The organism is Streptomyces coerulescens, from assembly GCF_042657965.1.
Classification (GTDB): Bacteria; Actinomycetota; Actinomycetes; order Streptomycetales; family Streptomycetaceae; genus Streptomyces; species Streptomyces coerulescens.
Map to the genome: position 1 here is coordinate 55420 of NZ_JBHSKM010000024.1, position 55614 is coordinate 111033.

Below are 55614 nucleotides of genomic sequence, written 5' to 3' on the forward strand. Positions count from 1 at the left end.
GCGCGCCACGTTCGACGTCGAGCCCTGCGGCAGTCCGGCCGTCTCGTCGACCGCCCGGTGCGTGAGTCCGCGCATCCCACGCTCGGCGAGCAGCGCGAGGGCGGTGTCGGCGACGAGATCGGCGCGCGAGGCGGCAGTGGTGCGCTCGGAGATTGAGGTTGTTCGTGCGGACATGGAGATCAACCTACTCCTCTCACTACACCTGTAGTACAGTCGGTGCGTGAAGGCACTACACCTGTAGTCTGCTCAGGAGGAGTCATGGCACAGTCGAGGCGGGCCGTCGTCATCGGCGGCGGCATCGGAGGCCTGACCGCCGCGGTCGCACTGCGCGACAGCGGCTGGGACGTCACCGTGCTGGAGCGGGCGCAGTCCCTGGAGCCGGTCGGCGCGGCCATCTCCCTCGCGCCGAACTCCCTGCGCGCGCTGGACGTCATCGGCGTCGGCGACGAGATCCGCGACCTCGCGGCCTGGCAGGGCGACGGAGGACTGCGCACCCCGTCCGGCCGCTGGCTCTCCCACACGGACGCCGACGCCGTCGCCGCCCGCTTCGGCGGCCCCCTCGTCCTGCTGCACCGGGCCACCCTCGTCAACAGCCTCGCCGCACGCCTCCCGTCCGAGGCCGTCCGCACCGGGGTCGCCGCGAGCCTCGCCGACCCGGGCGACACCGGCCGGCGGGCGCGCGTGAGCACACCGGACGGCGACCTGGAGGCCGACCTGGTGGTCGCAGCCGACGGCATCCGGTCCGACGTACGGCGTGCGCTCTTCCCGCACCACCCCGGGACCGTCTACTCCGGGTTCACCACCTGGCGGGTCGTCATCCCCGTACCCGGCGCGCGGTTCGCCTCGCACGAGACCTGGGGCCGGGGCCGCATCTGGGGCTCGCACCCGCTCAAGGACGGCCGCGTCTACGCCTACGCCGCGGCCGTCACACCCGCCGGAGAGCATGCCCCCGACGACGAGAAGGCCGAACTGCTGCGCCGGTACGGCGACTGGCACGACCCGATCCCCGCGATCCTCGCCGCCGCAGGCCCCGAGGACGTCCTGCGCCACGACGTCCACCACATCGCCGACCCGCTGCCCGCGTACCACCGAGGCCGGGTCGCCCTGATCGGGGACGCCGCGCACGCGATGCCGCCGACGCTCGGGCAGGGCGGCAACCAGGCCATCGAGGACGCCGTCGTCCTGGCACACCACGGCACCGACCTCTCCGGCTACACCGCGGCCCGCCTTCCGCGGACGGCCGCCGTCGCACGCCAGGCCGTTCGCATCGGCCGGCTGAACATGATGACCGGCCGCGCCGGGATCGCCGTACGGAACACGGCGCTGGCCACGGTGTCCAAGGTCGCGCCGCTGCTGTTCCTGCGGGGCTTCGAGGGCATCGCCGACTGGCGGCCGCCGCAGGCGCCGTATGCTGCCGGGAAGACCCGGCAGGCAACCGCCGGCCCGGTCGGCGACAGCTAGAGGAGACACCCCTGTGAAGGTCGGCTGCATCGGACTCGGTGACATCGCGCAGAAGGCGTACCTGCCGGTGCTCGGTGTACAGCCCGGGGTCGAACTGCATCTCCAGACCCGTACGCCCGCGACGCTCGCCCGGGTAGCCGACGGCCTTCATCTGCCCGCCGGGCAGCGCCACGAGGACCTCGACTCACTGCTCGCCCAGGACCTCGACGCCGCCTTCGTGCACGCGCCCACCGGCGCCCACCCGGAGATCGTGACCCGGCTGCTGGAGGCGGGCGTGGCGACGTACGTCGACAAGCCGCTCGCCTACCGGCTCGCCGACTCCGAGCGGCTGGTCGCGCTCGCCGAGCAGCGGAACGTGAGCCTCGCCGTCGGCTTCAACCGGCGCCACGCCCCCGGCTACGTGCAGTGCGCCGACCATCCGCGCGAGTTGATCCTGATGCAGAAGAACCGGATCGGGCTGCCGGAAGAGCCGCGCACGATGATCCTGGACGACTTCATCCACGTCGTGGACACCCTGCGCTTCCTCGCGCCCGGCCCGGTCGACGACGTGACCGTGCGGGCCCGCCTGGTGGACGGGCTGCTGCATCACGTCGTGCTCCAGCTCGCCGGGGACGGCTTCACCGCGCTCGGCGTGATGAACCGGCTCAGCGGCTCGGCCGAGGAGATCCTGGAGGTGTCCGGGCAGGACACCAAGCGTCAGGTCCTCAACCTCGCCGAGGTCGTCGACCACAAGGGCCAGCCGACCGTGCGACGGCGCGGGGACTGGGTGCCGGTGGCCCGGCAGCGCGGCATCGAGCAGGCGGTGCTCACCTTCCTAGACGCCGTGCGCGCGGGCAAGGTACTCAGCGCCCGGGACGCGCTGGCGACCCATGAGCTGTGCGAGCGGGTCGTACGTGCGGTTCAGGAGCGGACCGCCTGAACCGCAGGCCGCAGCGTCCGGGCGCCCTCGCTCACCCACCAGGCGGCCATGATCAGCAGCGCCATCTGCACCGGCCAGTCGCCGAAGCGGACGTACGGCGTGACACCGCCGGACAGCGGCACCTCGTAGACCGCGCTCGTGCTCGCGCTCGTCCCCAGCCAGGGCCCTATGCGCTGCCCGCTCGGGCCGTACACGGCGGAGACGCCGGTCAGCGTCGCGTGCACCATCGGCCGGCCGGTCTCGGCGGCGCGCAGCGCGGCCAGCGAGGCATGCTGCTCCGGCGCCCAGCTCTGCTGGAACGTCGACGTCGCCGACTGCGCGACCAGCACCTCCGCGCCACGGTCGGCGAGGTTGCGGCTCATGTCGGAGAACGCGGACTCGAAGCAGACCATCGGGCCGATCCGCAGCCCGTGCCCGGCGTCCATCACGACCTGCCGCGTGCCGCGCCTGCGGTCCTCGTCGGCCGCCCTGCCCACGGACGTCGCCCAGCCCAGCATCGAACGCATCGGTATGTACTCCCCGAAGGGGACCAGCCGCATCTTGTCGTAGCGGGCGCCGGTCGGGCCGTCCGGGCCGATGAGGAGGGAGCTCTTGTAGATGCCCGGCTTGTCGGAGCGCCGCGCGTCCACGTTGACCAGGATGTTCACCCCGGTCTCCCGTGAGAGCGCCGCGAGCCGCCGGGCGAGTTCGGGCCGCTCGCCGAGGTCGAAGCCGACGCTGCTCTCGCCCCACACGATCAGGTCGACGTCCTGACCGGCCAGTTCACGGGTGAGCTGCTCCTCGCGGTCGAAGCGCCGGTCGGGGCCGTCCGGGCCGCCCTGGATCACCCCGGGCTGTACGACGGCTATCCGGACCCGGTCCTGGACGTCGGGGCGCGGGGACCACACCCAGGCCGCCGAGGTGGCCACGGCCGTCGCGGTGAGACCGGCGACCGCGGGCACCCGGGACGTGCGCACCGTCACCAGCACGGCGACCGCGACGTTCACGGTCACCACCAGGAAGCTGATCAGCCACACCCCGCCCACCGAGGCGAGCCGCAGCGCGGGCTCCACCTGCCACTGGCTGGAGCCGAGCACACCCCACGGGCCGCCGAGGCCCTGCCAGGAGCGGACCAGCTCGATCATCAGCCAGCCGGACGGCAGGACGGCGAGTGCCGCCGCCACCCGGCCGGGGGAGGGGCCGGCCGCGCCCAGGAAGCGGCGCACCAGCCAGGCCCAGGGGGCCCACAGGGCGCCGAGCAGGCCGGCGATGACGAACGTGAAGACGTGCAGGTTGGGAAGGAGCCAGTGATGCATCGCCAGCATGAAGCCGAAGCCGCCCCACCAGCCGTCGCGCAGTGCCCGCTTCCCGGTGGGCGCCGTGCGGATGAGGGCGATCCACGGGACCAGGGCGACGTAGGCGAACCACCACAGTGACGGTTGGGGGAAGGCGAGCACGGGCAGCGCACCGGCGAGGACGGCGGCGGTGGAGCGCCGCCACGGTGAGGCGAGCCAGTCGCTGATCGTCTTCATGCGGCCTCCCTACCCACCTCGTCGTGCTTCCAGTGTGCTCACAGGCACTGACAGTGGGACAGTGGGCGTCCGCTCAGTCGATCACCGCCGGGGCGGTCCGCTCGGGCAGCCGGCGCCATTTCTCCTGGACGACGACCTCGCGCAGCCGCCAGCCGTCGTCCGTGCGCAGCAGCCCGAAGGCGTAGCGGCCGCCGCACACGAAGTCGGGCGCGGCCGAGCCGTCGCCGTCCGCCGCGAACCGCATCGGATTGAGGTAGTCGGCCTGCACCCGGGCCGTGTCGCCGGTGTCCTGCTCCAGGAGCCCGAAGCGAACCCTGCGATTGACGATGAGGTGCTGGCGCATCGAGAACAACCGCAGACTCTCCGCCAGCCACGCGGCGATGCTGCCGGCGTCCCCCTCGATGCCGCCGGCCGAGCGGTAGTCCGCGCGCCCGTCCGGTGTGAACAGGCTCCGGTACAAGGACCAGTCGCCGTCGTCCACGGCCACCGCGTAGTCGGTGATCACTTCGTCGACCGCCAACCGATCCCTCAGGGTGGCGACTTCCACACGCTGCGTCATCGGCTCAGTGTTGGGCATGAGGTGGACGGTTCCAAGAGGGCGGACGGCGATATTCAGTGGATGTGGGCGGGTGGCGGGGCGAGGCTTGTGCCCTTGAACGATCAGAACGACAGGCCGCGGTCGATTACGGGGTCGTGATGAGGTGGACCAAGGAGGCTGCTCCGGTCGAGCAATCGGAGCGTGAGCCTGAGCCTGAGCTCTCTGCGTATCAGCAGGCGATGCGGAACCGGCTGCTCGCGGCTCCGGTGGTGCCGGCGCCCGAGCCCTGGCGGCGCGTTGCCTTCGAACCGGTCGGCGGACTCCTCGGGATCGGCTTCGCGTCGCATCCGGACAGTGGCCGTGACCTGGTGATGGTCGTCTCCCACGACGGTCACGGTCTCGTCGACGCCGTCACGGGGGAGAAGATCGCCAGGGATCGCGACCCTGATCCCCTGGACAGCACGCCCGACGCTGTTGCCGATCTGTCCTGCCCCGGGCTGGGGCCGGTCGCCGGAAGCCGCGTTCGCATCGCCGGGCTCTTCGGCGGAGGGCTGCACACCACCACCGAGGACGGCTGGACCCTTGAAGTCGTCGCCCCGGCCTGGCCGAACGAGCGAGTCCTGCTGTCGGGCGACGGCGGGTTGCCCCACCATGGCCCGCACGGAGAGCGGTGGTGGCACATCTTCCACTCGAACCACTCCGAACTTCGGGCAGCCGGCTTCTCGCCCTCCGGTCGGACCATCGCTGTGGCGACGAGCAGCGACCTTTCTCTTTGGACGACCGAGGTCCGCTCCCACTGAGTAGGAACGGCCCTGGACGAAGACGAGAGCCGGGCCGCTGATCAAGGCAGCGCGAAGGCCTCGGGCCGGCGGCCCGGAGTGGGTTCCAACGTTCGCGTCGGACGGTCGTCAGTTCCGGCTCCGGGCAGGGCGGCGGCGCACGACCACGAGCATGCCCGCGCCCGTGACCACCGCCGCGGCAGCCACGCCCGTGATCGGCAACGCCGAGGACCCGGTCTCTGCCAGGTGGCCGCCATTCGCCGCGGTGCCGTTGCCACCGGCCGATGACGCCCCACCGGCCGTCCCACCGGCCGTCCCACCGGCCGTCCCACCGGCCGCTCCGCCGGCCGCTCCGCCGGGCGATCCGCCCGAGTCACCGCTCGGGCCACCCGGCGAGCCGGTCGACCCCCCACCCATGACGTCCAGCGTGATGTCGGCCTTGTCGTTGGACTTGTCGGGGTCGACAGGCCGCGCATCGGTGCTCAGTGCCACCGAGCCCTTGGCGTGCGCCACCCTCTTGTCGATCTTCAGCTGGAAGGAGTAGCTCTCCCGGCCGCCCTCGTTGAGAGCCCGCTGACTCATGCCGCACTCGTACGCCTCACCCTTGGCCTTGCAGAACCCTGGGGTCTTGACGACCGACGTTCCGGCGGGCGGCGTGACCATGACCCTTGCGGTTCGCTCCCCCACCTTGGCCATGAACCAGGCGGGCCCGGCGTTGATGAACTCCACCTTCATCGGCACCGTTTCACCGACGCGCCCCTTCAACGCGGCACCCGTCACCCGGTAGTCGGCCGTGTTGACGGAGGTGACGGGCACGATGACAACTCGCGCGGACCCCTCGCCCCCGGCCTGCCCTTCGACCAGTTTCACCGCCGGTGCGGTCCCTGCCACCGGCGGATAGCCGTTCTCGTCCGCCCCTGGATCGTTTTCGTCGACGCGCAGAAGCAGCTCGTCGTTGAACGCGCGGTCCAGGGCCTCGACACGAAGTGGCCTCTCGGGCGTGTAGACGACGCCCGGCGCCACCGCCTGGTCGAACCCGCACGCCACGGTCCACCTCTCGGGCATCTCGTCGTAGGACCGGACCTGCTGTGCTCGGCAGTTGGAGGGAACCTCCGTGAAATCGAGTCCCCGGGTGACGGCGTAGGTGACCCACACCTTCTCGGCGGCTCCGGTGCCCTTGTTCGCCACGGTGACCGGCAGTTCGAAGGTGCTCCCCGGTTGCACTCCGTCGATCGGCGCGATGCCTCCGACGACCAGTTCGGGTGCGGTTTCATCGGCGAAGGCGGCGGGGGCCGCGGCCAGTGTGATCAGGCCGGCGGCGCCGAGGGCGGCGACGGCGGCACGGGAGGCGCGGCGGTTGTGCGGGGGCATCGGCATGGAGAGAGACCTCTGTCGGAAAGCGGGCGAACGGACGGTGTCTTCCGGGAGAACATCGCTTCGATCGCTAGACTCCCGCCGGTCCCGAACAGTTGCACGTCCGGTGCCCCACCCTCCCTGCTGTTCTGAACCTGGCACTGCTCGGCGCCGGCCGACCAGTGTCGGGAAAGCGCCGGGCCTGGCAGACTGTGCGCGACCTGGGGGAGATCGTCATGCCGGATGAGCTGACCGTTCGCCGGATACTCGGGGACCAGCCGTTCGCCGAGATCGGCCGGCCCGTGTGGGCGGTGACGGATGCGCGTCATGGCTGTGTCATCGCGGCCGGTGACCTCGGGCACGTCATGTGGCGCGGTACGGGGCAGTGGCTGGGCCATCGGATCGGCGTGTACGAGGCCGGCACCCTCCGTCCGCGCCACGTCGTCGCCTCCCGCTACTCCGTATGCGCAGTTGAGCCTCACCCCGAGCTACCGCTCGTCGCCGTCGGCACCGGCCGCTACGACGGCTCGTGGGACTTCGAGGGCCAACTGCTCCTGCTGCACCTGGAGACCGGGTGCGTGACGAACCTGCTGAGCAAGAGCCGCCAAGTGCGCCACCTGCGCTGGCTGGAGGACGGCAGGCTCGCGATGCTGCTCTCCCCCGAGGACAAGGACGGCGGCTTCCGCAAGGGTTTCGAGTTGGCCGTCGCGGTGGACGACTGGCTGTCCGCTCCGGCCGGTCTGGTCGACCCCGACGAGGCACGCCATCCGATGGTCGAGAGCGGGCTTCTGTACGACCCTCATGTGCAGGACACCCTCGCGCGGCTGACCGACGGCCGGTGGCGGCGACGGGCGGAGGTGCGGGACCTTGCGGTGCCGGCCGACGGCCGGGTGCTCGCCACCGGGCGGCACACGGACCTCGAATGCTGGGATCCGTCGGGCACGCTGAGGTGGACTCTTCCCGCCGACGGGGAGGGGAGTGTCCGGGTCGAGGCGGCGCCTGACGGCGAGTCGGCGTGGGTGACGTATCAAGGCTACCGGCGCGATGAGGTGACGGGACGACTGGTCGACCGCGCGGCCACAGTTCAGCGGATGTCGACGGCGGACGGCGGTGTGGTGGACAGCGTGGACGTGCCGCCGGCCCCCGCACTGTGCGCCGCGGACGAAGGCTGGCTCGCCCTGCGCCCGCGAGGGCGCGACGCCCATGCCACGCTGCTGTTCGCTCCGACGCACCAGGAGGCAGCACGCCTTCACCTTGCTCCCAGCCGCTCCAACTCCCCGGCGCTGCGCGTCAGACACAGCGCCCGTCTGCTGTACGTGGACGGACCCGGCCCGGACGACGACTCGCCGTGGATCCACACCATCGATCCTCCCGACGCCCACGGCCACGCCACCCCGCGCCCCCTCTTTCCCCTGCGCTGGGACCCGGCGTCCACACTCCAGCCCTGGTACGGTCCCGCCGTCGAGCTGACGGACACCCTCATCCACGCCGGCCGGTCCTACGAACCGGGCGCCACCTACGCGGAGGGCCGCGAGGGCACGTACGTCGTGAGCCGGCGACTGCCGGACGGAGAGGCACGCTGGGTGCACAGCACCGACAAGCCGCTCGCCGATCTCGACGGCGACGAGCGGAGGATGTACGTCGTGTATCTCACCGGTGAGGTGGAGATCCTGGACTCGGCGACGGGCGAGGTGCGAGCCCGGCACACCCTGGGCGCGCACGGCCACCCGGTCACGCCGTTGTCCGCCGTGTTCCGGGCTGGGCAACAGCGGCTGATCGTGGGGACGATGGACGGGCGGATCCTGGACTGCTCGGTCCCGGGTTGACCGGGTCGATGGAAACCGCCCGCCACGGAGATCGATGCGCGGGTGCGGGCGACGAACTGAAGCGTGCGGCCGAGCTGTTGCCGCTGGAGCGGCCGTATCCGGTGGAGGACGAGGTCCTCACACACCGGCGGGCCCAGAGGCAGCCTTGCGCCCTCAAACGGGGCTGCTGCAACCGCTGCCCGGCGTCAACTGGGGCTGTCCTTCTCAGGATCCGCTCTTCAAGCGGCTTCGATCACCGCGCCGCGAATGGCGGCGGCCCACTCGACCACCAACAACTCGTACTCCGCGCGTTCTTGAGCGGACAACGAGCCGCCCGCGCGCAGCCACAGGGCACGAATGGCCTCGTTCACCTCGGTGGCAGACCGCACGGAACCAGGGCCTAAGGAATCGGGGGACATGCCGACAAGCCTAGGGGCAAGAACTGACGGTGCGCTACCGAACGGCTACGCGCAACGTATGTGATTGGTCACGGATTTCGGTCGGACCTTCGCTACTGACCAGTGAGTCAGCAAATCGTGGATCGGAAAGCGGGCCGGAACGACGGCTCAAGTCGCGGACCGGGACTCAGTCCGTCCAGACGACCATGCAGCGTCCTTGCCGCGCCGCCCCGTCGTAGAACTCCCGCATCGCCGCGAAGTGGTGGGTGAGATAAGCCCGTACATCACCGTTGAATCCCGGCCCGAATCCACACGCGGCGGCCGCCTCCTCGGTGGTGGGCGGCAGATCCGAGAGGACACCGTCGAGGTCGACGGAGGCCAGGGCGTGGGCGACGGCCGCGACGGCGGTGGTGGTGAGGAGTTGCGGAGGGCCGTCGAAGCCGTCGTACACCTCGGCATGATCGAGGAAGCCGATGTCTGCGCCCGGGTCCCCGGAGACCGCCCGGTCGAGCAGTGCGATCAGGTCCCCGGCGGCGTGCGTCGCGCGGCAGTGGTGGATGAGGCCCCAGATCGCCCAGTCCGTGTCGAGGAGGTCCTCGGGGGGCGGGTCCCAATCGGGCGTCGCCCCCGGTGACTCGGCCGCCGCCGTACGGCACCGTTCCAGGTACTCCGCGGTCACACGCGCGAACCGCTGGGTCAGAGCCACGGTGGTGCGGGGCTGGGTCAGCCCGCCGACTCCGCCGCGTGCGGGCTCAGTACTCCCGCCGTCACCAGGACGATGATGACGATGCCGAGGGCGATGCGGTACCAGACGAACGGCATGAAGCTCTTGGTGGAGATGTACTTCATGAACCAGGCGATGACCGCGTAGCCGGTCGCGAAGGCGATGATCGTGGCGAAGATCGTCGGGCCCCAGGAGACATGGTCGCTCTCCATCGCGTCCTTGAGCTCGAACAGGCCGGAGGCGAGCACCGCCGGGATCGCGAGCAGGAAGGAGTAGCGGGCCGCGGCCTCGCGCTGGTAGCCCATGAAGAGGCCGCCGCTGATGGTCGCGCCGGAGCGGGAGACGCCGGGGATCAGGGCCGCGGACTGGCACAGGCCGAAGATCAGGCCGTCCTTCACGTTCAGGCTCTCCAGCGACTTGCGCTGCTTGGCCGCGCGGTGCCGCCCGCCCGTCTCGTCACGCGCCGCCAGCCGGTCGGCGACACCGATGATGATGCCGACGACGATCAGCATCGTCGCGGTGATCCGCAGGTCCCGGAAGGGCCCCTCGATCTGGTCCTTGAGCGTCAGGCCGAGCACGCCGATCGGGATCGAGCCGACGATCACCAGCCAGCCCATCTGGGCGTCGTGGTCCTGGCGCATCTCCTTGTTGGTCAGCGACCGCAGCCACGCCGAGATGATCCGCCCGATGTCCTTGCGGAAGTAGATCAGCACCGCGGCCTCGGTGCCGATCTGCGTGATCGCCGTGAAGGCCGCACCGGGGTCCTCCCAGCCCGAGAACGCCGCGGTCAGCCGCAGATGCGCGCTGGAGGACACGGGGAGGAACTCGGTCAGCCCCTGGACGAGTCCGAGGATGAGTGATTCGAACCAAGACATGAAGTTACGGAGTCCAAGTGCTGATCGTGGAAGGGGCGATGGGGGACACGCGTCGGCGGCGCAGTGATCGCGAGTGTCGAGGGGCAGCGTAGCGCCCCGTGATGACAGCTCCGGCACAGGGGCCCGGGCGGGCGCTCGGCACCTGTGCGTAAACCGGTGTTGACCTGCTGCGGGGCCGCGCCTTACTTTGCAGCGAGCGGAAAGCGCTTGCTGCACCATGTCGCATCCCTGCCGCATCCCTGTTGTCTTCCTGCAGCACGCGAAGCCGCCCCCCGCCCCCCGTCGTCTGCCGTCCGTCGTCCCGGAGGAGTCCGATCCCGCCATGGCCGCATCCGAGGTCCCCTCCGTCTCCGGCACGCACCGGCCCCGCCCCACGCCGCTCGGCGGTCGCCGCGTCAGGGTCGCCGTGATCGGCACCGGTGCCATCGCACGGGACTCGCACCTCCCGGCGCTCGTCAGGCTGGCCGAGGAGGGCGAGACGGAGCTCGTCGCCGCCGTCGACATCGACGCGGCCTCGGTCGAGTCGTTCCGTGCCGTCGCGGGCGGAGACCTCCACGGCTACACCGATCCGGACCGGATGCTCCAGGAGCAGCGGCCCGACCTGGTCGTCATCTGCACCCCGCCCACGCTCCACCGGGACCAGACCGTCGCCGCCCTGCGCGCCGGCGCCTGGGTGTGGTGCGAGAAACCTCCGGTGCCGAGCCTCGCCGACTTCGACGCCGTCGAGGCCGAGGAGGGCCGGGACGGCGGTCCCTACGCCTCGATCGTCTTCCAGCACCGCTTCGGATCCGGTACCCGGCACGTACGGCGCCTGCTGGCCGAGCGGGCCATGGGCCGTCCGCTGGTCGCGCACTGCCAGACCACCTGGTACCGCGACGCCGCGTACTACGCCGTGCCCTGGCGCGGCCGCTGGGGAACCGAGGGCGGAGGCCCCGCGATGGGCCACGGCATCCATCAGATGGATCTGCTGCTCGACCTGCTCGGACCGTGGAGCGAGGTACGCGCCATGGCCGGGCGTCTGGTGCACGACGTGGAGACGGAGGACGTCTCGACCGCCCTAGTGCGGTTCGCGAACGGCGCGATGGCGACCGTGGTGAACAGTGTCCTGAGTCCCGACGAGGTCAGCCGCATCCGCATCGACTGCGAACGCGCCACCGTGGAACTGACCCATCTTTACGGCCATCGCAACGACGACTGGCGCATCACGCCGGCCCGCGACGTACCGGACGCCGAGGCCGCCACCTGGCAGGACTTCGGCGCGGACGTGCCCAGTTCGCATCTGGAGCAGCTGCGGGAACTGGTAGCGAGCATGCGCGCCGGGCGGCGGCCGCGCAGCAGCGGCGCGGACGGGCGGACGAGCCTGGAGCTGATCGCCGCCCTGTACAAGTCGGCGTTCACGGACGCGACGGTGCGGGCGGGCGAGATCGGCCCCGGCGACCCCTTCCATACGGCGATGCACGGAGGTGCGGCGGGCTGGGCGCCCATGCCCGAGGAAGAGGCGGTCGCGTGACCGGGCCGCGCATCCTCCACTCCTACGGCGACCGCATCACCGTCACCGATCCGGTCACCGGCGTCGAGCTGCTCGCCTACGTCCACCGCGCGGAGGCCGCGTGGGAGGCGCCGAAGCCGTACCTCCACCCGCTGCGGACCCTGGCCGGCGACGTCGTCACCGACTACCGGCCCCATGACCACCGCTGGCACAAGGGCCTGTCGCTGACGGCGTCGCATCTGTCGGGGGCGAACCTGTGGGGCGGCAACAGCTACGTCCACGGGCAGGGGTATCTCGAACTCCCCGAGCGGGTCGGGTCGATGGCCCACGCCGGATTCGACGAGGTCTCCTCGGTGGACGGCCGGGTCGTCATCGCCGAGCGACTGACCTGGCATCCCCATGGCGGCGAGCTGTGGGCGGACGAACGGCGCCGGATCGAGGTGCACGACGTCGAACCGGAGTCCGGCTCATGGGCCCTGACCTGGTCCACCGCCGTGACGAACCGGCGTGACGAGCCGCTGCGGTTCGGCAGCCCCACGACCGCCGGGCGGGAGATGGCCGGTTACACGGGCCTGTTCTGGCGCGGCCCGCGCGCCTTCCGGGGCGGCCGGATCATCGCCCCGGAGGGTGAGGGCCCCGGTTTGATGGGCGGTCAGGCGCCCTGGCTGGCGTACTCCGGCGAGCACGACGGCACCGACGGCCACGCGACCCTCGTCTTCGCGCACGCCCCCGAGAACGATCATGCGGGCGAGCGGGGCGCCCACCCCGCCCACTGGTTCGTACGCGACGAGCCGTTCGCCGGTGTGGCCCCGTCCTGGGCGTTCCACGACGAACTGGAACTGGCGCCGGGCGACACCCTCACGCGGCGCTATCGGGTCGTCGTGGCCGACGGGGCGTGGGAGCGCGAGGAGATCACCAAGTACCTGGAGACACATCCCTGGTGACTGAGTACGGCCGCCCGCCGGGCTGAGAACGGTTGCCCGCCCGGCTGAGTACGGCCGCCCGGGGGGGGTGGTCGCCTCACGCCGCCGTCGGGCCCGTCACCGACCAGCCGGGTGCCTGCGGATGGGCCGTGAGGTCCTCGTGGCGGACCGGGTCGCCGCAGGCCCGGCAGGTGACGACCGGAACCAGTTCGCTGCCGCAGACGTGCTCGATCACCATGGGTCGGTCGTCGTCCTGGCGCAGATGGCGGTCGCCCCACGCCATCAGGGTCATCAGGACCGGCTCCAGCTCCAGCCCGGCCTGCGTGGGCCGGTACTCGAACCGCTGTGGGCGCTCGCTGTAGGCCCGCTTCGTGAGGATCCCGGCGTCGACGAGGAGGCGCAGCCGGGTGGCCAGGATGTCGCGCGGGGCGCCGATGTTGCGCACGAGCCGGTCGAAGCGGCCGTTGCCCAGGCACACCTCGCGCAGCACGAGCAGGGAGTACTTCTCGCCGACGAGGGCCAGGGCGTCTGCGATGGAACAGGGGCGCGGGTCTTTGGTGGCGGCCATGCCGCTCAGTCTAAGGGGCGGGTTCGGCTTTCCAACTGTATGGGTTTGATTTTCCAACCCTGCGAGTTATGGTGAGTTCGGATTTCCTACTCACCGGTAATCGCGCCGGTCACCACACCGGCCCACGCGCTGATCACCGCCCGGCGGCCAAGGAGGCCCGCACCATGCGTGACGCAGTCATCGTCGAAGCCGTACGCACTCCCATAGGCAAGGGCAAGCCGAACGGCTCCCTGGCGCACGTCCACCCCGTCCAGCTCCTCGCCCACACCCTGCGCACCCTCGTCGAGCGTTCGGGCGTCGACCCGGCGCTGATCGACGACGTCATCGGCGGCACCGTCGACCAGGTCGGCGAGCAGGCCATGAACACCACCCGCTACGCCGCCCTGTCCGCGGGCTTCCCGGAGGCCGTCCCGGCGACCACCGTGGACCGCCAGTGCGGCTCCTCCCAGCAGGCCGTCCACTTCGCCGCGCAGGGCGTGATCGCGGGTGCGTACGACATGGTCGTCGCATGCGGCGTCGAGTCGATGAGCCGTGTGCCCATGTGGTCGAACGTGCCGCCCGGCAAGGACCCCTTCGGACCCGGCATCGCCGAGCGCTACCCGGAGGGCCTCGTCCCGCAGGGCATCAGCGCCGAGCTGATCTCCGCGAAGTGGTCGATCACCCGCGAGCAGATGGACGAGTTCGCCGTCTCCTCGCACCTCAAGGCGGCCACCGCCTGGGAGCAGGGCCTGTTCGACGCCGAGACAGCCCCCCTGGACGGCGTCTCACGCGACGAGTGCGTACGGCCGGGCAGCACCACCGAGATCCTCGGCGGCCTGAAGCCCGCCTACTACGACCCGGCGTTCGCCGAGCGTTTCCCGCAGATCGAGTGGAACGTCACCGCGGGCAACGCCAGCCCCATCAACGACGGCGCCTCCGCCGTCCTCATCACCTCCGGCGACACGGCGGCCAGGCTCGGCCTGCGCCCCCTCGCCCGGCTGCACAGCTTCGCCGTCACCGGTTCCGACCCGCTGCTGATGCTCACCGGAGTCATCCCGGCGACCGAGAAGGTGCTGCGCAGGGCGTCGCTGTCCCTCGCTGACATCGATCTGTTCGAGGTCAACGAGGCGTTCTCCAGCGTGGTGCTCGCCTGGCAGCAGGAGACCGGCGCCGACCTCGCCAAGGTCAATGTGCACGGCGGCGCGATCGCCCTCGGCCATCCGCTCGGCGCGAGCGGCACCCGGCTGACGACGACCCTGGTCCACGCGATGCGCGAGCGCGGCGCCCGCTACGCGCTGCAGACCATGTGCGAGGCGGGCGGGCTCGCCAACGCGATGATCGTCGAGTCGGTCTGACAGCCGGATCGCTGACAAACGGATCTCTGACAAACGGATCTCTGACAAACGGATCTCTGACAAACGGATCTCTGACAGCCAGGTCGCTGACAAGTCGGGAGACGGCTCAGCGGCGGCGCAGGTGGTGGCGCTTGCGCCAGGCCACCACCGCGCCCGCGAGCGCGGGCAGCGCGATCGCGGCCACCGCGATCAGGAACACCGGGGACGTCGGCTGCGAGGCCCGGGCACCTGCGACGACGTACGCGCCGATGTTGGGGATCGAACCGAGCGCCGTGGCCAGCAGGAACGGGACGTAGCCCATCCGGGAGACGGCGGCGGCGTAGTTGGCGGCCCAGAACGGCACACCCGGGAACAGTCGCACCGCCAGCATCGAGCGGAAGCCGTGCTTGCTGAACTGGTTGTCCGCCGCCTTCAGCAGCCGGCCGCGCAGCAGCGGACGCAGGGCGTCCTGGCCGAGCATCCGGCCGAGCGCGAAGGAGATTCCGGCGCCGAGTACGGTGCCGGCCATGGCGGCGCCCATGCCCAGCGCCGAGCCGAAGAGCGCGCCCGCCGCGAGGTTCAGCAGCGGCCGCGGCACGAACGCCACGGTGATGAGCCCGTACCCCACGGCGAACAGCACCACCGCGACCGGGCCGCCGACCTGGGGCGGCCAGCCGTGCGCGAGGAGCTTGTGCGGCTCGAAGAGCAGCACGGACGCGGCGGCGGCCGCGAGCAGCACCAGGAGCAGGGACAGCCGTGACCAGGGCGAGAGCAGCACTCTCCCGCACCGCGCGGCGAAGCCCATGGGTACGGTCGCCGGTACGGGCGCGGTGACGGCGAGTTCGGTGGCGACGGCCTGCGGCGAGGCGGTGGCGGTGCCCCCAGAGCGGGTGGTGGCATCGTCGAGCATTCGGCGACAGTAACCGACGAAGATGTTTGATCGCCGTATGGTTCGTCTCATGGGCGTCACAGGTACGGGAACACTGGAAGTTCCGAGCAGTGCCCTGGCCGACACGGTGCTGGCGCGGCTCCTCCCCGCGTACGCCGAGGCGGCCGACCCGGAACGTGCCGTGGCCATGCGGGCGTACATGAAGGACGTCGCCCCCTTCCTCGGCCTCACGACGCCGGTGCGCCGCGCCCTGACCCGCACCGTTCTCCAGGGCACAGCCCGCCCCGACGAGGCCGACTGCGTCGCGGTCGCCCTGCGGTGCTGGGAGCTGCCCGAGCGTGAGTACCACTACTTCGCCGTCGACTATCTGCGCCGGCACGTGGCGCGCTGCTCCTCCGGTCTCCTCCCGGTCGCCCGGCACCTGATCGCGACCGTCTCCTGGTGGGACACCGTCGACCTGCTCGCCGCCCATGTCGTCGGCGGACTCGTCACCGCCGACCCGAAGCTGACGGCGGACATGGACGTCTGGATCACGGACGACGACCTGTGGGTCGCGCGTACGGCCCTGCTCCACCAGTTGCGCTACAAGGAACGCACCGATACCGACCGGCTCTTCGCCTACTGCCTGCGCCAGTCCGGCCACACCGACTTCTTCATCCGCAAGGCCATCGGCTGGTGCCTGCGCGAGTACGCCAAGACCGACCCGGAGGCCGTACGGGAGTTCCTGGCCCGGGAACGCGGCCGCTTCGCACCGCTGTCGGTGCGGGAGGCACTGAAGAACATCGGGGCGTAGGCCGCGAACTCCCCATCCGCGGAAAACCATTCGACGTCGGGCACCGCGTCGACGATGATCGACGTCATGTTCCGGCACGCCTTCGTCCTTGCAGCATCCGCAGTCGCGGATGCTCCGAAGGCTGCCGTTCCGGTCCTCCTGACCACAGTCGACGGCGCCCGAAGCTGACCCTCTCCGGACAGTCCGGCGGACCCCGCAGGGGGCGGGTCGGCAAGTCCTTGGGGTCCCCTCTCCTTCGCGGAGACTTCTGCAGAGACTTCGAGGTACAGCCATGTCCAAGACGGCATACGTGCGCACCAAGCCGCATCTCAACATCGGCACCATGGGCCATGTCGACCACGGCAAGACCACCCTGACCGCCGCCATCACCAAGGTCCTCGCCGAGCGCGGCTCCGGCACCTTCGTGCCCTTCGACCGCATCGACCGGGCGCCGGAGGAGGCCGCGCGCGGCATCACCATCAACATCGCGCACGTCGAGTACGAGACCGACACCCGTCATTACGCGCATGTCGACATGCCGGGCCACGCCGACTACGTCAAGAACATGGTCACCGGCGCCGCGCAGCTGGACGGGGCGATCCTCGTCGTGTCCGCGCTCGACGGGATCATGCCGCAGACCGCCGAACACGTCCTGCTCGCCCGCCAGGTGGGCGTCGACCACATCGTCGTCGCCCTCAACAAGGCCGACGCGGGCGACGAGGAGCTCATCGACCTCGTCGAGCTGGAGGTCCGCGACCTGCTCTCGCAGCACGGCTACGGCGGCGACGCCGCGCCCGTCGTGCGGGTCTCGGGACTGAAGGCACTGGAGGGCGACCCCCAGTGGACGGCGTCCATCGAGGCGCTGCTCGACGCGGTGGACACCTACGTCCCGATGCCGGAGCGGTACGTGGACGCCCCGTTCCTGCTGTCCGTCGAGAACGTGCTCACCATCACCGGCCGGGGGACCGTGGTCACCGGGGCCGTCGAGCGGGGCACCGTGCGGGTGGGCGACCGGGTCGAAGTACTCGGCGCCGGGCTGGAGACCGTGGTCACCGGCCTGGAGACCTTCGGCAAGCCGATGGACGACGCGCAGGCCGGGGACAACGTGGCACTGCTGCTGCGTGGCGTGCCGCGGGACGCCGTCCGGCGGGGGCATGTGGTCGCGGCGCCGGGGAGTGTGGTGCCTCGGCGTCGGTTCACGGCGCAGGTGTATGTGCTCTCGGCCCGTGAAGGTGGGCGTACGACTGCTGTCGTCACGGGGTACCGGCCGCAGTTCTACATCCGTACGGCGGATGTGGTGGGCGACATCGACCTCGGTGAGGTGGGGGTCGCCCGGCCCGGGGAGACGGTCACGATGACCGTCGAGCTGGGGCGGGAGGTTCCCCTGGAGCCGGGGCTCGGGTTCGCCATTCGCGAGGGTGGCCGGACCGTGGGAGCGGGGACCGTGACCGCCGTCTCGTAAGGGGTGGTGCCGGTGCGTGGGGGACTGCGGGGCCGCTGGGGCCGGTCGCGCAGTTCCCCGCGCCCCCGAGGCCGGCACTCTCACCGACAATGGAGGAGTGAACGAGTCGATACCCGTCGCCCGGACCACCGACCACGGCTTCACCAAGCTCATGCCCGACGTCGATCGGAAGCGGGCCTGGTTGCTGACCGTCGACGGGGCGCCCCAGTCGTACGTCGATCTCGACGATCCGGAGTATCTGGAGTTCGAGTACGCCCGTCGGCTGGGGCACGTCCTGGACACCGTCGCGGAGGCCGGGCGGGCGCTGGACGTGCTGCATCTCGGGGGCGGGGCGCTCACCCTGCCCCGGTATGTGGCGGCCACCCGGCCCGGCTCCCGGCAGGATGTCGTGGAGGCCGATCGGGGGCTGCTGGAGCTGGTCGTCGAGAATCTGCCGCTGCCCGCGGGGGCCGGGATCGCGCTGCACGCCGCCGACGCGCGGGCGTGGCTGGAGGCGGCTCCCGCGGACTCGGCGGACGTCCTGGTCGCCGATGTGTTCGGTGGCTCCCGGGTGCCCGCGCAGCTGACGTCCGTCGAGTACGCCGGGCAGGCCGCGCGGGTGCTCAGGGGCGACGGGGTCTACCTGGCCAATCTCGCCGATGCCGCGCCGTTCGCCTTCCTGCGGTCCCAACTCGCCAACTTCGCCGCCGTGTTCGAGGAGCTGGCGCTGATCGCCGAGCCGGGTGTGCTGCGCGGACGGCGGTTCGGGAACGCGGTGCTGCTCGCCGCGAACGGACCCCTCGACACGGCCGCCCTCGCCCGGCGCACCGCCTCCGACGCCTTTCCGGCCCGCGTCGAACACGGGCCCGCCCTGCGGGAGTTCATCGGCGGTGCGCGGCCGGTGCGCGACGAGGACGCGGTGCCGTCACCCGAGCCCCCCGACGGCGCTTTCGGCATCGGCTGAACCGACCGGCTCGCTCGCGGAGACCTGCTTGGTACGACGCCGGAGGTCGCGCACGTCCGGTACGCACAGCACCGCCGCCGTGACGACGACCACCAGTGCGGCGCAGCCCCACAGCGCCGACGTGCGCCCGAACGCCGACTCCGCAGGGCCCGCCAGAGCCGTCGCCAGCGGCACCAGAGCGACCGAGCCGAACCAGTCGTAGGCGGCGACCCGGGAGAGCTTGTCCTCCGGTATCTCCTGGTGGAGCGCGGTCATCCAGGAGACACCGAACACCTCCAGCGTCACCCCGGTCAGGAACATCACCGCGCAGAGCACCGCGATCGGCACCGGTACCGCGAGCGCGGCGGAGGGCAGGGCGAGCGGGAAGACGCACAAGGTGCCGGCGAGCAGGAGGCGGCGCGGCTGCCAGCGGGTCATCAGCAGGGCGCCCGCGACGGTGCCCGCCCCGAAGAAGCCGAGGGCGATGCCCCAGGGACCCGCCCCGCCCAGATGATCCCGGGCGACCAAAGGGCCGTAGACGGCGTCGGCCGCTCCCACGACCGCGTTCGCGAGGGAGAACTGGACGACGATGCCCCACAGCCACGGCCGTCCGGCGAACTCCCGCCAGCCCTCGCGCAGATCGGCGAGCATGCCGCCGTTCCGCACCCGCTGCGGTAGGTGACCGACGTCGAGGAACGCCCGCATCGACCCGGCGACCGCGAAGGCCGCCGCGTCCGCGGCCAGCACCCAGCCGGGCCCGATCGCGGCGACCATGGCACCGCCCAGCGCGGCGCCGCCCACCGCCGCGCCCTGCATCGCCATCCGGAACACGGCGAACGCCCGGCTCGCCTGCTCGCCCTCGACCGACGACAGCAGCATGCCCTCGGCCGCCGGGCTGAAGAACGCCTGGCCGGTGCCGCCGAGGGCGGTCAGCAGCATCATCTGCCACAGTTCGGCCCGGCCGGACAGAGCCAGCACGGCGAAAGCGGCCTGTGAGACACAGTTGAGGGCGTTGGCCGCGACCATCACCCGGTGCCGGGGGAGACGGTCCGCGACGGCGCCGCCGATCAGCAGGAACAGCACCAGCGGCAGGGTGCGCGCGGCGGCCACCAGGCCCACGTCGCCGCCGTCGCCGCCGGCCTCCAGGACCGCGAACGCCGCGGCGATCAGCGCGCCGTGACTGCCGAGGTTCGTGACGAACGCGGCGGCGGTCAGCAGGCTGTAGTTGCGGCCCGCCCAGGCGGGACGGCGGGGGCGGTGGCGGAGGTCGACGGGGGAGGTCACCGGCAGACTATCCCCGCCGCGGCCTCGATTTGCCAAGCGGACCGCAGGTCAGGGGCGCGATGAGCCCCGCTCGTGCCGCCTCTGCCCAGGTCCGCTCGGCGCGGCCGGGCCGCTCCCGGATACGACCCTCGTCACATCGTGCTCAGCCTGTTCCCAAATTCCTACTCATGGGTAACATGACCGCCATGAGCGCAGACCAGATGTCCATCGGCGAGATGCTCGCCGCGACCGTGCCGATGGCGCGGACCCTGAACCTCCAGTTCCTGGAGACCACGCCGGACAAGGCCGTGGTGGCCCTGCCGGACCAGAGCGAGTACCACAACCACGTCGGTGGGCCGCACGCCGGCGCGATGTTCACGCTCGGCGAGTCCGCCAGTGGCGCGATCGTGCTGGCCGCGTTCGGCGACCAGCTCTCGCGCGCCGTGCCGCTGGCCGTCCGCGCCGACATCGCCTACAAGAAGCTCGCCATGGGTGCCGTCACCGCCACCGCGACGCTCGGTCGCCCGGCCGCCGAGGTCGTCGCGCAGCTGGACGCGGGGGAGCGCCCCGAGTTCCCGGTGACGATCGAGATCCGACGCGGGGACGGTGCCGTCACCGGCGAGATGACCGTCGTGTGGACTCTGCGCCCGAACAGCTGAGGTCCAGCAGTACGACAGTGAGTTCCGGCAGTACGCCGGCGAACAGGGGTCCCGTGCGGGGCCCCTGTTGTTTTGGTCGGGGCGGTGCACGGGTCCCGGGGCTCGTTGTGCGCTATGCGGAGTTGAAGATTCCGTGGACCGATGTTCTTTGAGTGCACACAACTTGACATCCAGTCCGACGGAAATGTCGAAAGCCGGTGCGGATACCGCCGGTAACTGTTTTGAATTTCTTGTTTCTTGAACATCGGTCACCGAACTTCTTGTTTCTTGTGCGTCGCTTGTGCGAAAGTGAGCGGCCCGATAGCCGGTCCCTTGGGTGACACAGCTCAGGTATGCACCAATCAGGCGCCTGCTTTCCGAAGGACGCGCATTCCCCGTGCCGTCCTGCGGCTGGGAAGGAAATGGTTCAGTGCAATCCCCCTACCCCCCACGACCGCCCTACCCGCCACGGCCCGGAACGAGTCCCGGTGAGTCCGACCGCGATCTCGTCGCGAGCCTGGGTGAGGACGGTGCCGACCCCCATGCCGTCGCGCTGCTCATGGCGCGGCACTGGCGTGCGACCTACGACTATGCGGCCATCTGCCTGGCCACCACGGAGAGTTCGGCCGCCATGGTGGCCGCCGCGGCGTTCCAACGCGTGCTGCACCGGCCGGCCGCCGACGCGCTACGACCCCAACTCCTCGTCGCCGTGCGGGACATGGTGAAGGAGTGGGCGGCCGACGACGGAATATCCGCCCTGCTGCCGGAACTCGGCAAACCGACCGGCGGGCGAGGGCTGCGTGCCGCGCGGCCCACGACGTCCGAAAGGCGGCAAATCGCCGAGCGTGCGTTCCGGTCCCTTTCGGGCGCCTCGCAATGCCTCCTCTGGCACACCGAGGTCGAAGCGGAACCGATAACCATACCCGCCGGTCTGCTGGGGGTTGACGCACCCACCGCATCGGCCGCACTGGAGGCAGTGCGCGAGCAATTCCGCCGAGGTTGTGTCCGCGCCCATGGCGAACTCGCGCCCAGCCGCGAATGCCGCTACTACAACCGCCTCCTCGATGTCCCCATTCGCCGAGGCGGCGCCCTGCTGCCCGACGTCCAGCACCATCTGATGGAGTGCCGTTACTGCCGGCACGCCGCCGAACAGCTCAGCCATTTCGAGGGCGGTCTGGAGGTGCTGCTCGCAGAGACCGTGCTCGGCTGGGGCGCCCGCCGCTACCTCGACTCCCGGCCCGCGCGCGGCGGCTCGTCACTCACCGCGTGCGACCGCCGCCGGCGGGGCGGACGCCACCGCCCGGAACGGCTCGCCCCACCCCGCGTGCGCGGCAAGGCCGTCGCCGTGGGCGTCGGTCTGACCTCCCTGGCCCTGCTGGTGACCGTGCTCACCGCCAAGGGCTGGACCGACGAGAACGGCGTGCCCGCCGCGCAGGCCACCTGGGGCGTGGCCAGTGGCAGCACCGTCGACCCGGGCGTGGTGTCCGAGCCGTCGTCCGGCGGCACACCGTCCGCCGCCTCGGCCGAGGACCCCGTGGAGATCGCCCAGGGCAGGCTCCGCAACCTCGACGGCGGACTCTGCCTCGACCTGCGCGCCGGCCAGGTCCGCACCGGAGCCCGGGCCGAACTGACGGACTGCTCGGCCGCCGCGTCCCAGCAGTGGTCGTACCGGGACGACGGCGTGCTGCGCAGCGCCCTCGACCCCACCCTCTGCCTCGACTCCGACCCCGACGAGAGCGCCGTCGTCCTGGCGAACTGCCTCGCCCACGCCGGCGAGACGCGCTACGACCTCACCCTCCACGGTGAGCTGCTGCTGCGCGGGGCCGAGCGGCTGGCGGTCGCGCGCGGCAAGGGCGTCGGCGTGGTCGTCGCCGAACGCGACGGCTCCGACGCCCAGCGCTGGATGCTCGACGGCGGCCTCTCGGACGTCGGCGAACAGGAGACACGGGACAAGGGCCTCCAGAAGGGCGGCGCAGAGGGTCGGGGCGACAAGAACAACGAGGGGGGTGAGAAGGACAGGAAGGATCCTGCACCCATCGAGCCCGACCGAGGGTCCCCGCACGACCCCCTCCCCGAACCGCCCGGCACCGAGCCTACGCAGGACGAGCCGCACCAACCCCCGCCGACGAGATACGAGACGCGGTACGTCCAGGCCGGCACCGGCACAAGCACCGGCACCGGTACAAGCACCGGCACCGGCACCGGCCCCGAGACCGCGTCCGAGACGCCCGTCGCCTCCGTCGACACCGTCGCGACCCTCCCCGCCCAAGTGACGGACACGGCGTCCACGGTCGTCGGCACAGCCGCGACGACGCTCGACACCGTCCTCCGATAGACGAGGCGCGGTGCCAGGGGCTGCTCCGCCGACGTGGACCCTGGCACCGCCTTCGCCTCCTGATGCCATTCGGCCGTTTCTCGTCCACGTCATTGACACGAGTCACCGTGCTTCATAGTTTTCCCGCCGCGCCAGTGCAGTCCCATGCTCACCAAGCGGAGGTGGACCGGTGATACGTCGAATGTCCGTCGCACTGATGGCCCTGGCGGCCGCGCTCGTCACGCCCGTGCCGGCGCAGGCCGCCGGCCCTCCCCTCGTCCGCACCGACGCCGGCTGGGTGCGAGGCGAAAGCACCGCGGAGGGACGGCAGTTCCTCGGCATCCCCTATGCGCAGCCGCCCGTCGGCGGACTGCGCTGGCGCGAGCCGCGTCCATTACAGCCCTGGCAAGGCGTGCGCGACGCCGGGGACTTCGGCAACAAGTGCGTGCAGAGCGCGAGTTGGGACCCCGGCTACGAGCGGCCGAGCCACACCGAGGACTGTCTCGACCTCAATGTGTACGTCCCCCAGGGCCCCGCCCGTCGCGCGGTCCTGGTCTGGTTCCACGGCGGCGGGCTCACCGCCGGCGCCGGTCAGGACGTCGTCCCCGACACCTTCGCGCGGCAGACCGGCACCGTCGTCGTCACCGTCAACTACCGCCTCGGCGCCATGGGCTTCCTCGCCACCGCCGGCCTCGACGGTGAGGCCCGCGACGGGGTCTCCGGCAACTTCGGCATGCTCGACCAGCAGGCCGCGCTGCGCTGGGTGCGGGCCAACATCGCACGTTTCGGCGGCGACCCGGGCCGCGTGACCGTCGCGGGCGAGTCGGCGGGCGGCCGCTCGGTCTGCACCCAGCTCGCCTCACCGACGGCGAAGGGCCTGTTCCGCGCCGGGATCATCCAGAGCGGGGCGTACGGCGACTGCGCCGCCCGCACCCACGAGACGGCCGTGGCCCAGGGCGCCGCTTTCGCCGAGAAGCTCGGCTGCACCGACCTGGCGTGTCTGCGCGCCAAGCCGGCCGCCGAGATCCTGGCCGCGCAGAATGGGCTCGACTGGGCGCCGGTGGTCGGCGGGGCCTTCCTGCCGCGGCAGCCGAGGGAGGCGTTCGCGCGAGGAGCCGCGGCCGGTGTGCCGGTCATGAACGGGGCCAATCAGGACGAGGGGCGGCTGTTCGCCTTCGGCCGCTTCGACCTGAACGGCACCCCTCTCACTGCCGACCAGTACCCGGTCGTGATGCGCACGGACTACGGCGACGAGGCGCTCGCGCGCTACCCCCTCTCGTCGTACCCCTCTCCGACCATCGCCTACGCCACCGCCCAGGGCGACCAGCTCTTCGCCTGCCCGGCCCTCCGCCTCGACGGCACGCTCGCCGGACGCGGCAAGGTCTACGCGTACGAGTTCGCCGACCGCACCTCCCCGCCCTTCGCCTCGCTGCGCAACCTCGGCACCGACTTCGACTTCGGCGCGACCCATGTCAACGAGGTGCAGTACCTCTTCAAGCACTTCGGCCTTCGGACCCCGCTGAACGCCGAGCAGCGGACGCTGGCCCGGCAGATGGTGCAGTACTGGGGCTCCTTCGTGCGGGACGGGGTCCCGCGCGCCGCGGGCCGGCCCCCGATGCCCGCCGGGCCCGGCACGGTCCTGACCCTGCGCACCTCGTCCGCCGGTGGGAACGTGCCGAGCGCCACTGTGCACGGTGAGCATCGGTGCAACCTGTGGGACGGCGAGAGCGTCACACAGAACAGGTAGGCTGCCCCGGCGCACGCTCACGGCGGAGCGTGCGCCGGGAACACAGGGTCCAGCACACGAGAGGAAGCGGCGTTGCACGTCCAGGAATGGCTCGAAACGGTGCCCCCGCTGGCGATCTATCTGCTGGTCGGCCTGGTCATCGGCCTGGAGAGCCTGGGCATCCCGCTGCCCGGCGAGATCATCCTGGTCTCCTCGGCGCTGCTGGCCTCCCAGCACGGCGACATCGACCCGTTCGTGCTCGGCGCCTGCGCCACCGCGGGCGCGATCATCGGCGACTCCATCGGATACGCCATCGGCCGCAAGGGCGGCCGCCCCCTGCTGGCCTGGCTGGGCGCCAAGTTCCCCCGGCACTTCAGCGAGGCGCACATCGCGACAGCCGAGCGCTCCTTCCAGAAGTGGGGCATGTGGGCCGTCTTCTTCGGCCGCTTCGTCGCCCTGCTGCGCATCTTCGCCGGCCCGCTCGCGGGCGTGCTGCGGATGCCGTACTGGAAGTTCCTGACCGCCAACGTCCTCGGCGGCATCGTCTGGGCGGGCGGCACGACCGCGGTCATCTACTACGTCGGTGTGGTCGCCGAGTCCTGGCTGAAGCGCTTCTCGTGGCTGGGCCTGGTGGCGGCGGTCCTGATCGGCCTGACGTCGATGCTGATCATCAAGCGCAAGGCGAAGAAGGTTCAGACGACCCACCAGGAACCGGAACCGGTCGGCGCCGGGGACTGAAGCGCGCCCCACAGGGGCGCGGGGCTGTATCGATATGCGGCTCCGCCGCGTGGGCGCGACCAGCCCCCGCTCACCCGCGGCCAGCGCAGGACCTCACGCCCCGTGCTCTTCCCGATGCGCCTTCGCCAACTCCGCATACAAGGTGCCGTTCAGCGTCACACCCTGACGCTCTTCCTCGGTCAGTTCCCGCTTCACCTTCGCCGGTACCCCCGCCACCAGCGACCCGGGCGGCACCTGCATCCCCTGCGGCACCAGAGCCTGGGCCGCGACCAGGGACCCGGCCCCGATCACCGCCCCGTTCAGCACGGTCGCCCCCATCCCGATCAGACAGTCGTCCCCGACGGTCGCCCCGTGCACCACGGCGTTGTGACCGACGGAAACCCGCTCCCCGATGGTCACCGGGAAGCCCGGATCGGCGTGCAGCGTGCAGTTGTCCTGGATGTTCGACTGGGCGCCGACGGAGATCCGCTCCACGTCACCCCGCACCACCGCGCCGTACCAGACGCTCGCTCCCGCCTCCAGCGTCACGTCCCCGATCACCGACGAGGTGGGCGCCACGAACGCGGCCTCGTCGATCTTCGGTTCCCGGCCCCCGATACCCATGACCAGCGCGCTCCGCGTCATCGCCCTCTCCTGTCACCGACGTCGTAGACGAACCGTACGCCACCCGTTGGGGCGAAGATCACAGCCCCTCGACGTCATCAGGGCGCCGCACGCTCAGTACGGTGAGCCCGTGCCCAAGCGCAAGAACACGTTCTCATCCTGGCGACGCCGACTGGCGCAGCGCGCCGTCCATGCGGGCTGGGCCTGGGCGCAGCGCACGGGTTCGGTGACGGCCGAGCACCCCGGCCGCTTCCGCTTCGGCTCGATCGGCGAGGCCACCCGCCTGGCCTTCCCGCTGGGCACGGTCTTCGGCGAACCCTGGATCCACCTCGGCTCCCACTGCATCGTCGCCGAGCAGGTGACGCTGACGGCGGGTCTGATGCCCGACCTGGACCTCGGCCCGGAGCCGATCCTGCGCATAGGGAACGGCGTCGTGCTGGGCCGCGGCAGCCATGTCATCGCCGACACGACGGTCACCATCGGCAGCGACTGCTACTTCGGGCCGTACGTCTACGTCACGTCCACGAACCACTCCTACGACGATCCCCACGAACCCATCGGCAAACAGTGGCCGCGCATGGAGCCCGTCGAAATCGGCCCCGGGTGCTGGATCGGCACCGGGGCCGTGATCCTGCCCGGCGCGCGGATCGGACGGAACGTCGTCGTGGCGGCCGGTGCGGTGGTCCGCGGCACCGTGCCCGACCATGCCGTCGTGGCGGGGGCGCCCGCCCGGGTCGTACGGCGCTGGACGCCCGACGAGGGCTGGCAGCCGCCGCTGCGCACCCCGGCGCCGGTGCCGATACCCGACGGGGTCACCCCCGAGCAGCTGCAGGCACTGGCGGAGCTGGACGAGGAGACCGCGGCGAAGCTGGCGGAGCTGGACGAGAAGGCGGCGGCCAGGCTTGCCGGGCTGGACGAGCAGGCGGCGACCAAGCTCGCCGGGCTCAAGGAAACCGGGGCCGGCCGGCTCGCCGAGGTTGACGCGGAGACCTGAGTCAGCCGGTCGCCAGCAGCAGCGTGCCCACCAGCGCGAGCCCAGCCCCCGCCGCCTGCACCGCGCGCAACCGCTCCCGCAGGATGCCGCGAGCGGCCAGGGCGGTCACGACCGGGTAGAGCGAGGCGAGTACGGCGGCCACGGTCACCGGCCCATGGTGTGCGGCGACCACATAGGTGCCGTTCGCCGCGACATCGGCGAGCCCGACGAAACCCAGCGCCGGCAGCGACCGCCAGGGGAAGCCGCCTTCGGGGAGGGCGGCGGCACCCCGCCGCGAGGAGGCGTACAGGGCGAGGCCGCCCGCGCCCACATTCACCACGCGCTGCACGAACAGGGCCAGGAACAGACCGGTGACGGTGCTCGACGCCTCCGCGATCAGCGCGAACACCGTGCCGAAGCCGAAGGCGGCGACCAGCGTGAGCAGGATCGCCTGCCGCTGAACAGGCGCGCCCCGCAACTGCGGCCCGCCCGCCAGCACGACCCCGAGTACGGCGACGGCGATGCCCGCGACCTGCATCAGCCCCGGCCGCTCGCCGAGGAAGAGACCCACCCCGACCGGGACGGCGACGCCGACGGTGCCGAGCGGGGAGACCACGCCCATCGGGCCGAGCGCGAGCGCCTTGTAGAAGCAGATCAGGGCGATCGGGCCCACCACACCGGCGGCGGCCGCGAACCACAGCTGGCCACCGGCCTCGCTCCAGGCGCCCGTGGCCACCACGATCACGCCGAGCACGCCCGCCGCGATCGCCTGCGAGACGACCACCACCGTCAATGCCGGGGTACGCCGGGTCAGCAGTCCGCCGCCGAAGTCGGCCAGGCCCCACAGCAGGCTGGTGGCCAGGGCGAAGAGTGCTGTCACGGAGGCCTCGCAGTACAGTTCGGTGCACGATCGGGTGCACCCCACCGTAGTGCAGTCGGGTAAACCCTGTCTTCCATAATATTGGACTCCGCAACGTTGGACGGAATGTGTCGGACCTCGACCTGCTGACCCAGTCCCTGGCCCGCAACGTCAAACACTGGCGCGCGGTGCGCGGCTTCACGCTGGACGTGCTCGCCGCCCGGGCGGGTGTCAGCCGCGGCATGCTCATCCAGATCGAGCAGGCCCGCACCAACCCCAGTCTCGGCACCGTGATCAAGATCGGTGACGCGCTCGGGGTCAGCATCACAACCCTGCTGGACTACGAGCAGGGGCCGAAGGTGCGGATCGTCCCGGACGACCAGGTCGTGCGGCTGTGGCACACCGAAGCGGGCAGCCACAGCCGGCTCCTCGCCGGGACGGAGGCGCCCGGCCCGCTGGAGATGTGGCACTGGCGGGTGATGCCGGGCGAGAGCAGCACCTCGGACCCGCACCCCGTCGGCACCGTCGAGATCGTCCACGTCACGGCCGGCGAACTGACCCTCACCGTCGACGGCACGGACTACCTCGTCCCGGCCGGATCGAGCGCCACCTTCGAGGCCGACGCCCCGCACACGTACGGCAATCAGGGCGACGTCCCCACCGAGTGGATGCTCGCCGTCTCGGTGCCGCCCGCCCGCTGAGACATCGCCCCGACGGCGTCGGCGGCCCTGTTAGCGTCAGCCCATGGACGCACCCATCGGACACTTCGACGACGCCACTCCCGCCCCCGACTGCCTCGACGAGCTCGTCGGCCCGGTCGCCGACGCCGTACGCCACTGGCCCGGCAGCGTCCCCGCCGACCAGATCGTCTACGTCGAGACCGATCCGCAGTGGGCCGACACGGCCGTCTTCGTCGAGCACTACGGCCGGGAACTGCTCGAACAGTCCGCGAACTGCGTGGTCGTCGCAGGCAAGCGCGGCGGCGAGACGACACTGGCCGCCTGTGTGGTGCTGTCCACCACCCGGGTCGACGTGAACGGCGTCGTACGGCGCCAACTCGGCGCCCGCAAGGCGTCGTTCGCCGCCATGGACACGGCGACCGGCGAGACCGGCATGGAGTACGGCGGCATCACCCCGCTCGGACTGCCCGGCGACTGGCCGGTGCTGGTCGACTCGGCCGTCGTCGACCTGCCCTACGTCCTGGTCGGCAGCGGACGCCGGCGCGGCAAGCTGCTGGTGCCGGGGAAGGCGTTCGCCGAGATTCCCGGGGCCGTCGTCCTGGAAGGGCTCGGCGTCGCGGTCTGAGTGCCTCAGGCGGCCGTGTGGTGGGCGAGGGCCAGATGCGGGTCCGCCTCGCCCGGCACCGGCGCCGGGTCCGCGTGCACCAGGGCCGCCGTGAGCCGGGGCACGGCGTGCAGCAGGGCGTGTTCGGCCTCGACGGCGACGGCGTGGGCCTGCCGTACGGTCGCCTCGCCGTCCACGACGACCGCCACCTCGGCCCGCAGCCGGTGCCCGATCCAGCGCAACCGCAGCTCGCCCACCTCCTGCACGCCCGCGACCTTCCGCAGCGCCCGCTCGGCACGGTCCACGAGTGCCGGGTCCACGGCGTCCATGACGCGCCGGAACACCTCACGCGCCGCGTCCCGCAGCACCAGCGCGATGGTGGCCGTGATCGCCAACCCGACGATCGGGTCCGCGAGTTGCCAGCCCAGTGCCGCACCCGCGGCGCTCAACAGCACGGCCAGTGAGGTGAATCCGTCGGTACGGGCGTGCAGTCCGTCCGCGACCAGGGCCGCCGAGCCGATGGCCCGCCCCACCCGGATCCGGTACCGGGCCACCCATTCGTTCCCCGCGAACCCGACGAGCGCCGCCACGGCCACTGCCGGGATCTGCTCCATGGGCCGTGGGTCGAGCAGCCGGTGGACGGCCGTCCACGCCGCGAAGGCCGCCGACGCGGCGATCGTCAGCACGATGGCGATGCCCGCGAGGTCCTCGGCCCGCCCATAGCCATAGGTGAAGCGGCGCGTCGCCGCGCGCCGGCCCAGCACGAACGCGATGCCCAGCGGTACGGCGGTCAGCGCGTCCGCCGTGTTGTGCACCGTGTCGCCGAGCAGCGCCACCGACGCCGAGGCGACCACCACGACCGCCTGCACGAGCGCCGTCACGCCGAGCACCGCCAGTGACACCCACAGGGCCCGCATACCGCGCGCCGAGGATTCGAGGGCGGAGTCGAGCTTGTCGGCCGTCTCGTGGGAGTGCGGCTTGAGCAGATGGGTGAGGCGGTGGCGGAGGCCGGCGCGCGTGGGGGAGTGCGGGTGAGCGTGGTGGGGGGTGTGGCCGTGCGGGTGATCCCCGTCGTGCGCGTGCCCTTGGTCGTGCTCGTGCTCGTGCCGGTCGCTCACTGCGGTCCCCTTCCGGTGCGCGGTGGTGGACGCGGACCGTCCCCCACGCCATTATGTGCGTATGAGCGCACGCATGCACCTATCACCTGCGCACGATGCGCATCCGCGCACCCCGGGCGAGGAACAGTTCGCGCTCGCCGCCGAACTCCTCGCCCTGCTCGGCGACCGCACCCGCCTCACCCTGCTGCACGCCCTGACGGCCGGCGAGGCCGACGTCACGACGCTCACGGAGGCGTGCGGCGCGGCCCGTCCCGCCGTCAGCCAGCACTTGGCACGGCTGCGGCTCGCCGGTCTGGTGGACACGCGCAAGGAGGGCCGCCGGGTGATCTACTCCCTCGGTGACGGCCATCTGCGCCGCCTCGTCGACGAGGCGCTGAACGTGGCGGACCACCGGCTCACCGACCGGCCGCCGCACGACTGAACCCGGCGGCCCGACCGCATCGCCGCTCAGCCGCCCGTGTGACTGCCCAGGTACTGCTCCGCGAAGGCCCTGGCGGCCGTCGGGGAGTCGAAGATGCGGCGGAGCCGGGCAAGGGTGGTGCCCGCGCGGTACGGGTCGCCCGACGACGTGCCGTGGTAGACCTCGGAGAGCCAGTGGGAGAACTCCTGGTAGTCCCACACCCGGGTCAGACAGGCACTCGAATAGCCGTCAAGACCGGTGCTGTCGCCCTTCGTGAGGTGGGCGACCAGACCGTCGCCGAGCAGGAAGGCGTCGTGCAGGGCGAGGTTCATGCCCTTGGCGGCGATGGGCGCGGTGAGATGGGCGGCGTCGCCGGCCAGGAAGAGACGGCCGAACACCATGGGCTCGACGACGTAGTTGTGCATGTCCAGGACGCGCTTCTCGATCAGCCGCCCCTCGGTCAGCGGCGGTGCGCCGTGCGCGCCGAGCCGCTGCTGCAACTCGGTCCACACCCGGTCCTCCGACCAGTTCTCCGGGTCGTCGCCGGGTGGGCACTCCAGGTAGTAGCGGGTCACCTCGGCGCTGCGCGGCATATGGCCGGCGAAGCCGCGCGGGTGCATGCCGAACAGGACGCAGTCGGAGGACGGCGGCGCCTGCGCGAGCAGCGCCAGCCACCCGATGCCGTAGTCACTGCGGGCGATATGGGCACGGCCGGCGGGCAGCGCCGCGCGTGTGGCGCCACGCGCACCGTCGCAGCCCGCCACGAAGTCACAGTGCACGACCTGCCGTCGGCCCGTGTCGGGGCAGGTGTACGACACCGAGGGGTGATCGGTGTCGAGGCCGTGCAACTCCACGTCCTGAACGCCGAAGCGTATGGCGCCCCCGCGCACGTCCGCGTACTCGCGCACCAGGTCCGTCACCAGCAACTGCTGTGGATAGACCCAGTGGTGAACCCCGGTCAGCTCGGCGTACCCGAACCGGTAGCGCTCGCCGTCGAACCGGAACTCGCACTCGGTGTGCCGCTGCGCCCGCGCCAGCAGGGTGTCGGCGAGACCACGCCGCTGGAGGCCGCGGACCGCCCCCTCCTCCAGCACCCCGGCACGCGGGCGCTGCTCGATGAACTCGCGCGTCTCGATCTCCAGGACCAGACAGTCGACGGACGCCGCCCGCAGGATGTTGCCGAGGGTGAGGCCGGCCGGTCCGGCGCCCACGACGACTACCGGAAAGCGCTGCGCGGGGCTGGAGTTGGGGTGGGGGGAGGTGGAAGTCACCCGAGCATTATGCGGGCGGCCGACGCGGCAGGGGAGGGCTCCGGAGCCGGGCGGCTTCGGCGCCGGGCGGGTGGAGCGCGGGCCGGCTAGCCCAGGCGGGGTATCTCGATCGCCGGGCAGCGGTCCATGACCATCTCCAGGCCCGCCGCGCGGGTGCGGTCGTAGGCCGCCTCGTCGATGACGCCGAGCTGGAACCAGACCGCCTTGGCGCCCTTGGCGACCGCCTCGTCGGCGACCTGGCCCGCGAGATCGCTGTTCACGAAGACGTCGACCACGTCCACGTCGAACGGGATGTCCGCGAGGGAGGCGTAGCCCGGCTCGCCGTGGACCGTCTCCGCCTTCGGGTGGACCGGCACGATGCGCTTGCCGTAGCGCTGGAGTACGTCGGCGACCCCATGGGCCGCGCGCCGCTGGTTCGACGACAGGCCCACGATCGCCCACGTGTCGCCCAGCTCGGTGAGGATCCTGCGAACCGCCGCATCGTCGCCGTACACCACGGGCCTCCTCCTGCTTCGTCGAACCGTCGTCGTCCGTTCTCGGCCGTCCGTTCTCGGCCGTCCGTTCTCGTGAGCCACAACGGACGACGGGCCACGAGGATTCCCGGCGCGCGCCACGCCCGGTCCTCCCCGGCCTTCCCCCCCGCCTCTCCCGGCCTTTCTGCGGGACCGCGGACCGAACTGCTGTCCGGTCGAGCCGGTGAGCAGTACCGTTCGGGCAGTGCGCAGCGCAGGGGGTGGCGATGCCCGGGTACGACACGGACGACCAGCGGACTCACGACCCGGCCGACGTCCGCCACGCTGCCCGCAAAGCGGGCCGGATGGCTGCGGACGACCGCGCGTGCGCCTACGCTCGCTCCGTGCTGCGCATCATCGACGCCCGAACAGGCGAACCCGTCGACGCCGCGCCCGCCCGCCGGGGCCTGACCCGCATCGAGGCGCACACCGAGGGCTTCGACATCACGGCCCTACGGGTGCTGCTGGCCGCGGATCTCCTCGTGCGTGCCCTGGAGCTCGGCGGCACGCCGGTCTGGGCGCTGCTCGATGCCGAGCGGCAGCAGGCCGAACTCAGAGCCGGCGCCGCCGCCCTCGGTATCCGCCCCTTCGAGGACGGCCGCGACCCGGCCCCGGGCCTGGGCGAGGCTCAGGTCATCCACGTCGTACGGGAAGGCGGCGCGGAACCCGATGGCGTACGGCTCGCCGTCGCGGCGGCGCACTCGGAGGCGCCCTCCGGGGACGCCGAACCCGCGGCCCTGCGCCTCGCCCTGCTCGCCCGGCGGAGAAGTGTGCCCGTACAGCTCGACGCGGCCGCTCTCACCGACGCTCAGGACACCCTCGTACGCTGGCGCCGGGCCGTCGCCGCGTGGGCGCGGCAGCCGTCGCGGCCCATCCCCGACGAGGTGCGGGCCGAGCTGCGCACCGCCTGGGAGGACGATCTGGACCTGCCCGGGGTGCTCGGAGTGCTGCGCTGGGTGGAGAGCGCGCCGGACCTGCCGGACGGCGCACGCTTCGAGACCTACGCCTACGCCGACCGCCTGCTCGGCCTCGATCTCGCCCACGATCTGGGAGCGCTGTCGTGACCGCACACTTCGGAGCGGGCCCCTTGCGTCGTCTGGTCGTCCTTCGGCACGCCAAGTCCGCCTGGCCGGACGGTGTCGCGGACCATGAACGGCCGCTCGGCCCGCGCGGCCGGCGGGACGCCCCCGTCGCGGGCCGGATGATCGCCCACGCCGACTGTCTGCCGGACCTCGCCGTGTGCTCCACCGCCGTACGCACCCGCCAGACCTGGGAACTGGCCTCCGCCGCATGGGGCACCCCGCCCCCGGTGCGCCACGACCCGCGCGTGTACGCCGCGGACGTCCCCGAGCTGCTGGAGGTCGTGCACGAGGTGTCGCCCGAGGTCGGCACACTGCTCCTGATCGGGCACAACCCCGGCCTGGAGGACCTCGTCCTCGAACTGGCCGGCGACGGCCTCGACGACACCCTGGACGACGTCCGCACCAAGTTCCCCACGTCGGCGATCGCCGTCCTGGCCTGGCACGGCACCACCTGGCGGGCGCTCGCGCCCGGCACGGCGCTGCTGACCGGCGTGATGGTGGCCCGCGGCAAGAAGGAGTGACCCGGTGGCGGGCACGCGCGTGTGCCCGCACAACCCGGGCCGGACGGGTGCGGGCACTGGACATAGGCTGGCCGGATGCAGGACGAGTACCGCACAGTCGCCCACGCGGGCGTGCACGAGACCGAGGTCAACCGCTCACGCTTCATCTGTGCGCTCGCCCCGGCGGCCACCGAACAGGAGGCCCAGGACTTCCTCGCCGCCGTCCGCAAGGAGCACGCGGACGCCACCCACAACTGCTGGGCCTATGTCATCGGCGCCGACGCCGCGGTTCAGAAGGCCAGTGACGACGGCGAACCGGGCGGCACCGCCGGCGTCCCCATGCTCCAGATGCTGCTGCGCCGCGACATGCGGTACGTCGTCGCGGTCGTCACCCGCTATTACGGCGGCGTCAAGCTCGGCGCGGGCGGACTGATCCGGGCCTACGGCGGAGCGGTCGGCGAGGCGCTGGACACACTCGGCACGATCACCCGGCGCCGCTTCCGGCTGGCCACCGTCACCGTCGACCACCAGCGCGCGGGCAAGGTGCAGAACGACCTGCGCTCGACCGGGCGCGAGGTGCGGGACGTGCGCTACGGGGAGGCGGTCACCATCGAGATCGGACTGCCGGACGCCGACGTGGAGGCGTTCCGGGCGTGGCTCGCGGACGCGACGTCGGGGTCGGCCGGGTTCGAGCTCGGGGGAGAGGCGTACGGGGACGCGTGAGGGGGAGTCGCCGCGGTCGTGCCGCGGTTGTGCCTCGGTCGTGCCTCGGTTGTGCCTCGGTTGTGCCTCGGTCGTGCCTCGGTTGTGCCTCGGTTGTGCCTCGGTTGTGCCTCGGTGGTGCCGCGGTCGTGCCGCGGTCGTGCCGCGGTCGTGCCTCGGTCGTGCCTCGGTCGTGCCGCGAACGACGACCGGGTGAAATGTCCGTAACGGGCGTATGTCCGGCCCGTCATGACGGGGCGATACGGGAGTAACCGCCCGTGCTGTCAGACCCGGCCGTTAGTCTCGGGGATCATGAGACTGCTGCACACTTCCGACTGGCATCTCGGCCGGGCGTTCCACCGGGTCAACATGCTCGGCGCCCAGGCCGGATTCATCGGCCACCTCGTCACGACCGTGCGTGAGCGCGGCGTCGACGCGGTGGTCGTGTCGGGAGACGTGTACGACCGGGCGGTGCCGCCGCTCGCCGCGGTCGAGTTGTTCGACGACGCCCTGCACCGGCTCGCCGATCTGGGCGTGCCGACGGTGATGATCTCCGGCAACCACGACTCGGCACGCAGGCTCGGCGTGGGCGCCGGCCTGATCGGGCGGGCGGGCATCCATCTGCGGACCGAGCCCTCGGCGTGCGGCACACCGGTCGTGCTCCGGGACGACCTCGGCGACGTCGCCTTCTACGGTCTGCCCTATCTCGAACCCGCCCTGGTGAAGGACGAGTTCGGCGTCGAGAAGCCCGGGCACGAGGCGGTCCTCGCCGCCGCCATGGACCGCGTCCGGGCCGACCTCGCCACACGCGCGCGTGGCACACGGTCGGTCGTCCTCGCGCACGCTTTCGTCACCGGAGGCGAGGCCAGCGACAGCGAGCGGGACATCACCGTCGGTGGAGTCGCCGCGGTGCCGGCCGGGGTCTTCGACGGCGTCGACTACGCGGCGCTGGGCCATCTGCACGGCTGCCAGACCCTCACCGAGCGCGTCCGCTACTCGGGCTCGCCGCTGCCGTACTCCTTCTCCGAGGCCGACCACCGCAAGAGCATGTGGCTCGTCGACCTGGACGCCGACGGGGCGGTCACGGCCGAGCGGGTCGACTGCCCGGTGCCGCGCGCGCTGGCCCGGCTCCGCGGAACGCTGGAGGAACTGCTCGCCGATCCCGGACTCACCCGGCACGAGGAGTCCTGGATCGAGGCGACGCTCACGGACGCGGTGCGTCCGGCCGACCCCATGGCCCGCCTCGCCGAACGCTTCCCGCACACGCTCAGCCTCGCCTTCGCACCCGAGCGGGCACCGGAGGACCCGGACGTGTCCTACGGGCAGCGGCTCGCGGACCGCAGCGACCAGGAGATCGCGGAGGACTTCGTGGCGCATGTGCGTGGGGCCGGACCCGACGAGCACGAACAGGGCGTCCTGCGCGACGCGTTCGACGCGGTGCGGGCGGACGAGGCCGTACGGGAGGTGGCGCGATGAGGCTGCACCGCCTCGACCTGACGGCGTTCGGCCCGTTCGGCGGCACCCAGACCGTCGACTTCGACGCGCTGTCGCTCGCCGGCCTGTTCCTGCTCCACGGCCCTACCGGCGCCGGTAAGACGTCCGTCCTGGACGCCGTCTGCTACGCGCTCTACGGCTCCGTGCCCGGCGCCCGGCAGAGCGGCCAGGGCATGGCCCTGCGCAGCGACCACGCCGCGGCCGGCACCCGCACCGAGGTCCGCCTCGAACTGACCGTCGCCGGACGCCGGTTGGAGGTCACCCGCCAGCCGCCGTGGGAGCGCCCGAAGAAGCGCGGCTCGGGCACCACCCTCGACAAGGCGCAGACCTGGCTGCGCGAACACGACGCACAGGCCGGGACCTGGAAGGACCTCAGCCGCTCGCACCAGGAGATCGGCGAGGAGATCACCCAGCTCCTCGGCATGAGCCGCGAGCAGTTCTGCCAGGTCGTGCTACTGCCCCAGGGTGACTTCGCCCGCTTCCTGCGCGCCGACGCCGAAGCCCGCGGCAAGCTGCTCGGCCGCCTCTTCGACACCCACCGGTTCGCCGAGGTCGAGAAGCGGCTCGCCGAGCGCCGGCGGGCCGCCGAGGCCCAGGTGCGCGAGGGCGACTCCGCGCTGCTGGCCGACGCACACCGCATGCAGCAGGCGGCCGGCGACGCGATGCGGCTGCCCGACCTCGCGCCGGGCGAGCCGGGCCTCGCCGAGGCCGTCATCGGCGCCGCCGCCGTCGCCCGCAGCACCGCCCGCGAGCAGCTCACCGTCGCCCACTGCGGCCTCCTGGCCGCCGAGTCCGCCCAGGCCGCCGCCGACCGCGCCCTCGGTGACGTACGGGAAGTGGCCCGGTTGCAGCGCAGGTTCGCCGAGGCGCGGGAGCGGGCCCGGCTGCTGGACGAGCGGGTCGACGCGCACCGTGAGGCGCAGGCGCGCATGGAGCGGTCCCGCAAGGCCGAGATGGTGGCACCCGCACTGGAGCTGCGGGAGGCAGCCGAAGCGGAGCACCGGCAGGCGGCCACGGCACGGGCACGCGCGCGTGCGCTGCTCGGGGGCGCCTTCGGGGAGGCCCTGCCCGGTGGGCTCGCAGAGGCCGGCTCGCTGCTCGAAGCCGGTGCCGCCGGGCTCGCCTCCGCCGCGCGTCGGGTCGCCGAGGAACTGGGCGGGCTCGAATCGGCCCGTCGCGGCGAACGGCGACTGGCCGAACTCATCGACGAACGCGCCCAGTTGGACCGCCAGGAGCGGGCCGACGACGACGTACGGCTCGATGCCGAGGCCTGGCTCGCCGGGTGGGAGGAGACCCGGGTCGGACTCCAGGCACGTATCGAGTCCGCGCAGGAGGCCGCGAGCCGTGCCGACCAGCTGGCCGTGCAGCGTGAGCCCGCGCGGCAGCGGCTCGCCGCCGCGCGGATGCGCGACCAGCTGGGCGGCGACACGGACACAGCGGCCCGGCACGCGGCCGACACCCAGGAACAGGCGCTCACGGCCAAGGCGCACTGGCTGGACATCAAGGAACAGCGCCTGAACGGCATCGCGGCCGAACTCGCCGCGCAGCTCCAGGACGGCGCACCCTGCGCCGTCTGCGGTGCCGTCGACCACCCCGCACCGGCCCGCAAGGACGCAGGCCACGTCGACCGGGAAGCGGAGGAGCGGGCCCAGGCCGCCTACCAGCAGGCGGAAGAACGGCACGCCGAGGCCGAGCGGCGCCTGGGCCTCGTACGAGAAGCCCTGGCCGCGGCCGCCGCCGAAGCCGGCGACATGCCGACAAGTCGACTCGCCCAGGCGGCCGACGAGTTGGAGCAGCAGTACACGAAGGCTCGCCGGGACGCCTCCGCGCTGCACTCCGCCCATGAGGAGCTGCGCCGGGCCGAGGCGGAACACGAGCAGCGCACCACCGCACACCAGCAGGCGGAGATCCGAGCCGCCGCCCGGGTCGGCCACCGGGACCGTCTGGACCGCGAAAGGGCCGCCCTGGAAGCGGAGTTGGCCGAGGCGCGCGGCACCGCCGACAGCGTCGCCGCGCGCGCCACGCAGCTGGAGCGCCAGGTCGTCCTGCTCACCGACGCGGCCGACACCGCCCGCGCCGCCGAGGACACCGCCCAGCGGCTCAAGGACGCCGATGCCCGTCTCGCCGACGCCGCCTTCCGCGCGGGCTTCGACACCCCGCAGGCTGCGGCCGCCGCGCTCCTCGACGACGCCGCGCACCGTGACCTGCAACGACGGCTGGACGATTGGCAGTCCGAGGAGGCCGCCGTACGCGCGGTGCTCGCCGAGGCCGACACCGCGAACGCCGCCCAGCAGCCGCCCGCCGACCTCATGGCCGCCGAGAGCGCCGCGTCGGCCGCCGCCCGGCGCACCCGTGACGCCGCCTCCCGGCGCGACGAGGCCGCCCGCCGCTGCACCGACCTCGACCGGCTGTCCGCCCGCGCGGCCACCGCCGTACGCCAACTCGCCCCGCTGCGCGCGGAGTACGACCGCGTGGCCAGCCTCGCCGCGCTCACCGCGGGTACCTCGGCGGACAACGAACGCAAGATGCGTCTGGAGTCGTACGTGCTGGCGGCCCGTCTGGAGCAGGTCGCCGCCGCCGCGACCGTACGGCTGCAGCGCATGTCGTCCGGCCGTTACACGCTCGTCCACTCCGACGACCGCACCGGCCGCGGCCGCAGCGGCCTCGGACTGCATGTCGTCGACGCCTGGACCGGCCGTGAGCGCGACACCGCGACCCTCTCCGGCGGCGAGACCTTCTTCGCCTCCCTCGCCCTCGCCCTCGGCCTCGCGGACGTCGTCACCGACGAGGCCGGCGGCGTCCGCCTCGACACCCTCTTCATCGACGAGGGCTTCGGCAGCCTCGACGACCAGACCCTCGACGAGGTCCTCGACGTCCTCGACTCACTGCGCGAACGCGACCGCAGCGTCGGCATCGTCAGCCACGTCGCCGACCTGCGACGACGGATACATGCGCAGCTGGAGGTCGTGAAGGGAAGGTCGGGGTCGGTGGTGCGGCAGCGAGGTCACTGACCGAGGGGGCGGCGCGGCAGCGGTGACGAGTAGACGACGCTCGTCGTGACCGAGCCCAGGGTGCCGATCTTGCCGGACACCTCCTCCAAGTGCCGCATCGAGCGGGCGGCGACCTTGATGACGAAGCAGTCGTCGCCCGTGACGTGGTGGGCCTCCAGGATCTCGGGGGTGGTGGCGACCAGGTCGTGGAAGGGCTTGTAGTTGCCGTTCGGATACCGCAGGCGTACGAAGGCCAGGATCGGCAGGCCGAGCCGGTCCGGGTCGACCACCGCGGCGTAGCCCTGGATGACGCCCGCCTCCTCCAGCCGCCGTACCCGCTCCGTCACCGCGCTCGGGGACATGGACACGGCACGGGCCAGCTCCGCGAAGCTGGCGCGGCCCTCGCGCTGGAGGACGTCGAGAATGCGCCAGTCGGTGGCGTCCGGGGAAAACGTGGTCATGGGGGAGGGATAGCAGGGGAATCACCGGCAGATCAAGGGGAGCGCCGGGGAATGCCCCTTCAGGGAGTGGATCACGGGCCGTAGCTTGGTGCCCATGACGAACACCGCCACCGCCAACCCCGTCCTGCGCGTTCCGCCCGCCCCGCCGGCCGAGGCCGCCGCCCACTTCCGGGCGAGCCTCGCCTTCCACGCCGATGTGTCCGACGTCGCCGCCGCGCTCGCGGCCGGTGGTGATCCCGGGTTCGTCGTCGTGGACTCCCGGTCGACCGAGTCCTGGGACCAGGGCCACATCCCCGGCGCGATCCACCTGCCCACCGCCCTCGTCCCCGAGCAGGCCGAACAGCTCCTCGACAAGTCCGTGCCCGTGGTGACGTACTGCTGGGGCCCAGGGTGCAACGGCGCGACCCGTGCCGCCCTCGCCCTCGCCGAACTCGGCTACCGGGTCAAGGAGATGCTCGGCGGATTCGAGTACTGGGCGCGTGAGGGGTTCGAGTTCGAGACGTGGCAGGGACGTGAGCGCCGTGTGCCCGACCCGTTGACGGTGCCGGTCGACGCGGACAACTGCGGCTGCTGAGACGTCAGTTGGACGCTGTGGACTTGTGGGGCTGCTGTGCGTGTAGGTTCTGCTGCCATGGTGAGATACGCGCAGCCGGGCACGGTGGAGTGGATCGAGTCGGGCGGCGGCCCCCTGATAGCCGTACCGGAGACGGTGCTGCCGTTCTGGGCCGGCGCCGACGGCGACGAGACGGCCTCGGACTACGACCGGGCCTGCGAGATCGACGGCTTCGTCGGACTGCTGCCCGTCGGGGACAGCGCCGCGCTGGTCTTCGGCGACGAGCCCGCCTCGACCTCCTACCTTCCCGACCACGGCACCTTCGTACGGTGGTGCGCCGCCGACTCCGAGGCGGAGCTGCTCGCCCGGGTCCCGGCCGCCCTCGCCCTCGCGGACTGGGGGCACGAGGTGCGCTGGAAGGTGCCGGGGACCGTGGTGCTGTTCGACTCGGCGTGGCCGGGCCGGGACACCGAACGCACCGAGCATCTGCGCGTGTCCCTTGAGCCGGGGGCGTACGCGGTCCGTGCCGCCCAGGTGCAGCCCGGACCCGAGACCTGGCTGGGACTCGTCCAGCTCCGTCGGCTGCCGCACTGACCCTCGGCGGCCTCAACGTCGCCCACCCTCGTCAGCCTCAATAACCGGGTGCGCCGGAACCGGCCGTTGACCATCATGATCTGCCATGCCGCGTTCTCCGCACCCCGCACCCGAAGCCCTGCGCCGCGACCCCCTGCCCCTGCGTGGCCGGACCGCTCTGGTCACGGGGGCTAGCAGACGGGCCGGCATCGGACATGCCGTGGCCCGGCGGCTCGCCGCGTACGGCGCGAGCGTCTATCTGCACCACCATGTGCCCCACGACGACGCGATGCCCTGGGGAGCCGACCGGCCCGAAGACGTCGAAGCCTCCGTGCGTGAGGCGCTCGGCGACCCCGAGGCCCAGGTGCTCTCCGGTCCCGGCGACCTCTCCGACCCGGCCGCGCCCGCCGAACTGATCGCCACGGCCGCCTCGGCGCTCGGCGGACGTCTCGACATCCTGATCGCCAACCACGCCGTCAGCGGATCCGACGGCACCCTCGACGAGATCGACGCCGCCATGCTCGACACGCACTGGGCTGTCGACACCCGCGCGGTGCTGCTGCTGGCGCAGGCTCATGCCCGGCTGAGGCCGGCCGGTCCCGGCGGCAGAGTGGTGATGATGACCTCGGGTCAGGACAACGCCGGCGGTATGCCCGGCGAGATCGCCTACGCCCTCCAGAAGGGCGCCCTCGCCTCCATCACCCGCTCCCTGTCGACCACACTCGTCGAGCAGGGCATCACCGTGAACACCGTCAATCCCGGTCCCGTGGACACGGATTACCTGACCGGCGAGGCGTACGAGGCCGTGGCGGCCCGATTCCCGTCCGGCCACTGGGGGATGCCCGACGACCCGGCCCGCCTCATCGCCTGGCTGGCGACGGACGAGGCGGGCTGGATCACCGGTCAGGTCATCGACTCGGAGGGCGGATTCAGGCGCTGATCAGAGCGCGCAACGCGGTGCGCCGATCCGCCACCCGGCCGTCCTCAGAGCGCGGACAGCTCGTCGACCAGGTCGTCCAGACCCAGCGACCCCTGCGACAGGGCCGCCATGTGCCACGCCTTGAGGTCGAAGGCGTCGCCGTGGCGCTCGCGTGCCTTCTCGCGGCCCAGCAGCCAGGCCCGTTCGCCGAGCTTGTAGCCGATGGCCTGGCCCGGGATCGTCAGATACCGGGTGAGCTCGCTCTCCACGAAATCCGCCGGACGGCTGCTGTGCGACCCGAAGAACTCCTGAGCGAGCTCCGGAGTCCAGCGCTCGCCCGGGTGGAAGGGGGAGTCGGCCGGGATCTCCAGCTCCAGGTGCATGCCGATGTCGACGATGACCCGGGCGGCCCGCATCATCTGCGCGTCGAGGTAGCCGAGCCGGTGCTCCGGGTCGGTCAGGAAGCCGAGTTCGTCCATGAGCCGCTCCGCGTACAGCGCCCAGCCCTCGGCGTTGGCGCTGACCCCGCCGATGGTGGCCTGGTAGCGGGAGAGGTTCCCGGCGACGTACGTCCACTGCGCGAGCTGGAGGTGATGGCCAGGCACGCCCTCGTGGTACCAGGTCGAGACCAGGTCGTAGACCGGGAACCGGGTCTGGCCCATCGTCGGCAGCCAGGTGCGGCCGGGGCGCGAGAAGTCCTCCGAGGGGGAGGTGTAGTACGGGGCCGCCGCACCGCCGGGCGGCGCGATGCACGACTCCACCTTCCGCACCGGCTCGGCGAGTTCGAAGTGCGTGCCGTCCAGCTTCTCGATCGCCTCGTCCATCAGGCCCTGGAGCCAGTCGCGGACCTCGTCGACACCCTCGATGTGCTTGCCGTGCTCATCGAGGTGGGCCAGCGCCACCCACGGCGTCTCGGCGCCCGGGAGGATCTTCTCGGCCTCCTGCTTCATCTCGCCGAGCAGGCGGTGGTACTCGGCCCAGCCGTAGGCGTAAGCCTCGTCCAGGTCCAGGTCGATGCCGTTGAAGTAGCGCGCCCAGCGGGCGTAGCGCTCCCGGCCCACCGTGTTCGCGGCACCCTCGATCGCCGGCACGTACACATCGCGCATCCAGTCGCGCAGCTCCACCACGGCGGCCGTCGCCGTGCGGGCGGCCTCGTCCAGTTCGGTGCGCAGCGCGTCGGGGCCGGCCGAGACGAAGTCCTCGAACCAGCCGCGGCCCTCACCCGTGTCCGACCACTCGGTGAGCTGCTCGACGAACGTGGCGGTCGGGCGCGGAGCCGCGTACAGCTTGCGCTCCAGACCCAGTTCGAGGGACTCGCGGTAACCCGCGTACGCGGCCGGCACCGCGCGCAGCCGCTCGGCGATGGCCGCCCAGTCCTCGTCGGTCTCGGTGGGCGTGACCGTGAAGATCTCGCGCACGGAGTGCGCGGGCGTCGCCATGTTGCCTACCGCGCGCAGGCCTTCGTCGGCGTCGTGCACGGCCAGTTCGGCGGTCAGCCGCTCGCGCAGCAGGCGCGCGCACCGGCGCTCGATGTCACTGTCCGCGCCGGGTCGGCGTTCGGCCTCGTCCAGCCTGGCGAGGGTGTCCCGCCCGAGCTGCGCGAGTGCCTCCTGGCCCGCGGGAGAGAGATCGGGGAGCTTGCCCGAGCTCTCCTTCACGCCGAGATACGTACCGGTGACCGGGTCGAGGGCGATGAGCTCGTCGACGTATGCGTCGGCGACCTCGCGGGGAAGCGAGCTGTTCGTCTCAGACATGCGGTCCATCCTCATACGAAGGACCACGGCCCGTCACTCCGATTGAGCTGAGGGCGAAGGTGGCAGCATCGGGCCGCAGTCCCACTGCTGGAAGATCAACCGGGTCTCCACCCGGGCGACTTCGCGGCGGGAGGTGAACTCGTCCAGGACCAGGCGTTGCAGATCCGCCATGTCCGCCACCGCGACATGGACGAGGTAGTCGTCGGGACCGGTGAGGTGGAAGACGGTCAGCGCTTCCGGCAGGCCGCGGATCCGCTCCACGAACGGCCCCACCAGCTCCCTGCGGTGTGGCCTGACCTGCACGGACAGCAGTGCTTGCAGACCTCGCCCGAGCTTCGCCGGATCGAGCTGGAGCCGATGGCCGAGGATCACGCCCGAGCGGCGCAGCCGGGCCACCCGGTCGAGGCAGGTCGAGGGCGCGACCCCCACCTGCGCGGCGAGCTCCCGGTAAGGGGTCCGGGCGTCGTTCTGCAGAAGCCGCAAGAGCTGGAGATCCACCGGGTCCAGTACGACATTTTCGGCCATTGGCCGAACGTAGCACGGGATTCCGCCTCATCGTCCCGGTCAATGTTCACTCTGCGGTCATGGACACGCCCCTGGATGCGCAGGCGCACGACGTCGTGCGCAGCGCCGCACCGAGAGCACTCGCCACCGAGGCCGTGCACGCCGGCCGTGACGACCTCGCCCGGCAGGGCCTGCACGCCCCGCCCATCGACCTGTCGACCACCTACCCCTCCTACGACAGCCGTGGCGAGGCCGCCCGCATCGACGCCTTCGCCACCACCGGCGCCGAACCGGACGGCCCGCCCGTCTACGGCCGCCTGGGCAACCCGACCGTCGCCCGCTTCGAGACCGCCCTGGCCAGGCTGGAGGGCACCGACGCCGCGGTCGCCTTCGCCAGCGGGATGGCGGCACTGACCGCGGTTCTTCTGGTACGGGCCTCGATGGGCCTGCGCCACGTCGTCGCCGTACGTCCGCTGTACGGGTGCAGCGACCATCTGCTCACCGCCGGGCTGCTGGGCTCCGAGGTGACCTGGACGGACCCGGCCGGCATCGCGGAGGCGCTGCGCCCGGACACCGGCCTGGTGATGGTGGAGTCCCCGGCGAACCCGACCCTCGCCGAGCTGGACCTGCGGGCCGTGGCGCACGCCTGTGGCTCCGTCCCGCTGCTCGCGGACAACACCTTCGCCACGCCGGTGCTGCAGCGCCCCGCCGAACAGGGCGCCCGGCTCGTGCTGCACAGCGCGACCAAGTACCTCGGTGGCCACGGGGACGTGATGGCGGGCGTGGTGGCCTGCGACGAGGAGTTCGCCGGACGGCTGCGCCAGGTGCGGTTCGCCACGGGCGGTGTGCTGCATCCGCTGGCCGGCTATCTCCTGCTGCGCGGCCTGTCGACGCTCCCCGTCCGGGTGCGGGCGGCGTCGGCGAACGCCGCCGAGCTGGCCGGGCGTCTCGCTGCCGACCCGCGGGTGGCCCGGGTCCACTATCCGCGCATCGGCGGCGCCATGATCGCCTTCGAGGTGCACGGCGATCCGCACGAGGTCATCGCCGGTGTCCGGCTGGTCACCCCCGCCGTCAGCCTCGGGAGCGTCGACACCCTCATCCAGCACCCGGCGTCCATCAGCCACCGCATCGTGGACGCGGACGACCGCCGGGGCGCCGGGGTCAGCGACCGGCTGCTGCGGATGTCGGTGGGCCTGGAGGACGTGGAGGACCTTTGGGCGGACCTGGACGCCGCGCTGGAGCGGGCCCACGGGGCCACGGTCGGCCACGGCGCGCCCGCAGCCGCCGTCGGGCACTGACCCTCACGCGCTCAGGCCTTCCCCCACTCACCCCCACTCGTGAGCCGCTCTGCGACCGGCTCCTCCCGCGGACCGTCCAGCCGAGCCGTGATGACGAGGGTCCCCTCCTCGATCTGATAGTCGAGGGGGAGACCCAGTCCGCGCATCGCGGCGACCATCCCGGTGTTGGACGCCTGCGTCACGGCGTACACGCTCTCGCAGCGCGCCTCGATCGCCATCCCGACCAACCTGCGGAGCAACTCCGCGCCGATGCCGCACCGCTGCCAGGCGTCCTCGACGAGCAGCGCGACCTCCGTCTCGTCACCGTCCCACAGCAGGTGGCCGAGGCCGACGATGCGCCCCGACGCGGTCCGCACGGCGAGCGTGCGGCCGAAGCGGGGGCTGAGCAGGTGGTTCAGATAGCGGCCCGCGTCCCCTATCGGACCGTGGTAGCGCATCCCGAGCGTGCGTGCCGAGCACCGCTCGTGCATCTCCTTCGCGGCCTCCAGGTCACCGCTGTCCGCCCGGCGCACGGTGATGTCGCTGCCCTTGGGCAGGGTCAGCACGTCCTGGCTGCGCGGCACGCGCGGACCGAGCCGGGCGTCCAGCTCCACCAGGGCCCGTGCCCGCGCGAACTCGGTCGGCGTGAACGGCAGATACGGCCGCTCCACGGTGATCACTCCACCTTCCGGCGCCCGCAGCCGCATCACGGTGTCCTCCAAAGCCCCTTCCACCGGCACCGGCTCCGGTCCCCGGCCGCCCACCGCGGACACCGCGGGGAGCGAACGGATGGTGCATCGGCCCAGCAACTGCCGCAGCGCCAGCGGCAGTTCCGCGGCATCCAGGGCGGTACGCGTGGCCAGGCCCAGCACCCGGGTCGGCGCGTCCACCAGGTCGTGGGCGTCGGCCCGCTCGATCCAGGTGCTGGCACCGTCGGCCGCCGAGACCGCGGCGCTGATCTCGTCCGCGGCGAGGGCGCCGGGCGCGCGGAGCAGGAACTCGTCCACCGTGCCCTCGGCCAGCGGATGCGTCTGAAGGCTCAGGATGTCGACCCGCAGGCCGGCGAGCGCAGCGCACAGCGCGGCCAGCGAACCCGGTTCGTCCTTCACCGTCGTCCGCATCCGCCACAGTGCGCCCTCCCGGGGCACCGTCGCGGCAGATTCCTGCGGCTGGTCCGATCGCCCGGCGCGTTCCTCGGGGCTCGGCCGGGCCTCGGTATCGCTCGTCGGCGGTGCGTGACCGTGGCGGCGTGTCCGCCATGCGCGGAACCCGGCGCCGGCGACCAGCAGGGCCGCCGCGGCCGGTACCAGCACCGCTGCGGCGGGCCCGACCCCATCGAGGTTCGCAGCGGCCTCGGCGACCGCGACCGCCGTCAGGACCGCGGCGAGTTCGACGGCGTTCCGCCGCCCGTGGTGTACCGGACGTCCGTGTTTCGCACGCGTCACATCAGATATGTCTCGACTCATACACCCACTGTGAAGGAACGGTGTTGCGTGATCACGAACGCATTGTGACCGGGCGGTAAAGAGCCACTATGCCGGTTTTGTGGCCTATTCAACTGTGTGGGATGTGACGACCGTGGTCGTGGCCCGCCCATCAGGCGGCCATGCCCTCCGCCAGTGCGCTGTGCAGTCGCCGGGCCTGGGTCACGAGCCGCGACGAGCCACGGCGCTCCGCGGTCCCGGCCAGATGCGGCAGTTCCCCGTGTGCCCCCGTCCGTTCCGCGCATTCCGCGGCGACGGCCAGGAGATCCGCGAGCCCTCGTGCCGGAGCGGCCTTCTCACCCGTCGCGAGGTCCGCGAGCAGGATGGGCAGCGTCTGCCGGAGCACCGACCACACGGTGGCGTTCGCCCCGGTGGCCGCCGCCGTGCGCACCGACTCCACCAGTCGCGACGGCTTCACCGCGCCGCGTCGCACCAACTGCCCCAGATCCGCGCCCAGCCGGTCCGCGTCGAGCTGTCCCCGCGCCGCCAGCACCAACAGCGCGTCCACGGCGGCGAGCCGGTCCTCCGGATGCCGGGCGCCGAGCCCGTACGCCACGCACAGGTGCACCGCTTCGCCCGCCTCGCCGCCCGATTCGGCCAGCTGCGGAAGTATCGCCGCTTCTCCCCGGGAGTCGTCGACGGCGACCTCCGACAGATCGCCCACCATCCTGACCGCCACCAGCTCACGCTGTTCCGGCAGCACCGCCAGCCAGTGCGGCCGCATGCCCTCGCTCCAGTGGTAGCAGCGCCAGCGGTCCCCGAAGACACTCACGGCCTGCCCCAGCGGGCGCATCCCGGGCGGGAAGTCCGCCTGGAACTCGGCGATCTCCCCGGACTCGACGAGTATGCGGTTCCGTGAAGTCCGTCGTCGGAACGCGGGCGCCGTGAAACCGCCGGCGAGCAGCCACTCGGCGAGACGCGTCCCCTCCGCCGTGCCGAGCGCCGCCGCACGCTTCACCGCCTCCTCGGCCGGCGCACGCTCGGCGCAGCGGACCCGCAGCAGCGCCTGCGCGAAGTCGGCCGCCGACACCCGCGCCCCGAGTCGCCGGTACTCGGCGAGACGCGCCACCAGTTCGTCCGGCTCCAGCAGTCCCGTGCCCCAGGTGGGCGTGGACAGCAGGAACGGCAGGGGTTCGGTACGGATCCGGTACGCCACTTCCCACAGACGGGTCTCGAAGGCCCGAGTGAGCGGACTGTGGCCGCACTCGCTGGTGGCGGTGCCGTGCTGGAGGGTGTGGTGCAGCGTGTTCGTCCGCACCTTTCCCCGCAGGGTCGCCAGGACCAGTTCCAGTCCCTGAGCGGGGTTGATCAGGCCGTGGTACCGGGTGAAGTAGTCGTCAGCCGTGGCGGTGTACCGCGGCTCCGGCTCCGCCCACCAGCGTTGCGCGATGACGGGTTCCAGCGCCTCCAGCAGAGCGTGCGGGTCGCCGTACGCATGACGTACGAGCCCGTCCAGCGCCCGCTCGAACGTGGCGACATCACCGCCGGAGACGAGCAACGCCCCGACTTCCTCGGCGAGTTCCACCGCCGACTCGGGCGCGGGCGCCAGCCGCACCGTCGCCGGCGCGGGCGGCAGCACCTCCTCGTGCGCCACCGGCTGCGACGGCACGGGTGAGGCGCCCAGGCTCTCGGCCGCCCGCTTGCGCAGCGTCGGGATCAACTGGTCCGCGGCGATGGCGAGTTCCTCCCGCACCTCGGCGGCGCCGGCCTTCTTGACATGTCGCTCCACCAACTTGAGCGCCCGCTCCTGGATCTCCGTGTCCTCGTGCCCGAAGGCCTGGGCGACGGCGGGCAGCAGTTCCCCGGCGGTGGCCGGATCGCGGGTGATCACCTTGCCGAGCAGGACCAGTTGGGCGCGCACGAGCTTCTTCTCGGTGCGGAACAGGACGGAGCCGGACATCTCGGCCAGTCGGCGGGCCCTCACTTCACCGTCCAGGGCCAGCGACGCCAGCACCGACTGCGCGTGCGACGCCACCACGGACGCGGCGTCGGCGGACAGCGCCAGCCAGTCGGCGATGTGCTCCCGTCGTTCCTCCCGGGTCAGGTCGAGTGCCTGGAGCATCCGCAGGAACACCCGGTGGTCGGCGGCCGGACCGCCCCGCAGCAGCCGGGCCAGACACGCGTCGACCGTAGCCTTCCGGTCCAGTACGCCTTCGACGGTGAGCCGGGCGATCGCCTCGTTCCAGCTGTTGTCCCCCTCCCTGGCGGTCCAGGCCAGACGGCTGCCGATGTCGTTCGTTTCGAACAGCGCCGCCGTGAGCCGGGCGAGGTGCGGGTCCTTGCGCAGCCGGGCCAGGACCGTGTCACCGCGCTGCCAGACATGGCCGATGTGCGTCACCCAGCCGTGGACGTAGGCCTCCGTCGTCGGAACCTGGCAGCCGGAGAGCCGGACCAGCCCCGCCATCAGCTCGTACGGCACCCGCGCGGTCGGCGGACGCTCGGCGATCCGGTGCGCCACGTCGCCGAGCCAGCCCGGAGCCCGGTCGCCCAGGACATCGATCAGCACGCCCGGCGACGCCGGCCACCAGCGCATGTCGGAAGCGGCCAGCCAGCTCGCCACCCCGGCCGCACCGGTCTGGCAGGCGGCCCCCGCCGCGTGCAGGGCGGGGTAGGCGCGGCGCGCCTCGGAGGTCCACTGATCCGCCCGCAACTCCTTGCGCAGCGCCCTCAACTCCGGGAAGAACGCCCGCCGTTCCGCGTCCGTCATCCCGTCCAGAAGGCTCACGACCTCAGCCGTCCGCCCCGCTCGCACCGCGTCCATCAGTGAAGTCATCGCGCATCCCCCTCGACTCGTGCCATGTCCCGCTCCGCCGCGGCGTCGCCCCGCCGCACTATCCGTACCGCCAGCGCGTGCTTGCACGGTCCGCGCCCGCCGCGGTACTTCGCCCACCACAGACAGCTGCAACTGAGCACCCCCGCCTCGTCCCGCACCCGGTGCACATGGCCGTCCTCGGCCGTCACCGTCCCGAGCGCTCCGTCCAGCACGACGGCACCCGCCGCCACCAGGGCCCGCGCCGAGCGCAACCGGGGATTGTGCCGCTCCACCCGCTCGGCGTCGTACGGCAGCTCCCGGTGGAAGTAGGCCGCCTCCGCCGTGTCGTAGCCGACCCGGCCCGAGGTGCCGAGGCGGATCAGGGCCGCCCGGACGCGTTCGGGTGTCAGGCCCGAGGCCGACGCCAGGTCGGCGACGTCCACGCGGGGCTCCCACGCGAGGAGTACCGCGATCAACTCCGCGTCCTCGGCGGCCTCGTCGGTGGCCAGCGCGTCCAGGACGCCGCCCTCGCCGGAGAAGCCGCGTGAGGCGTCGGGCGACAGCGTCAGTGTCAGCCGCATGCCGGGCAGGACCACCTCCCAGGCACTCGCCGTGGCCGCCGCGCCGCCGGTGACCGCGGGGCCGTACACCCGCAGCGCCGTGGCGTGCCGCAGCACCCGCTGGAGCGCGACCAGCCGCTCCGGACCCGGCAGGCAGACCGCGCCGGGCACCGCGCGCGTGGTCGGCCGCAGCGTGTTCCCCGACGGCACCACCCACCGCGGGCCTGCCGAGGCGGCGCGCCCACCGCCGCGCGGCAGCGCCCGCAGGAACCGCACCGCATCGGCGGCCGGCAGCTCGGCCCGCAGATCGAAGCCCGCCGCTGTCACCTGCGCCTCCGCGAAGCCGCGCAGCCAGCGGTCCGGGAGCGGCACCTTCTTCTCCACGACCGGCCCGTCCAGCGTCGTCACCGCCAGTTCCTCGGGGCCCACCCGCAGATGCAGCGGATCGTCCGAGCCGATCCTGGACAGGGCCTCGCGCAGCGGGTTGTTGACGTCGACGTTCGTCGTGCCGTGCCCGACCTCGCCGCCGTCCAGGCCCGGCTCCAGCACGTCCAGGCGGGCGTACACTCCGCAGCAGCCGGAGAACGACTCGAAGCGCAGCCGGTCGCCGTTGCCCGTCACCACCGGGTCGAGCGAGGCCCGCAGCTGCTGCTGGTAGTACCGGGCGGCCGCCACGTCGGCCACGGCGAGCAGCGCCGCCGAGACCACCTGAGGAGACGTCAGAAAGCCCGCGAAGAACTGCGGATGGTCCTTCACCCCCGTGGGTGTCGCACCCCGGGAGGTCTCAAGACCGAGCAGCTGTCCGCCCGCTGCGGACTCCAGCACGGAAGGTCGCCGATAGGCCACGGCCTGCAAAGATCGCGTCATGGAAAAACCGTAGAGGCGACCACTGACAATCGGCCCTGAACTGCGAAGGCGCCCTGTCGGAGGGCTGATTGGGGACCCGGTCCCCGACGTGCGAGTGCCGCGCACCAGGGGATGACACAGGTGCGCGGCACTGCCACGAGAGTACGGGACCTACTGGCCGACGCGCCCCGGCTGGAGCACCTGGGTGAACAGCACCGTGCCGTCCTGCTCGCGCAGCCGTACCGTCAGCTCGCCGCTGTGACCGTCGATGTCGACCTCGCCGAAGAACTGGTAGCCGCCGGCGGGGGAGACGTTCGCGGTGGTCGGCGCCTTGATGAACACCCGCTCCGGGCCGAAGGTGCTGTCGAGCGTGTTGGCGGGAAAGCCGCCCGCGTTGAGCGGGCCCGAGACGAACTCCCAGAACGGCTCGAAGTCGGAGAAGGCCGCCCGCGACGGCTGGTAGTGCTGGGCGGAGGTGTAGTGCACGTCTGCCGTCAGCCACACCGTGCCCGTGATCCGCCGGTGCTTGATGAAGCGGAGCAGCTCGGCGATCTGCAGCTCACGGCCGAGCGGAGCACCCGGGTCGCCCTGCGCGACGGCCTCGATGTTCGGTTTGCCGTCGCCGGTGTCCGGCACGACCAGGCCCAGCGGCATGTCCGAGGCGATCACCTTCCACACCGCCCGCGAGCGGGACAGCTCTCGCTTGAGCCACTTCAGCTGCTCGGCGCCGAGGATGCCCTGCGCGTCGGTGGCCTGGTCGTCCGTGGAGTTGGCGTTGCGGTAGGTGCGCATGTCCAGCACGAACACGTCCAGCAGGGGCCCGTAATTGACCGTGCGGTACACCCGGCCGTCGGGGCGGCGCAGCGTCGAGACCGGGAAGTACTCCGAGAACGCCTGCCGGGAGCGCGCGGCGAGGACGTCGACGTTCTTCTCCGTGTAACGCGAGTCGCCGAGGATCTCGCCGGGGTACCAGTTGTTCGTCACCTCGTGGTCGTCCCACTGGATGATCGAGGGCACCTGGGCGTTGAACCGCTTGAGGTTGTCGTCGAGCAGGTTGTAGCGGAAGTTCCCGCGGAACTCGGTCAGTGTCTCGGCGACCTTGGACTTCTCCTCGGTGGTGATGTTCCGCCAGGTGCTGCCGTCGGGCAGCGTGACGGACGGCGCGATCGGGCCGTCGGCGTAGATGTTGTCGCCGCTGCACAGGAAGAAGTCCGGATCCAGCGCGCCCATCGCGTTGTAGATGGTGTAGCCGCCGAACTCGGGGTTGATGCCCCAGCCCTGCCCGGCCAGATCGCCCGACCAGACGAACCGGACGCCGTCGCGCCGCCGCGCGGAGGCGGTGCGGAACGTACCCGTGACCGGCTCGCCGGTGCGGCGCGGATCGTCCGGGTCGGCCAGCAGGACGCGGTAGTGGATCTGCTCGCCGGACGGCAGACCGCGCAGCCGGGTCGTGCCGGTGAAGTCGGTGTCCGCGCCGAGCAGCGGGCCGTGCCATCTGCGCGGGTTGCGGAACGACTCGGTCGCGGACGTCTCGACGATCATCCGCGCGGGGCGGTCCGAGCGCACCCAGACCAGACCCGAGTCGCGGGTCACGTCGCCCGTCTGCACACCCCAGCCCGCCTTGGGACGGCCCGAGAGGGCGAACGCCGGTGCCGAGCCGAGTGCCGTGGGCAGGGTCAGGGCCGCCGACGCGGCGAGCGAGCCGCGCAGGACGCTGCGGCGGCCCGGGAACGGACGGTGTGACATGGAGGCCTCCAGTGGCGGGATCCGGCCAGTGTGCAGAGCCACAACTACTGGTGCGCCGCAGCGCACACGGAAACCACAAGTGAACAACTGACCGCATGGGCAGGGAACCGACACGACGGCCGTTGTGAGCCGCTGATTACCGGCCTCGTCATCCCGCCCCGCCGCGACAGGCCGGGCCATCCCTGCCACCGGCTTCGTCAGTCCCGCCCCCGCCGCGACAGGCCGGGGTCGTCCCTGCGTACCGGCTTCGTCAGTCCCGCCCGGCCGCGACAGGCCGGGGTCGTCCCCGCGTACCGGCTTCCTCAGTCCAGCCCTTCGGCCACCGCCCGGGCCATCAGCCGTACGCCGTCCCGGATCCGCGCGGGCGACAGGTGGGCGTAGCCCAGCACCAGCCGCACACCCCGCTGCTCGTCCCGACCGTTGCCGTGCTCGTTCCCGGTGCGCGCGTGTGCGTAGTCCGTCAGGGGCCGTACCGCCACACCGGCCGCCCCCACGCGCGTGAGGAACCGCTCCTGTGGGCCGTACCGCTCCGGCAGCGCGGCGATGACGTGCAGACCCGCGGCGATGCCGGTGACCTCCGCGCCCGGGAAGTGCGCTTCCAGCGCGGCGACGAGGGTGTCGCGGCGCTCCCGGTACGCGCGCTGGCAGCGGCGCAGCTGGCGGTCGTAGTCGCCGCGCTCCACGAACCGGGCGAACAGCGCCTGATCCAGGGTGGGATGACCGAGGTCCATGGTCCGTTTGCGCTCGACGACGTCCTCGGCGAGCGCCTCCGGTACGAGCAGCCAGCCGAGCCGCAGCCCCGGCGCGAGGGACTTGCTGATCGACCCGGCGTAGGCGACCCGCTCCGGGTCGAGGCCCTGGAGCGCGCCCACGGGAGCGCGGTCGTAGCGGAAGTCGCCGTCGTAGTCGTCCTCCAGGACGAACCCGTCGACGGACCGTGCCCAGTCGAGGAGTTCGGCACGGCGACCGGCGGAGTAGGCGATTCCGGTGGGGAACTGATGGGCCGGCGTCGTGACGACCGACCGTACGCCCGACTCCCGCAGCGCTCCGACGGCGAGCCCCTCGTCGTCCATGGGCACCGGCACGGTGGCGACGCCCGCCGCGGCGTAGAGGGCGTCGTGCTGCGGGCTCCCGGGGTTCTCCACGGCGACCTCGCGCAGCCCGCGCGCGTGCAGCACGAAACCGAGCACGGTCGTCGCCTGCGACACCCCGGAGACGATCACGATGCGCTCGGGGTCCGCGACCACCCCCCGCCGGCGCGCCAGCAGCTCGGCGAGCGCCGTACGCAGCCGGGGCAGCCCGCGCGGGTCGGGATAGCCGAGTTCGTGGTGCGGCAGCTCGGCCAGCACCCCACGCTGCGCCGCGGCCCACGCTGCACGCGGAAACAGCGACACGTCCGGCGTCCCGGGAACGAAGTCGGCCCGCGCGCCGGTGGTGCGCGGCGCGAGGTCATGCGCGCGCGGCCGGGCGGCCCGGACCGCGTCGCCCACCCAGGTCCCGGCACCCCGGCCGCTGCGCAGATAGCCCTCCGCCGTGAGCTGCTCGTACGCCTCCGTGATCAGCCCGCGCGACACCCCGAGGTCGGTGGCCAGGTCCCGGCTCGACGGCAGCCGCGTCCCCGGCACCAGCCGCCCCGAACGCACCGCCTCCCGCAGGGCCGCCTGAAGCGAACGCCCACGCGCACGTGCCGGCGCCGAGGCTGCGGGCAGCAGCAGCTCCCAGGCGGGGGACCCGGCGGCCGGGTCCTGATTGGTCTCCGATGCCGTCATGAAAATGGACCTTAATGCGGACCGCGGCGCTTCCTAGCGTCGCTGCCATGAACGCCACCACCACCCGCGGAGCCCTGCTCGCCGCGCTCGCCTGTGTCCTCGTCGGAGGGTCCTTCACCGCCAACAGCCTGCTCGGCGACTACCCGTACGCGGGCGGCCAGTTCCTTCGCTACGGGCTCGCGTGCCTGCTGCTCCTGCCGATCGTCGGGTCGGGTGCCAGGACCCGGCTCCGCGCCCTCACGTCCCGCCAGTGGGCACGCCTCGCGCTCCTCGCGGCCCTCGGCATGGTCGGCTTCAACCTCGCCGTCATCGCCGCGGAGCGCACCGCCGAACCGGCCGTGCCCGGCGTGTTCGTCGGCTGCGCACCCCTCGTCGTAGCTGTGCTCGTGCCCCTGCTGGAGGGCCGCAGGCCCCAACGCGTCGTCCTGAGCGGCGCGTTGTTCGTCGTGGCCGGCGCCTGCACGGTCCAGGGCTGGGGGCGCACGGACGGCACCGGCATCGCCTTCTCGGTGTGCGCGCTGGTCGGCGAGGTGGGGTTCGCGGTGCTCGCCGTGCCCGTCCTGCGACCGCTCGGCCCGCGTCTGCTGTCCGCCACCGTGTGCGGCGTCGCGGCCGTCGAGTCCGCGGTGGCCGGGGTCGCGCTCGACGGCGGGGGCTGGCTGCGCCGACCGGACGCCTCCGAGATCGCGGCCCTGCTGTGGCAGGCGGCGATCGTCACCGTCGTCGGCTTCGTGTGCTGGTACATGGGCATGCAGCGGATCGGCGCCGAACGGGCCACGCTGTTCTCCGGGCTCATCCCCGTCGCCGCCGCCTGCACCGCACCCCTCGTCGGCACCGGCTCCTACGGCGTTCCGCAGGCCGTGGGCAGTGCGCTGGTCGGCGCCGGAGTCGCCCTGGGATGCCGTACGCGCCCCTCGCCCCCGCGATACGAGGGGTCGCCTCAACTGGTGCGTAAACAGGTATGAAAGCCCGCAGAGAAGGGTGGGCCGACCCCCGCCCCTCGTGTCGCCCGCGCATTCCTGGAGCCCCGTGGACGCCAAGAACCGATTCGAGACGAAGACCACCTTCGCATTCTCGCGAATGGAATGGCTGGCCTTTCTGGTCGTATCCCTGGTGCTCGCCTTCCAGCACCTTTCGGAGATCCGCTGGGGCGTGTTCGTGGCGCTTTTCGCGGTGATCGACGTCATCGGCTACATCCCGGGTGCCATCGCCTACCGGCGCAGCCCGGACAAGCGCATCGCACGCGGC

Annotated in this window: 51 protein-coding genes and 1 pseudogene (2 of these 52 cut by a window edge); 29 read left to right on the forward strand and 23 right to left on the reverse strand. The window is 72.1% G+C overall.

Annotated elements, in window-relative coordinates; genetic code table 11:
* On the reverse strand, nt 1-174 hold the beginning of the coding sequence (locus ACFPQ9_RS29725; RefSeq protein WP_380860025.1) for a TetR/AcrR family transcriptional regulator. The gene continues 474 nt to the left of window position 1, outside the view; 174 of the gene's 648 nt are visible here — the first part of the coding sequence; the start codon lies at nt 172-174; its stop codon lies off the left edge, out of view.
* Between the two features lie 84 nt (nt 175-258).
* Here ACFPQ9_RS29725 and ACFPQ9_RS29730 point away from each other — a divergent pair, with 84 nt between their 5' ends.
* Nucleotides 259-1461: an FAD-dependent monooxygenase gene (locus ACFPQ9_RS29730; protein WP_380860028.1), complete on the forward strand. Its 1203-nt coding sequence runs from the start codon at nt 259-261 to the stop codon at nt 1459-1461.
* Between the two features lie 13 nt (nt 1462-1474).
* Nucleotides 1475-2380, forward strand: a complete 906-nt coding sequence (locus ACFPQ9_RS29735) for a Gfo/Idh/MocA family protein (protein WP_380860031.1) — start codon at nt 1475-1477, stop codon at nt 2378-2380.
* Here the strand turns inward: ACFPQ9_RS29735 and lnt are convergent.
* Together lnt and ACFPQ9_RS29745 are read right to left on the reverse strand one after the other, a co-directional pair.
* Nucleotides 2304-3891, reverse strand: a pseudogene (gene lnt / locus ACFPQ9_RS29740) (apolipoprotein N-acyltransferase). The gene ACFPQ9_RS29735 and the pseudogene lnt sit on opposite strands and share 77 nt — an antisense overlap.
* A gap of 73 nt (nt 3892-3964) precedes the next feature.
* On the reverse strand, nt 3965-4450 hold the full coding sequence (locus ACFPQ9_RS29745; protein WP_380860034.1) for a nuclear transport factor 2 family protein: 486 nt from the start codon (nt 4448-4450) through the stop codon (nt 3965-3967).
* Between the two features lie 137 nt (nt 4451-4587).
* Here ACFPQ9_RS29745 and ACFPQ9_RS29750 point away from each other — a divergent pair, with 137 nt between their 5' ends.
* The gene (locus ACFPQ9_RS29750) at nt 4588-5229 is read left to right on the forward strand and encodes a hypothetical protein (protein WP_380861306.1); all 642 of its coding nucleotides are present in this window, start codon (nt 4588-4590) and stop codon (nt 5227-5229) included.
* Nucleotides 5230-5337: 108 nt separating this feature from the next.
* On the opposite strand, the gene ACFPQ9_RS29755 is transcribed toward ACFPQ9_RS29750, so the two are convergent.
* The gene (locus ACFPQ9_RS29755; protein ID WP_380860037.1) at nt 5338-6585 is read right to left on the reverse strand and encodes a hypothetical protein; all 1248 of its coding nucleotides are present in this window, start codon (nt 6583-6585) and stop codon (nt 5338-5340) included.
* Between the two features lie 212 nt (nt 6586-6797).
* Between ACFPQ9_RS29755 and ACFPQ9_RS29760 the strand changes: the two genes are divergently transcribed.
* Nucleotides 6798-8387 carry a PQQ-binding-like beta-propeller repeat protein gene (locus tag ACFPQ9_RS29760; protein WP_380860040.1) on the forward strand — a complete coding sequence of 530 codons (1590 nt, stop codon included), beginning with the start codon at nt 6798-6800 and terminating at the stop codon, nt 8385-8387.
* Nucleotides 8388-8605: 218 nt separating this feature from the next.
* On the opposite strand, the gene ACFPQ9_RS29765 is transcribed toward ACFPQ9_RS29760, so the two are convergent.
* The 3 genes from ACFPQ9_RS29765 to ACFPQ9_RS29775 form a co-directional block, all read right to left on the reverse strand.
* Nucleotides 8606-8785 (reverse strand): hypothetical protein, encoded by a 180-nt coding sequence (locus ACFPQ9_RS29765; protein ID WP_380860043.1) that lies wholly within the window; start codon nt 8783-8785, stop codon nt 8606-8608.
* A 166-nt stretch (nt 8786-8951) separates the two neighbouring features.
* Nucleotides 8952-9443, reverse strand: coding sequence for a DUF1877 family protein (locus ACFPQ9_RS29770; protein WP_380860046.1), 492 nt, complete (start codon nt 9441-9443; stop codon nt 8952-8954).
* A 44-nt stretch (nt 9444-9487) separates the two neighbouring features.
* Nucleotides 9488-10363, reverse strand: coding sequence for an undecaprenyl-diphosphate phosphatase (locus tag ACFPQ9_RS29775; protein WP_380860049.1), 876 nt, complete (start codon nt 10361-10363; stop codon nt 9488-9490).
* Between the two features lie 322 nt (nt 10364-10685).
* On the opposite strand from ACFPQ9_RS29775, the gene ACFPQ9_RS29780 reads away from it, so the two are divergent.
* Nucleotides 10686-11873, forward strand: coding sequence for a Gfo/Idh/MocA family protein (locus ACFPQ9_RS29780; protein ID WP_380860051.1), 1188 nt, complete (start codon nt 10686-10688; stop codon nt 11871-11873).
* On the forward strand, nt 11870-12796 hold the full coding sequence (locus ACFPQ9_RS29785) for a DUF6807 domain-containing protein (protein WP_380860053.1): 927 nt from the start codon (nt 11870-11872) through the stop codon (nt 12794-12796). The genes ACFPQ9_RS29780 and ACFPQ9_RS29785 overlap by 4 nt, the downstream gene beginning before the upstream one ends.
* A gap of 76 nt (nt 12797-12872) precedes the next feature.
* Here the strand turns inward: ACFPQ9_RS29785 and ACFPQ9_RS29790 are convergent, their stop codons facing one another.
* Nucleotides 12873-13343: a winged helix-turn-helix transcriptional regulator gene (locus ACFPQ9_RS29790; protein WP_380860056.1), complete on the reverse strand. Its 471-nt coding sequence runs from the start codon at nt 13341-13343 to the stop codon at nt 12873-12875.
* Between the two features lie 164 nt (nt 13344-13507).
* Here ACFPQ9_RS29790 and ACFPQ9_RS29795 point away from each other — a divergent pair, with 164 nt between their 5' ends.
* Nucleotides 13508-14677 carry a thiolase family protein gene (locus ACFPQ9_RS29795; protein ID WP_380860059.1) on the forward strand — a complete coding sequence of 390 codons (1170 nt, stop codon included), beginning with the start codon at nt 13508-13510 and terminating at the stop codon, nt 14675-14677.
* Nucleotides 14678-14783: 106 nt separating this feature from the next.
* Here the strand turns inward: ACFPQ9_RS29795 and ACFPQ9_RS29800 are convergent, their stop codons facing one another.
* Nucleotides 14784-15566 carry a TVP38/TMEM64 family protein gene (locus tag ACFPQ9_RS29800; protein ID WP_380860062.1) on the reverse strand — a complete coding sequence of 261 codons (783 nt, stop codon included), beginning with the start codon at nt 15564-15566 and terminating at the stop codon, nt 14784-14786.
* Between the two features lie 49 nt (nt 15567-15615).
* On the opposite strand from ACFPQ9_RS29800, the gene ACFPQ9_RS29805 reads away from it, so the two are divergent.
* The 3 genes from ACFPQ9_RS29805 to ACFPQ9_RS29815 all read left to right on the forward strand — a co-directional run bounded on the left by ACFPQ9_RS29805 (nt 15616) and on the right by ACFPQ9_RS29815 (nt 18722).
* Complete coding sequence (locus ACFPQ9_RS29805; RefSeq protein WP_380860065.1) at nt 15616-16338, forward strand: DNA alkylation repair protein; 723 nt, start codon at nt 15616-15618, stop codon at nt 16336-16338.
* Between the two features lie 271 nt (nt 16339-16609).
* Nucleotides 16610-17779, forward strand: a complete 1170-nt coding sequence (tuf, locus tag ACFPQ9_RS29810; RefSeq protein WP_380860068.1) for an elongation factor Tu — start codon at nt 16610-16612, stop codon at nt 17777-17779.
* Nucleotides 17780-17876: 97 nt separating this feature from the next.
* Nucleotides 17877-18722, forward strand: a complete 846-nt coding sequence (locus tag ACFPQ9_RS29815) for a spermidine synthase (RefSeq protein WP_380860071.1) — start codon at nt 17877-17879, stop codon at nt 18720-18722.
* Here ACFPQ9_RS29815 and ACFPQ9_RS29820 read toward each other — a convergent pair.
* Nucleotides 18684-19985, reverse strand: coding sequence for an MFS transporter (locus ACFPQ9_RS29820; RefSeq protein ID WP_380860074.1), 1302 nt, complete (start codon nt 19983-19985; stop codon nt 18684-18686). The genes ACFPQ9_RS29815 and ACFPQ9_RS29820 overlap by 39 nt on opposite strands.
* A gap of 200 nt (nt 19986-20185) precedes the next feature.
* Here ACFPQ9_RS29820 and ACFPQ9_RS29825 point away from each other — a divergent pair, with 200 nt between their 5' ends.
* The 4 genes from ACFPQ9_RS29825 to ACFPQ9_RS29840 all read left to right on the forward strand — a co-directional run bounded on the left by ACFPQ9_RS29825 (nt 20186) and on the right by ACFPQ9_RS29840 (nt 25380).
* Nucleotides 20186-20623, forward strand: a complete 438-nt coding sequence (locus ACFPQ9_RS29825; protein ID WP_380861308.1) for a DUF4442 domain-containing protein — start codon at nt 20186-20188, stop codon at nt 20621-20623.
* A 409-nt stretch (nt 20624-21032) separates the two neighbouring features.
* Nucleotides 21033-22937 carry an RICIN domain-containing protein gene (locus ACFPQ9_RS29830; protein ID WP_380860077.1) on the forward strand — a complete coding sequence of 635 codons (1905 nt, stop codon included), beginning with the start codon at nt 21033-21035 and terminating at the stop codon, nt 22935-22937.
* A gap of 181 nt (nt 22938-23118) precedes the next feature.
* The gene (locus ACFPQ9_RS29835) at nt 23119-24663 is read left to right on the forward strand and encodes a carboxylesterase/lipase family protein (RefSeq protein WP_380860080.1); all 1545 of its coding nucleotides are present in this window, start codon (nt 23119-23121) and stop codon (nt 24661-24663) included.
* Nucleotides 24664-24735: 72 nt separating this feature from the next.
* Nucleotides 24736-25380: a DedA family protein gene (locus ACFPQ9_RS29840; protein WP_380860083.1), complete on the forward strand. Its 645-nt coding sequence runs from the start codon at nt 24736-24738 to the stop codon at nt 25378-25380.
* Between the two features lie 93 nt (nt 25381-25473).
* On the opposite strand, the gene ACFPQ9_RS29845 is transcribed toward ACFPQ9_RS29840, so the two are convergent.
* Nucleotides 25474-26004, reverse strand: coding sequence for a gamma carbonic anhydrase family protein (locus ACFPQ9_RS29845; RefSeq protein ID WP_380860086.1), 531 nt, complete (start codon nt 26002-26004; stop codon nt 25474-25476).
* A 109-nt stretch (nt 26005-26113) separates the two neighbouring features.
* Between ACFPQ9_RS29845 and ACFPQ9_RS29850 the strand changes: the two genes are divergently transcribed.
* Nucleotides 26114-26977 carry an acyltransferase gene (locus ACFPQ9_RS29850; protein WP_380860089.1) on the forward strand — a complete coding sequence of 288 codons (864 nt, stop codon included), beginning with the start codon at nt 26114-26116 and terminating at the stop codon, nt 26975-26977.
* A 1-nt stretch (nt 26978) separates the two neighbouring features.
* Here the strand turns inward: ACFPQ9_RS29850 and ACFPQ9_RS29855 are convergent, their stop codons facing one another.
* A complete protein-coding gene (locus tag ACFPQ9_RS29855; protein WP_380860092.1) occupies nt 26979-27836 on the reverse strand; it encodes an EamA family transporter in 858 nt (285 codons plus the stop codon).
* 107 nt (nt 27837-27943) lie between these two features.
* Between ACFPQ9_RS29855 and ACFPQ9_RS29860 the strand changes: the two genes are divergently transcribed.
* Both ACFPQ9_RS29860 and ACFPQ9_RS29865 read left to right on the forward strand, forming a co-directional pair.
* Entirely contained in the window at nt 27944-28516 is a 573-nt protein-coding gene (locus ACFPQ9_RS29860; protein WP_380860095.1) for a helix-turn-helix domain-containing protein, read from the forward strand.
* A gap of 43 nt (nt 28517-28559) precedes the next feature.
* Nucleotides 28560-29120 (forward strand): YbaK/EbsC family protein, encoded by a 561-nt coding sequence (locus tag ACFPQ9_RS29865; protein WP_380860098.1) that lies wholly within the window; start codon nt 28560-28562, stop codon nt 29118-29120.
* A 5-nt stretch (nt 29121-29125) separates the two neighbouring features.
* Here the strand turns inward: ACFPQ9_RS29865 and ACFPQ9_RS29870 are convergent, their stop codons facing one another.
* Entirely contained in the window at nt 29126-30217 is a 1092-nt protein-coding gene (locus tag ACFPQ9_RS29870) for a cation diffusion facilitator family transporter (protein WP_380860101.1), read from the reverse strand.
* Nucleotides 30218-30278: 61 nt separating this feature from the next.
* On the opposite strand from ACFPQ9_RS29870, the gene ACFPQ9_RS29875 reads away from it, so the two are divergent.
* Nucleotides 30279-30638 (forward strand): ArsR/SmtB family transcription factor, encoded by a 360-nt coding sequence (locus tag ACFPQ9_RS29875; protein ID WP_380860103.1) that lies wholly within the window; start codon nt 30279-30281, stop codon nt 30636-30638.
* Nucleotides 30639-30664: 26 nt separating this feature from the next.
* Here ACFPQ9_RS29875 and ACFPQ9_RS29880 read toward each other — a convergent pair whose 3' ends face one another.
* On the reverse strand, nt 30665-31888 hold the full coding sequence (locus ACFPQ9_RS29880; RefSeq protein ID WP_380860106.1) for a 4-hydroxybenzoate 3-monooxygenase: 1224 nt from the start codon (nt 31886-31888) through the stop codon (nt 30665-30667).
* Nucleotides 31889-31974: 86 nt separating this feature from the next.
* Entirely contained in the window at nt 31975-32382 is a 408-nt protein-coding gene (locus ACFPQ9_RS29885; RefSeq protein ID WP_380861310.1) for a CoA-binding protein, read from the reverse strand.
* Between the two features lie 323 nt (nt 32383-32705).
* On the opposite strand from ACFPQ9_RS29885, the gene ACFPQ9_RS29890 reads away from it, so the two are divergent.
* The 5 genes from ACFPQ9_RS29890 to ACFPQ9_RS29910 all read left to right on the forward strand — a co-directional run bounded on the left by ACFPQ9_RS29890 (nt 32706) and on the right by ACFPQ9_RS29910 (nt 39189).
* Complete coding sequence (locus ACFPQ9_RS29890) at nt 32706-33464, forward strand: hypothetical protein (protein WP_380861312.1); 759 nt, start codon at nt 32706-32708, stop codon at nt 33462-33464.
* Nucleotides 33461-34003, forward strand: coding sequence for a SixA phosphatase family protein (locus ACFPQ9_RS29895; protein WP_380860109.1), 543 nt, complete (start codon nt 33461-33463; stop codon nt 34001-34003). Before ACFPQ9_RS29890 ends, ACFPQ9_RS29895 begins: the two co-directional genes overlap by 4 nt.
* Nucleotides 34004-34078: 75 nt before the next feature.
* On the forward strand, nt 34079-34705 hold the full coding sequence (locus ACFPQ9_RS29900) for a YigZ family protein (protein WP_380860112.1): 627 nt from the start codon (nt 34079-34081) through the stop codon (nt 34703-34705).
* A 291-nt stretch (nt 34706-34996) separates the two neighbouring features.
* Nucleotides 34997-36160, forward strand: coding sequence for an exonuclease SbcCD subunit D (locus tag ACFPQ9_RS29905; protein WP_380860115.1), 1164 nt, complete (start codon nt 34997-34999; stop codon nt 36158-36160).
* Entirely contained in the window at nt 36157-39189 is a 3033-nt protein-coding gene (locus ACFPQ9_RS29910) for an AAA family ATPase (protein ID WP_380860118.1), read from the forward strand. Before ACFPQ9_RS29905 ends, ACFPQ9_RS29910 begins: the two co-directional genes overlap by 4 nt.
* Here ACFPQ9_RS29910 and ACFPQ9_RS29915 read toward each other — a convergent pair.
* Entirely contained in the window at nt 39183-39629 is a 447-nt protein-coding gene (locus ACFPQ9_RS29915; protein ID WP_125527225.1) for an Lrp/AsnC family transcriptional regulator, read from the reverse strand. The genes ACFPQ9_RS29910 and ACFPQ9_RS29915 overlap by 7 nt on opposite strands.
* A gap of 94 nt (nt 39630-39723) precedes the next feature.
* Between ACFPQ9_RS29915 and ACFPQ9_RS29920 the strand changes: the two genes are divergently transcribed.
* From ACFPQ9_RS29920 to ACFPQ9_RS29930, 3 genes are all read left to right on the forward strand, one after another.
* Complete coding sequence (locus ACFPQ9_RS29920) at nt 39724-40203, forward strand: rhodanese-like domain-containing protein (RefSeq protein WP_380860122.1); 480 nt, start codon at nt 39724-39726, stop codon at nt 40201-40203.
* Nucleotides 40204-40260: 57 nt separating this feature from the next.
* Entirely contained in the window at nt 40261-40776 is a 516-nt protein-coding gene (locus ACFPQ9_RS29925) for an immunity 21 family protein (RefSeq protein ID WP_380860125.1), read from the forward strand.
* Between the two features lie 85 nt (nt 40777-40861).
* On the forward strand, nt 40862-41695 hold the full coding sequence (locus ACFPQ9_RS29930; RefSeq protein ID WP_380860128.1) for an SDR family oxidoreductase: 834 nt from the start codon (nt 40862-40864) through the stop codon (nt 41693-41695).
* A 44-nt stretch (nt 41696-41739) separates the two neighbouring features.
* Here ACFPQ9_RS29930 and ACFPQ9_RS29935 read toward each other — a convergent pair whose 3' ends face one another.
* Entirely contained in the window at nt 41740-43428 is a 1689-nt protein-coding gene (locus ACFPQ9_RS29935; RefSeq protein ID WP_380860131.1) for a DUF885 domain-containing protein, read from the reverse strand.
* A 33-nt stretch (nt 43429-43461) separates the two neighbouring features.
* Nucleotides 43462-43953: an Lrp/AsnC family transcriptional regulator gene (locus ACFPQ9_RS29940; RefSeq protein ID WP_380860134.1), complete on the reverse strand. Its 492-nt coding sequence runs from the start codon at nt 43951-43953 to the stop codon at nt 43462-43464.
* Nucleotides 43954-44012: 59 nt separating this feature from the next.
* Between ACFPQ9_RS29940 and ACFPQ9_RS29945 the strand changes: the two genes are divergently transcribed.
* On the forward strand, nt 44013-45230 hold the full coding sequence (locus ACFPQ9_RS29945; RefSeq protein ID WP_380860137.1) for a trans-sulfuration enzyme family protein: 1218 nt from the start codon (nt 44013-44015) through the stop codon (nt 45228-45230).
* A gap of 11 nt (nt 45231-45241) precedes the next feature.
* Here ACFPQ9_RS29945 and ACFPQ9_RS29950 read toward each other — a convergent pair whose 3' ends face one another.
* The 5 genes from ACFPQ9_RS29950 to pdxR form a co-directional block, all read right to left on the reverse strand.
* Nucleotides 45242-46675, reverse strand: coding sequence for a GNAT family N-acetyltransferase (locus tag ACFPQ9_RS29950; protein WP_380860140.1), 1434 nt, complete (start codon nt 46673-46675; stop codon nt 45242-45244).
* Nucleotides 46676-46805: 130 nt separating this feature from the next.
* Nucleotides 46806-49466, reverse strand: a complete 2661-nt coding sequence (locus tag ACFPQ9_RS29955; protein WP_380860143.1) for a DUF7824 domain-containing protein — start codon at nt 49464-49466, stop codon at nt 46806-46808.
* Nucleotides 49463-50872, reverse strand: coding sequence for an SWIM zinc finger family protein (locus ACFPQ9_RS29960; RefSeq protein ID WP_380860146.1), 1410 nt, complete (start codon nt 50870-50872; stop codon nt 49463-49465). Before ACFPQ9_RS29960 ends, ACFPQ9_RS29955 begins: the two co-directional genes overlap by 4 nt.
* 150 nt (nt 50873-51022) lie before the next feature.
* Nucleotides 51023-52597: an alkaline phosphatase D family protein gene (locus tag ACFPQ9_RS29965; protein WP_380860149.1), complete on the reverse strand. Its 1575-nt coding sequence runs from the start codon at nt 52595-52597 to the stop codon at nt 51023-51025.
* 302 nt (nt 52598-52899) lie between these two features.
* Complete coding sequence (pdxR, locus tag ACFPQ9_RS29970) at nt 52900-54366, reverse strand: MocR-like pyridoxine biosynthesis transcription factor PdxR (protein WP_380860152.1); 1467 nt, start codon at nt 54364-54366, stop codon at nt 52900-52902.
* A gap of 47 nt (nt 54367-54413) precedes the next feature.
* Here pdxR and ACFPQ9_RS29975 point away from each other — a divergent pair, with 47 nt between their 5' ends.
* Both ACFPQ9_RS29975 and ACFPQ9_RS29980 read left to right on the forward strand, forming a co-directional pair.
* On the forward strand, nt 54414-55331 hold the full coding sequence (locus ACFPQ9_RS29975; RefSeq protein ID WP_380860155.1) for a DMT family transporter: 918 nt from the start codon (nt 54414-54416) through the stop codon (nt 55329-55331).
* A 64-nt stretch (nt 55332-55395) separates the two neighbouring features.
* Nucleotides 55396-55614, forward strand: partial view of a hypothetical protein gene (locus ACFPQ9_RS29980; RefSeq protein ID WP_380860158.1) — the 5' portion only. It continues 276 nt past the right edge of the window; only the first 219 of its 495 coding nucleotides appear in the window; its start codon is at nt 55396-55398; its stop codon lies beyond the right edge, outside the window.

Bases quoted from the DNA above. Each gene is read 5' to 3' on its own strand.
- ACFPQ9_RS29730 (WP_380860028.1), top strand. From the start codon at position 259: ATGGCACAGTCGAGGCGGGCCGTCGTCATCGGCGGCGGCATCGGAGGC.
- ACFPQ9_RS29745 (WP_380860034.1), bottom strand. From the start codon at position 4,450: ATGACGCAGCGTGTGGAAGTCGCCACCCTGAGGGATCGGTTGGCGGTC.
- ACFPQ9_RS29750 (WP_380861306.1), top strand. From the start codon at position 4,588: ATGAGGTGGACCAAGGAGGCTGCTCCGGTCGAGCAATCGGAGCGTGAG.
- ACFPQ9_RS29755 (WP_380860037.1), bottom strand. From the start codon at position 6,585: ATGCCGATGCCCCCGCACAACCGCCGCGCCTCCCGTGCCGCCGTCGCC.
- ACFPQ9_RS29760 (WP_380860040.1), top strand. From the start codon at position 6,798: ATGCCGGATGAGCTGACCGTTCGCCGGATACTCGGGGACCAGCCGTTC.
- ACFPQ9_RS29765 (WP_380860043.1), bottom strand. From the start codon at position 8,785: ATGTCCCCCGATTCCTTAGGCCCTGGTTCCGTGCGGTCTGCCACCGAG.
- ACFPQ9_RS29775 (WP_380860049.1), bottom strand. From the start codon at position 10,363: ATGTCTTGGTTCGAATCACTCATCCTCGGACTCGTCCAGGGGCTGACC.
- ACFPQ9_RS29780 (WP_380860051.1), top strand. From the start codon at position 10,686: ATGGCCGCATCCGAGGTCCCCTCCGTCTCCGGCACGCACCGGCCCCGC.
- ACFPQ9_RS29790 (WP_380860056.1), bottom strand. From the start codon at position 13,343: ATGGCCGCCACCAAAGACCCGCGCCCCTGTTCCATCGCAGACGCCCTG.
- ACFPQ9_RS29795 (WP_380860059.1), top strand. From the start codon at position 13,508: ATGCGTGACGCAGTCATCGTCGAAGCCGTACGCACTCCCATAGGCAAG.
- ACFPQ9_RS29800 (WP_380860062.1), bottom strand. From the start codon at position 15,566: ATGCTCGACGATGCCACCACCCGCTCTGGGGGCACCGCCACCGCCTCG.
- ACFPQ9_RS29805 (WP_380860065.1), top strand. From the start codon at position 15,616: ATGGGCGTCACAGGTACGGGAACACTGGAAGTTCCGAGCAGTGCCCTG.
- tuf (WP_380860068.1), top strand. From the start codon at position 16,610: ATGTCCAAGACGGCATACGTGCGCACCAAGCCGCATCTCAACATCGGC.
- ACFPQ9_RS29825 (WP_380861308.1), top strand. From the start codon at position 20,186: ATGTCCATCGGCGAGATGCTCGCCGCGACCGTGCCGATGGCGCGGACC.
- ACFPQ9_RS29835 (WP_380860080.1), top strand. From the start codon at position 23,119: ATGTCCGTCGCACTGATGGCCCTGGCGGCCGCGCTCGTCACGCCCGTG.
- ACFPQ9_RS29845 (WP_380860086.1), bottom strand. From the start codon at position 26,004: ATGACGCGGAGCGCGCTGGTCATGGGTATCGGGGGCCGGGAACCGAAG.
- ACFPQ9_RS29865 (WP_380860098.1), top strand. From the start codon at position 28,560: ATGGACGCACCCATCGGACACTTCGACGACGCCACTCCCGCCCCCGAC.
- ACFPQ9_RS29875 (WP_380860103.1), top strand. From the start codon at position 30,279: ATGAGCGCACGCATGCACCTATCACCTGCGCACGATGCGCATCCGCGC.
- ACFPQ9_RS29890 (WP_380861312.1), top strand. From the start codon at position 32,706: ATGGCTGCGGACGACCGCGCGTGCGCCTACGCTCGCTCCGTGCTGCGC.
- ACFPQ9_RS29900 (WP_380860112.1), top strand. From the start codon at position 34,079: ATGCAGGACGAGTACCGCACAGTCGCCCACGCGGGCGTGCACGAGACC.
- ACFPQ9_RS29905 (WP_380860115.1), top strand. From the start codon at position 34,997: ATGAGACTGCTGCACACTTCCGACTGGCATCTCGGCCGGGCGTTCCAC.
- ACFPQ9_RS29910 (WP_380860118.1), top strand. From the start codon at position 36,157: ATGAGGCTGCACCGCCTCGACCTGACGGCGTTCGGCCCGTTCGGCGGC.
- ACFPQ9_RS29915 (WP_125527225.1), bottom strand. From the start codon at position 39,629: ATGACCACGTTTTCCCCGGACGCCACCGACTGGCGCATTCTCGACGTC.
- ACFPQ9_RS29920 (WP_380860122.1), top strand. From the start codon at position 39,724: ATGACGAACACCGCCACCGCCAACCCCGTCCTGCGCGTTCCGCCCGCC.
- ACFPQ9_RS29925 (WP_380860125.1), top strand. From the start codon at position 40,261: ATGGTGAGATACGCGCAGCCGGGCACGGTGGAGTGGATCGAGTCGGGC.
- ACFPQ9_RS29930 (WP_380860128.1), top strand. From the start codon at position 40,862: ATGCCGCGTTCTCCGCACCCCGCACCCGAAGCCCTGCGCCGCGACCCC.
- ACFPQ9_RS29935 (WP_380860131.1), bottom strand. From the start codon at position 43,428: ATGTCTGAGACGAACAGCTCGCTTCCCCGCGAGGTCGCCGACGCATAC.
- ACFPQ9_RS29940 (WP_380860134.1), bottom strand. From the start codon at position 43,953: ATGGCCGAAAATGTCGTACTGGACCCGGTGGATCTCCAGCTCTTGCGG.
- ACFPQ9_RS29945 (WP_380860137.1), top strand. From the start codon at position 44,013: ATGGACACGCCCCTGGATGCGCAGGCGCACGACGTCGTGCGCAGCGCC.
- ACFPQ9_RS29950 (WP_380860140.1), bottom strand. From the start codon at position 46,675: ATGAGTCGAGACATATCTGATGTGACGCGTGCGAAACACGGACGTCCG.
- ACFPQ9_RS29955 (WP_380860143.1), bottom strand. From the start codon at position 49,466: ATGACTTCACTGATGGACGCGGTGCGAGCGGGGCGGACGGCTGAGGTC.
- ACFPQ9_RS29960 (WP_380860146.1), bottom strand. From the start codon at position 50,872: ATGACGCGATCTTTGCAGGCCGTGGCCTATCGGCGACCTTCCGTGCTG.
- ACFPQ9_RS29965 (WP_380860149.1), bottom strand. From the start codon at position 52,597: ATGTCACACCGTCCGTTCCCGGGCCGCCGCAGCGTCCTGCGCGGCTCG.
- pdxR (WP_380860152.1), bottom strand. From the start codon at position 54,366: ATGACGGCATCGGAGACCAATCAGGACCCGGCCGCCGGGTCCCCCGCC.
- ACFPQ9_RS29975 (WP_380860155.1), top strand. From the start codon at position 54,414: ATGAACGCCACCACCACCCGCGGAGCCCTGCTCGCCGCGCTCGCCTGT.